This is a genomic window from Marinobacter daepoensis DSM 16072 (genome assembly GCF_000421165.1).
Classification (GTDB): Bacteria; Pseudomonadota; Gammaproteobacteria; order Pseudomonadales; family Oleiphilaceae; genus Marinobacter; species Marinobacter daepoensis.
Genome location: NZ_ATWI01000011.1, coordinates 1 through 57,671, shown reverse-complemented (window position 1 = coordinate 57,671; position 57,671 = coordinate 1). Strand labels below are relative to the sequence as shown.

The 57,671-nt window shown below is 58.2% G+C and carries 42 protein-coding genes (1 of these 42 running past the window's edge); 16 read left to right on the top strand and 26 right to left on the bottom strand.

What is annotated here, in order from left to right:
* On the bottom strand, nucleotides 1-2,758 hold the 5' portion of the coding sequence (gene acnA / locus K325_RS0112210; protein WP_029654553.1) for an aconitate hydratase AcnA. Its footprint begins 2 nt before the window's first position; only the first 2,758 of its 2,760 coding nucleotides appear in the window; the start codon lies at nucleotides 2,756-2,758; only part of the stop codon is in view: it crosses the left edge, with 1 base visible at nucleotide 1.
* A 225-nt stretch (nucleotides 2,759-2,983) separates the two neighbouring features.
* On the opposite strand from acnA, the gene K325_RS0112205 reads away from it, so the two are divergent.
* Nucleotides 2,984-4,438, top strand: coding sequence for a hypothetical protein (locus K325_RS0112205; RefSeq protein ID WP_029654552.1), 1,455 nt, complete (start codon nucleotides 2,984-2,986; stop codon nucleotides 4,436-4,438).
* 18 nt (nucleotides 4,439-4,456) lie between these two features.
* On the opposite strand, the gene K325_RS0112200 is transcribed toward K325_RS0112205, so the two are convergent.
* A complete protein-coding gene (locus K325_RS0112200; RefSeq protein WP_029654551.1) occupies nucleotides 4,457-5,908 on the bottom strand; it encodes a rhomboid family intramembrane serine protease in 1,452 nt (483 codons plus the stop codon).
* 226 nt (nucleotides 5,909-6,134) lie between these two features.
* On the opposite strand from K325_RS0112200, the gene K325_RS0112195 reads away from it, so the two are divergent.
* On the top strand, nucleotides 6,135-6,575 hold the full coding sequence (locus tag K325_RS0112195; RefSeq protein ID WP_029654550.1) for an OmpA family protein: 441 nt from the start codon (nucleotides 6,135-6,137) through the stop codon (nucleotides 6,573-6,575).
* Between the two features lie 54 nt (nucleotides 6,576-6,629).
* Here K325_RS0112195 and K325_RS0112190 read toward each other — a convergent pair whose 3' ends face one another.
* The 5 genes from K325_RS0112190 to K325_RS0112170 form a co-directional block, all read right to left on the bottom strand.
* The gene (locus tag K325_RS0112190; RefSeq protein ID WP_029654549.1) at nucleotides 6,630-7,031 is read right to left on the bottom strand and encodes an MAPEG family protein; all 402 of its coding nucleotides are present in this window, start codon (nucleotides 7,029-7,031) and stop codon (nucleotides 6,630-6,632) included.
* 1 nt (nucleotide 7,032) lies between these two features.
* The gene (locus K325_RS0112185; RefSeq protein ID WP_029654548.1) at nucleotides 7,033-7,275 is read right to left on the bottom strand and encodes a GlsB/YeaQ/YmgE family stress response membrane protein; all 243 of its coding nucleotides are present in this window, start codon (nucleotides 7,273-7,275) and stop codon (nucleotides 7,033-7,035) included.
* Between the two features lie 73 nt (nucleotides 7,276-7,348).
* Nucleotides 7,349-8,068 (bottom strand): lysophospholipid acyltransferase family protein, encoded by a 720-nt coding sequence (locus K325_RS0112180; protein ID WP_029654547.1) that lies wholly within the window; start codon nucleotides 8,066-8,068, stop codon nucleotides 7,349-7,351.
* A 48-nt stretch (nucleotides 8,069-8,116) separates the two neighbouring features.
* A complete protein-coding gene (locus tag K325_RS0112175) occupies nucleotides 8,117-8,704 on the bottom strand; it encodes a class GN sortase (protein ID WP_029654546.1) in 588 nt (195 codons plus the stop codon).
* The gene (locus K325_RS0112170; RefSeq protein ID WP_029654545.1) at nucleotides 8,701-10,839 is read right to left on the bottom strand and encodes a marine proteobacterial sortase target protein; all 2,139 of its coding nucleotides are present in this window, start codon (nucleotides 10,837-10,839) and stop codon (nucleotides 8,701-8,703) included. The genes K325_RS0112175 and K325_RS0112170 overlap by 4 nt, the downstream gene beginning before the upstream one ends.
* A gap of 183 nt (nucleotides 10,840-11,022) precedes the next feature.
* Between K325_RS0112170 and pdsR the strand changes: the two genes are divergently transcribed.
* From pdsR to K325_RS0112155, 3 genes are read left to right on the top strand one after another with little or no spacing between them, the layout of a single operon-like run.
* A complete protein-coding gene (gene pdsR / locus K325_RS0112165; protein WP_029654544.1) occupies nucleotides 11,023-11,724 on the top strand; it encodes a proteobacterial dedicated sortase system response regulator in 702 nt (233 codons plus the stop codon).
* A gap of 3 nt (nucleotides 11,725-11,727) precedes the next feature.
* Nucleotides 11,728-13,767, top strand: coding sequence for an ATP-binding protein (locus tag K325_RS0112160; protein WP_029654543.1), 2,040 nt, complete (start codon nucleotides 11,728-11,730; stop codon nucleotides 13,765-13,767).
* Entirely contained in the window at nucleotides 13,764-15,071 is a 1,308-nt protein-coding gene (locus K325_RS0112155; protein WP_029654542.1) for a DUF3422 family protein, read from the top strand. The genes K325_RS0112160 and K325_RS0112155 overlap by 4 nt, the downstream gene beginning before the upstream one ends.
* Before the next feature lie 5 nt (nucleotides 15,072-15,076).
* On the opposite strand, the gene K325_RS0112150 is transcribed toward K325_RS0112155, so the two are convergent.
* A complete protein-coding gene (locus K325_RS0112150; protein WP_029654541.1) occupies nucleotides 15,077-15,856 on the bottom strand; it encodes an ATP-binding protein in 780 nt (259 codons plus the stop codon).
* A 113-nt stretch (nucleotides 15,857-15,969) separates the two neighbouring features.
* Here K325_RS0112150 and K325_RS0112145 point away from each other — a divergent pair, with 113 nt between their 5' ends.
* On the top strand, nucleotides 15,970-18,921 hold the full coding sequence (locus tag K325_RS0112145) for a transporter substrate-binding domain-containing diguanylate cyclase (RefSeq protein WP_228128448.1): 2,952 nt from the start codon (nucleotides 15,970-15,972) through the stop codon (nucleotides 18,919-18,921).
* Between the two features lie 16 nt (nucleotides 18,922-18,937).
* Nucleotides 18,938-19,909 carry a cysteine synthase A gene (gene cysK, locus K325_RS0112140; protein WP_029654539.1) on the top strand — a complete coding sequence of 324 codons (972 nt, stop codon included), beginning with the start codon at nucleotides 18,938-18,940 and terminating at the stop codon, nucleotides 19,907-19,909.
* A gap of 48 nt (nucleotides 19,910-19,957) precedes the next feature.
* On the opposite strand, the gene K325_RS18275 is transcribed toward cysK, so the two are convergent.
* From K325_RS18275 to K325_RS0112120, 4 genes are all read right to left on the bottom strand, one after another.
* Nucleotides 19,958-21,997: a YCF48-related protein gene (locus tag K325_RS18275; protein ID WP_051146640.1), complete on the bottom strand. Its 2,040-nt coding sequence runs from the start codon at nucleotides 21,995-21,997 to the stop codon at nucleotides 19,958-19,960.
* A 24-nt stretch (nucleotides 21,998-22,021) separates the two neighbouring features.
* Nucleotides 22,022-23,521, bottom strand: coding sequence for a toxin-antitoxin system YwqK family antitoxin (locus tag K325_RS0112130; protein ID WP_029654537.1), 1,500 nt, complete (start codon nucleotides 23,519-23,521; stop codon nucleotides 22,022-22,024).
* A gap of 24 nt (nucleotides 23,522-23,545) precedes the next feature.
* Nucleotides 23,546-25,897 carry a hypothetical protein gene (locus K325_RS0112125; RefSeq protein WP_029654536.1) on the bottom strand — a complete coding sequence of 784 codons (2,352 nt, stop codon included), beginning with the start codon at nucleotides 25,895-25,897 and terminating at the stop codon, nucleotides 23,546-23,548.
* 69 nt (nucleotides 25,898-25,966) lie between these two features.
* Nucleotides 25,967-27,130: a glutathionylspermidine synthase family protein gene (locus K325_RS0112120; RefSeq protein WP_029654535.1), complete on the bottom strand. Its 1,164-nt coding sequence runs from the start codon at nucleotides 27,128-27,130 to the stop codon at nucleotides 25,967-25,969.
* Nucleotides 27,131-27,296: 166 nt separating this feature from the next.
* Between K325_RS0112120 and K325_RS0112115 the strand changes: the two genes are divergently transcribed.
* Genes K325_RS0112115 through K325_RS0112105 form a run of 3 tightly spaced genes read left to right on the top strand, consistent with a single transcriptional unit; the run spans nucleotide 27,297 to nucleotide 29,670 of the window.
* Nucleotides 27,297-28,025 (top strand): DUF1190 domain-containing protein, encoded by a 729-nt coding sequence (locus K325_RS0112115; RefSeq protein WP_029654534.1) that lies wholly within the window; start codon nucleotides 27,297-27,299, stop codon nucleotides 28,023-28,025.
* A 4-nt stretch (nucleotides 28,026-28,029) separates the two neighbouring features.
* Nucleotides 28,030-28,932 (top strand): hypothetical protein, encoded by a 903-nt coding sequence (locus tag K325_RS0112110; protein WP_029654533.1) that lies wholly within the window; start codon nucleotides 28,030-28,032, stop codon nucleotides 28,930-28,932.
* A 3-nt stretch (nucleotides 28,933-28,935) separates the two neighbouring features.
* Nucleotides 28,936-29,670, top strand: a complete 735-nt coding sequence (locus K325_RS0112105; RefSeq protein WP_029654532.1) for a hypothetical protein — start codon at nucleotides 28,936-28,938, stop codon at nucleotides 29,668-29,670.
* Nucleotides 29,671-29,679: 9 nt separating this feature from the next.
* Here K325_RS0112105 and K325_RS0112100 read toward each other — a convergent pair whose 3' ends face one another.
* Complete coding sequence (locus K325_RS0112100; protein WP_029654531.1) at nucleotides 29,680-31,308, bottom strand: hypothetical protein; 1,629 nt, start codon at nucleotides 31,306-31,308, stop codon at nucleotides 29,680-29,682.
* A 150-nt stretch (nucleotides 31,309-31,458) separates the two neighbouring features.
* Nucleotides 31,459-32,037, bottom strand: coding sequence for a porin family protein (locus tag K325_RS0112095; protein ID WP_029654530.1), 579 nt, complete (start codon nucleotides 32,035-32,037; stop codon nucleotides 31,459-31,461).
* Nucleotides 32,038-32,338: 301 nt separating this feature from the next.
* Here K325_RS0112095 and K325_RS0112090 point away from each other — a divergent pair, with 301 nt between their 5' ends.
* On the top strand, nucleotides 32,339-32,938 hold the full coding sequence (locus K325_RS0112090) for an ATP-dependent zinc protease family protein (protein WP_029654529.1): 600 nt from the start codon (nucleotides 32,339-32,341) through the stop codon (nucleotides 32,936-32,938).
* Between the two features lies 1 nt (nucleotide 32,939).
* On the opposite strand, the gene K325_RS0112085 is transcribed toward K325_RS0112090, so the two are convergent.
* The 3 genes from K325_RS0112085 to K325_RS0112075 all read right to left on the bottom strand — a co-directional run bounded on the left by K325_RS0112085 (nucleotide 32,940) and on the right by K325_RS0112075 (nucleotide 35,756).
* On the bottom strand, nucleotides 32,940-33,818 hold the full coding sequence (locus K325_RS0112085) for a DNA ligase (RefSeq protein ID WP_084694225.1): 879 nt from the start codon (nucleotides 33,816-33,818) through the stop codon (nucleotides 32,940-32,942).
* 48 nt (nucleotides 33,819-33,866) lie between these two features.
* Nucleotides 33,867-34,304 carry a YtoQ family protein gene (locus K325_RS0112080; protein WP_029654527.1) on the bottom strand — a complete coding sequence of 146 codons (438 nt, stop codon included), beginning with the start codon at nucleotides 34,302-34,304 and terminating at the stop codon, nucleotides 33,867-33,869.
* A gap of 129 nt (nucleotides 34,305-34,433) precedes the next feature.
* Entirely contained in the window at nucleotides 34,434-35,756 is a 1,323-nt protein-coding gene (locus tag K325_RS0112075; RefSeq protein ID WP_029654526.1) for a glycerophosphodiester phosphodiesterase family protein, read from the bottom strand.
* A gap of 200 nt (nucleotides 35,757-35,956) precedes the next feature.
* On the opposite strand from K325_RS0112075, the gene K325_RS0112070 reads away from it, so the two are divergent.
* Nucleotides 35,957-37,363, top strand: a complete 1,407-nt coding sequence (locus K325_RS0112070; RefSeq protein ID WP_029654525.1) for an SPFH domain-containing protein — start codon at nucleotides 35,957-35,959, stop codon at nucleotides 37,361-37,363.
* Nucleotides 37,364-37,438: 75 nt separating this feature from the next.
* Here K325_RS0112070 and K325_RS0112065 read toward each other — a convergent pair whose 3' ends face one another.
* The 4 genes from K325_RS0112065 to K325_RS0112050 all read right to left on the bottom strand — a co-directional run bounded on the left by K325_RS0112065 (nucleotide 37,439) and on the right by K325_RS0112050 (nucleotide 47,115).
* Entirely contained in the window at nucleotides 37,439-39,058 is a 1,620-nt protein-coding gene (locus K325_RS0112065; RefSeq protein ID WP_029654524.1) for a hypothetical protein, read from the bottom strand.
* Nucleotides 39,059-39,094: 36 nt separating this feature from the next.
* Nucleotides 39,095-44,359 carry a DNA repair ATPase gene (locus K325_RS0112060; RefSeq protein ID WP_029654523.1) on the bottom strand — a complete coding sequence of 1,755 codons (5,265 nt, stop codon included), beginning with the start codon at nucleotides 44,357-44,359 and terminating at the stop codon, nucleotides 39,095-39,097.
* 83 nt (nucleotides 44,360-44,442) lie between these two features.
* On the bottom strand, nucleotides 44,443-46,446 hold the full coding sequence (locus tag K325_RS0112055; RefSeq protein WP_029654522.1) for a flotillin family protein: 2,004 nt from the start codon (nucleotides 46,444-46,446) through the stop codon (nucleotides 44,443-44,445).
* Between the two features lie 42 nt (nucleotides 46,447-46,488).
* Complete coding sequence (locus K325_RS0112050; RefSeq protein ID WP_029654521.1) at nucleotides 46,489-47,115, bottom strand: hypothetical protein; 627 nt, start codon at nucleotides 47,113-47,115, stop codon at nucleotides 46,489-46,491.
* 204 nt (nucleotides 47,116-47,319) lie between these two features.
* On the opposite strand from K325_RS0112050, the gene K325_RS0112045 reads away from it, so the two are divergent.
* Genes K325_RS0112045 through K325_RS0112030 form a run of 4 tightly spaced genes read left to right on the top strand, consistent with a single transcriptional unit; the run spans nucleotide 47,320 to nucleotide 49,966 of the window.
* Nucleotides 47,320-47,724, top strand: a complete 405-nt coding sequence (locus K325_RS0112045; protein WP_029654520.1) for a YjfI family protein — start codon at nucleotides 47,320-47,322, stop codon at nucleotides 47,722-47,724.
* A gap of 14 nt (nucleotides 47,725-47,738) precedes the next feature.
* The gene (locus K325_RS0112040; RefSeq protein ID WP_029654519.1) at nucleotides 47,739-48,437 is read left to right on the top strand and encodes a PspA/IM30 family protein; all 699 of its coding nucleotides are present in this window, start codon (nucleotides 47,739-47,741) and stop codon (nucleotides 48,435-48,437) included.
* 44 nt (nucleotides 48,438-48,481) lie between these two features.
* Entirely contained in the window at nucleotides 48,482-48,814 is a 333-nt protein-coding gene (locus K325_RS0112035) for a hypothetical protein (RefSeq protein ID WP_029654518.1), read from the top strand.
* Nucleotides 48,815-48,871: 57 nt separating this feature from the next.
* Nucleotides 48,872-49,966 carry a rhomboid family intramembrane serine protease gene (locus tag K325_RS0112030; protein ID WP_029654517.1) on the top strand — a complete coding sequence of 365 codons (1,095 nt, stop codon included), beginning with the start codon at nucleotides 48,872-48,874 and terminating at the stop codon, nucleotides 49,964-49,966.
* 35 nt (nucleotides 49,967-50,001) lie between these two features.
* Here K325_RS0112030 and K325_RS18800 read toward each other — a convergent pair whose 3' ends face one another.
* The 5 genes from K325_RS18800 to K325_RS18700 form a co-directional block, all read right to left on the bottom strand.
* Nucleotides 50,002-50,568, bottom strand: a complete 567-nt coding sequence (locus tag K325_RS18800) for a hypothetical protein (RefSeq protein ID WP_228128447.1) — start codon at nucleotides 50,566-50,568, stop codon at nucleotides 50,002-50,004.
* Nucleotides 50,569-51,143: 575 nt separating this feature from the next.
* Nucleotides 51,144-52,463: a hypothetical protein gene (locus K325_RS18270; RefSeq protein WP_156836595.1), complete on the bottom strand. Its 1,320-nt coding sequence runs from the start codon at nucleotides 52,461-52,463 to the stop codon at nucleotides 51,144-51,146.
* A 2-nt stretch (nucleotides 52,464-52,465) separates the two neighbouring features.
* Complete coding sequence (locus K325_RS0112015; RefSeq protein ID WP_029654514.1) at nucleotides 52,466-55,939, bottom strand: toxin VasX; 3,474 nt, start codon at nucleotides 55,937-55,939, stop codon at nucleotides 52,466-52,468.
* Nucleotides 55,932-56,861 carry a DUF4123 domain-containing protein gene (locus K325_RS18265; protein ID WP_029654513.1) on the bottom strand — a complete coding sequence of 310 codons (930 nt, stop codon included), beginning with the start codon at nucleotides 56,859-56,861 and terminating at the stop codon, nucleotides 55,932-55,934. The genes K325_RS0112015 and K325_RS18265 overlap by 8 nt, the downstream gene beginning before the upstream one ends.
* On the bottom strand, nucleotides 56,854-57,671 hold an 818-nt coding region (locus tag K325_RS18700), incomplete at its 5' end, for a bacteriophage T4 gp5 trimerisation domain-containing protein (RefSeq protein WP_029654512.1). The genes K325_RS18700 and K325_RS18265, both read right to left, overlap by 8 nt.

The window sequence follows — 57,671 nt, the reverse complement described above, 5'->3', positions numbered from 1 at the left end:
AGGCGCTTTTCAGCATTTCCCGCACAACGTAATGCAGGATGCCCCCGTGCTGGAAATACACCGCCTCGTTCGCCGTATCAATCCGCGACGTCAGCTCGCAGGCTTCGGTGGAACCATCGGTGTAGGTCACCGTCATGGTCAGCGTCTGGCCCGGCGTGATATCGCCAGCTAACCCCTCAATGCTGATGGTTTCCTCACCCTTCAGGTTCAGGGTCTTGCGATCAACTCCATCCGGGAATTGCAGGGGCATGACCCCCATCCCGATTAAATTGGAGCGATGAATCCGTTCGTAGGATTCCGCCACCACCGCCTTCACGCCCAACAAGCGCGTGCCCTTGGCAGCCCAATCCCGGCTGGAACCGGTGCCGTATTCCTTACCAGCAATCACCACCAGAGGCGTGCCCTGTTCCTGGTACTTCATGGCCGCATCGTAGATGGCCATTTGCTCACCCGTGGGCACAAACCGGGTGTAACCACCTTCCACGCCATCCAGCATTTCATTCCGGATGCGTACGTTGGCGAAGGTGCCCCGCATCATCACCTCATGGTTGCCCCTGCGGGAGCCATAGGAGTTGAAGTCTTTCGGCGCCACCCCGCGCGCCTGCAGGTATTGCCCTGCTGGCGTGTCAGGTTTGAAGGAACCAGCCGGTGAGATGTGGTCAGTGGTCACCGAGTCCCCCAGCAATGCCAGGATGCGGGCATCGGTGATGTCATTGACCGGCTCCGGCTGCGCCCCCATCCCGTCAAAGAACGGCGGGTGCTGAATGTAGGTGGACTGGCCACTCCACTCATACACTTTACTCTCAGGCACCGTGATGGATCTCCAGATCTCATCCCCTTCAAACACTTCGCCATACTCCTTGCGGAACATGTCGGTTTTCACTTTTTCAACGGCTTCAGCAATATCCGCCTGGCTGGGCCACAGGTCATTCAGGTACACCGGGTGGCCCTCCCGGTCCGTGCCAAGAGGGTCTTTGCTCAAATCCAGCCGGACGTTGCCCGCCAACGCATAGGCCACCACCAGTGGTGGCGACGCCAGCCAGTTAGTTTTAACAAGGGGGTGTACCCGGCCTTCAAAGTTACGGTTCCCGGACAACACTGAGGCAACGGTCAGGTCACCGTCATTGATGGCTTTTTCCACCGCCTCTGGCAGCGGGCCGGAATTCCCGATGCAGGTGGTGCAGCCATACCCCACCAGATTGAATCCCAGGTGGTCCAGATCCTCCTGCAGACCGGCCACTTTCAGGTAATCGGTCACCACCTTGGAGCCGGGAGCCAGAGACGTTTTCACCCAGGGTTTGGTTTTCAGTCCTTTCGCCACGGCATTCCGGGCAATCAGCCCCGCCGCCATCATCACACTGGGGTTCGAGGTGTTGGTGCAAGAGGTAATGGCGGCAATTACCACAGCCCCGGGGTCCAGACGGCTTACCTCACCGTTCATCTCCAATGGCTGGCTGGCCGGGTGATGGTAGCTGTCGTCCACACCCACGGCGGTCTGGCCACCTTCCGATTCCAGCCGGCTCTCCTGCTGCCTCGCCGGACCTTCGGCGGTTTCCATCAACAATTCGAACGCGGCTTTCATATTTTTCAGAGGCACCCGGTCCTGAGGCCGTTTTGGCCCCGCAAGACTGGCTTCCACGTCGCCCATATCCAGTTCCAGAGTGTCGGTGTAGGCCGGCTCATGGCCGGGCTCCCGCCACAATCCCTGGGCTTTGGCATAAGCTTCCACCAACTCCAGTAAGGCTTCATCCCGACCGGTCAGACGCAGGTAGGTGAGGGTCTGATCATCAACCGGGAAAAAGCCACAGGTGGCGCCATATTCCGGCGCCATGTTGGCAATGGTCGCCCGGTCGGCCACCGGCATATCCTTCAGGCCATCACCATAGAACTCCACAAATTTTCCGACAACGCCCTTCTTGCGCAGCATTTCCACCACGGTCAGCACCAGATCCGTGGCAGTAATGCCCTCTCGCAGTTTGCCGGTAATCTTGAACCCGATGACTTCGGGAATCAGCATCGAGACCGGCTGGCCCAGCATCGCAGCTTCCGCTTCAATCCCGCCGACACCCCAGCCCAGAATGCCCAGGCCGTTGATCATAGTGGTGTGGGAGTCGGTCCCCACCAGAGTGTCCGGATAGGCGAGGGTTTTACCCTCTACTTCTTTTTGCCACACCGTTTTGCCAAGGTACTCCAGATTCACCTGATGGCAAATTCCCGTACCCGGCGGCACCACGCGGAAGTTGTCGAACGCCTGTTGCCCCCACCGCAGAAATTCGTAGCGCTCCTGATTACGCTCCATCTCAATGGCCACGTTGTCACTGAACGCCGACGGGGTGCCATACTTATCAACCATCACCGAGTGGTCAATCACCAGATCCACCGGCGACAACGGATTGATCAGCGCGGGGTCCTTGCCCGCGTTCTTAACTGCTTCGCGCATGGCGGCCAGGTCAACCACACCCGGCACACCCGTGAAATCCTGCATCAGCACACGGGCCGGACGGAACTGAATTTCTGTGTCAGACGTTCGCGTTTCCAGCCACTGCACCATGGCATCGACATGCGAGCGGTCAACCGTCAGGCCATCTTCGTTCCGTAACAGGTTCTCCAGCAACACTTTCAGCGAAAACGGTAAACGGTTCAGGTCACCCAAGGCACCAGCCGCTTTCGGCAAACTGTAGTAGTGGAACGTTTTGCCACCCGCACTCAGCGAGGACAGAGTGTTCAGGCTGTCTTTACTCAGGGTTGAACTCGACATGCGATACCTCCTTCTCGGAAATCTCCTTTAACTATTGCATCGAAACATCATAGTTCAACCGTTCTTCTGTGAATGTTCGGAATCAGTTTTGTGAATAGCATCGCCAACAACCACACAACCTCAGAACAAGCTTCGTTGTTATAAGTGTGAACACAACGGATGCGGGCCCTGGCCAGTTCTGTCATCATTGACGGCTGATTTCTGACGGATCATGAAGGGTCTCACGTGAAGCACGATTGTCATTACCACCCTGGTGACCCTGCCAAGTGGCACTGTAGCGAATGCCAGACTCACTATTGCAGCCGCTGTATGCCAGACGCCGACACCCGACAGCGCCGGGCGCTTTGTCCACGATGCAACAAAGCCATGCGCTACCTGGGTGCAGCCACCGAAGTTGTTCCGTTCTGGCAGCGGGTGGGGGCATTTTTCCGCTACCCCTTCCACACAGACCCCCTGATCGTCATCGCTATTTGTACACTGGTCCCGATTGTCGCGCCTGCCAACCTCATCGGCCTGATGATCTGGCTGGTACTCGCTCTGGCCCTGTTCAAATACACCTACGCGGTCATCAATCACACTGCCGAAGGTCATCTGAAACCGCCCCCGGTCTCGGTTGCGTTTACCGGTAGCGGGTTTGACATCGTGCTGCTTCAGTTTCTGGTCTTCATCTTGATGGGGGCTCTGGTAGCCGCAGCCGCCATGTTAGGCGGGCCGATACTGATGATGCTGGCCGTTGCGTTCGTGGTTCTCGCCTTGCCCGCCAGCATCATGGTTCTGGCCATGGAGCGTTCCGTGGGAGCGGCGGTGAACCCGATGAACCTGGCCGTGCTGATCTCGCGCATCGGCACACCTTACTTTCTGCTCTACGGTTACCTGATTCTGCTGACCCTCGCGTCCGGGGCTGCACAGGATTTCGCCGTCAACCACTTCCCAATGTGGGTCGCACAACCTCTGGCGGGCTTCCTGAACAGCACCTTCACCCTGATCCTGTTTCACATGCTCGGGTACCTGCTGTTTCAGTATCAGGAGGAACTGGGGTTTGCCTCAGACCTGCAGGACGACCTGCCCGACGCCGATCAGCATCAGCGGGACCGAAGCAGTCGGTTTGATGCTGATCTGGATATGAACCTCAAGGATGGCAACTACGATCGGGTGCAGAGCATGCTTGAGGAGGCCCTGAAACGGGACCGGACCAACGCAACCCGCATCGGTCAGCTCTATCAGTTGCTGACCGCCCGTCACGATGCTGAAGCGCTGTATCGCTATCATCCCCGGATCATGGCCTGGCTGGCCCAACGACACGAAGGTGACAGCCTCAATCAGCTGATCCAGAGCTTGCAGACGGCCACACCAAATTTTCAGGTGGACGACCCGGAGCTGGCCGTCCAGTGTGCTGGAACCCTGTACCATCGGGGGCACTACAAGGCCGCGATCCGTTTACTGCAGGATTTCCACAAGCGTTTTCCTGACAGTGATCAGCTGGCCCCGGCCTATCTGATCGTAGCCCAGGCGCTGGCGAATGGACTTCAGCAGTGGGAAAAGGCCAGCGCGTTTCTGTCGTTCATCAAGAAACGCTGCACCAACCATCCGGTGCACGAACACATCGATGTCTGGCTCGCCCAGGCCAGCAATCAACAGCCGTTGAAGGGGCCAAAAGCCAGCTTCCAGGTGTCTGACTGACGGCCTGAACCCACCCCTTCAAGCGGGTGGGTTCAGCAACTGCCGGTAGTGCCGGGCCTTTGGTTCCATCTGAAGCTTCTCGAATTCAGCCACCAGCAGCCGACAGGCTTCATTAACCATGTCTGGCTGAGCCCGGGTCCGCATCCTTTCAAACGCTTTCTCCGCGGCCTTGAAATCGTGTCGTTTCAGGCTGGCAAACAAAACCCGGTTGTGGGCCTCCGGGGCCAGCGGGTGAAAGGCTTCACCCTTGCTCAGATACTCCTGCCACACCGCAACCATCTGTTCAGGCTGATGCCGGGTAATGGCGTCGGCCATAAGCTCTTCGGCCCGCAGGCGATAGGCTTCCAGATCCGGTCGGAGTTTCGCCAGGTGATACAGGTGCTCAAGCAGAATCGGCCGGTCTGGATAGCGCTCACGCAGAGCCTCAAACTGGCGCCGTGCCTGTTCGAACTCCATCCGGCCCAGGCTCGCCATCGCCTGTGCGTAGGCTCTGGTAAACTGCTCGTCCTGCGCTTCCTGCTCAGGCTCAAAGAACTCGTCTTTTACCTGCAGCCAGCTCTGGCCGAGTAACCCAACCAGTCCGGCACCCGCCACAAGCCCTCCGGCATGCGCCATATAAGCAATGCCAGTGGCTCCGGCGAACCAGTAATCATAGATTTCCTTACCCAGCCAGACCGGCAACATGGCAATGGCCGGCGCCCGGAAGTAGTTGAAATAGATGCCCAGAAAATAGAAAAAGCGGATGCGCTGCAACCCATAAATAGCAACGTACATTCCCATCAAACCCGATATGGAACCGGACGCTCCCACCAACGGCACCTGGCTGTCGGAAGAAAACACCGTGAACACCATTCCGGACAAGGCACCACAGAGCAGATACGCAACCAGAAAACGCCCCGGCCCCAATGCCTTTTCCACCGTAAAACCCAGCAGGAAAAGAAACAGCAGGTTACCAAGGATGTGGCCCCAGCCACCGTGCAGGAACTGGTATGTAATCAGCGTGTAAAGCGAGAACTCAGCGGGCACCAGGCCCAATTGATAGGCACTCATCCGGCTGATCCACAGGTCTTCAATCACCGAGCGGTGTTCCAGCCAACAGGTACGTTCTGCGGGCGCCCAGATCAGATCCCGGTTCTGCTGCAGATACTGGAAAAATTCTCTGTCCAGCAGAAGGGTCGCGGCTTGCCAGAGCACGTCCTCATTTTCCTGCAGTTGCTGAAACTCCTGCAGTTCCAGAACCCGCTGCTGGTTCCCCTCAAACCGGATCTCCCGCTGCAGGTATTCCTCGTACGCAGGGGCTTCCAGTGCCAGCAGATCGCTCTCCAGATACTGTTCAAGCGCCGCATCAAGCTTGCGTTCGTCGCCCCCCTGATAGAACAGAAACACAAGCAGGCACGCCATCATCAGCCCCAGGGTCACCCAGGGCGGGCGCCTCCAGTTAACGGTGTTCTCAGCAGGAATAATCAGCATGGGCGGTCACAATTCATCACAATCAGTCCCTGGAAAGCTGTTTTTTACCACAGCGGAGCCTTCTTTTCCCGGTGTAATCACACAGTCACACAAATGCCATTCAATCGGTAGCCAGAAAACCCGGGTGGCTATCGACCATTCGCCAATTGCTGTTGTGCCCTCTGACATCAATAGTTAAGGGGACATAACAAAAAGACGCCGGGCACTCGACTCGAGGAAGTAACACATGACTGTACTTGTTCTGGACAATCCCGATATTCTGGCCAAAGCCGCACGGGCCTTCGCCAGTGCCGCCGGGCAACTGTCGGCAAGCGCCGACCGTCCACACCGCAACCGATTCCATTACGGCTTCAACAAGCACACACTGGATGCTGCGGATATCGACATGCTCCGGCGACACGCCACGTACCTGAAAAACCACCCGGGCATTCGGGTCCGGATTCACGGCCATACCGACAACTTCGGGTCTGCCGAGTACAATCGGTTTCTCTCAAGACTCCGGGCTAATGCTGTCGCAAGGTTGCTGATTCAGGAGGGGGTACCGCAAACCGCCATCCTGCTGACCACCTGGGGATCTGAACGCCCTCTGACCCGCCCCGAGGACCATGCCGCCAATCGCCGGGTGGAGCTGGAGTATCTGACGCTCGATATGGCCCAGGCACTCTGACTGCCAGAAACAGAAACGGGGCCAACAGGCCCCGTTATCCGCGTAACCGTTCCCCTAGCCGTATACCTGCCAGACATTCCAGAACAGCAACAGGGCGGCCACCAGAATGGCCAGCCAGGTGAGCAGTATGCCAATCATCCGGGCCAGGTGAGGCCCACCCTTGCCGTTGATCATGCCCCAGGCATGGAGGATCCGGCCAACCACCAGAGCCATCCCTGTCCAGTAAATCAGCGCACCGGAAACCCCGTTCAGTTCAGCAATGGCCAGCATGATCAGACCCAGCGGCGCGTATTCCACCAGATTGGCCTGAGCCCGCACGGCGGCTTCAAATTCCGGATCGTCGGTAACGCCCAGACCTTTCCGGTATTTCAGCCGGAATTTGACCACTTGGGCCGACAACACCAGCAGCAACAGCCCGGTGACAGCAGCAAAGACAGCGGTGACGGGTACAATCATGTCAGCCCTTCTTGATTTTGTTAACGATGGCAAGCAGAAGCACGGCGCCCACGGTCGCCGTCACCAGACGCCCAACAGCACCGTGTGCCGACAGTTGCAGGACACCGAACAGGAAACCGCCGATAAACGAGCCTACAATCCCGATGCCGATGTTGGCCAGCACACCAAAGCCCTTGCCTTTCATAATCAGCCCGGCCAGCCAGCCGGCCAGGCCACCAATGATCAGAAACCAGATCAGGTTCATCGCTTCACTCTCCCAATGGGTCTGGATTGAGGGTCTACTCTGAGCGAAAGACTGCCCTGTTTTCATTGGCTGTTCAAGCAGTTCCATGGGGACGGGCCAGCCCCGCAATGGCATCCTCCATCTGTTGCCTGCACCGCTGCAACAATTCCGGCAGGTCTTCGCTGGTCATTCCCCGGGTCTCAACCGGCGGCAGGATGCGCATGGGCACCGGCTCACGCCGTCCGGTCCAGCCCCGGGAACGGCCGTGGTATTCGCCGACGCACACCATGGTAATCGGGGCTCCGGCGGCAATGGCCATGTGGAACGCCCCTTTCTTGAATTTGCCCAGCCCCCGGCCACGGCTCCGGGTCCCCTCAGGGAACACCCAGATACTTTTGCGTTCACGACTAATCGCGTCGCTGGTCGCCTGCATGGTGGCAACAGCCTTGGTCGAACGACTGCGGTTCAGGATGACATTACCACCCAGCCAGAACACCTGCCCGAAGAACGGCACCCACACCAGCGACGATTTTCCGACGGCCACCGTCCGGGGGGGCAGCAGGTCGCCCATCAAAAACAGGTCATCGTTTTGCTGATGGTTGGCAATAATCACCGTGGGCCGGTCTTTGGGCATGTTTTCAGCCCCGTAGAGCGGACGTTTCATGCCCAGAATGCAACGACCAGCCCGGGCGACAACCCAGCCCAGAATCCGGTTGTTATCAGGATTAAAAGGTCGGGCGATGTAGAGCAGCATCATGACCAGGCACAGCACGGGCACGCTGAGCCAGGCCAGAATTTTTCGAACTAGGGACATTCTGATGGTTCCGGTCACGGCATTTGGGCGCACAAGTGTACGCTATCTTCACAGCGCGGCAACAGTATCAATTTGTTCCTGTCCGTATGCCGGACGAGCTTCCACCACATAGCGAAGCGGCCCCCCGGCATCCAGGCTGTCGAACGGATAGCAGGTAATCATGACCAGAGTATCCTGCCCAAGCTCCTGGGTATCCAGCGATTCGCGGGAACTGTCGACTATGCGGGTTGATGTCACCTCATAGTCCCGCCAGCGACGATCCACACCCTGCAGGCGGACCGGGTCACCGGGCTCCATATGCTGCAGATGGCGAAAATGCGTATCCCGGTGGCCCGCCAGAATGACCGGAGCCCCGGCCCGGTCGGTGCCTGAGGCCCGGCCCGGCCCGAAGGCCAGACTCTCACCATGCACGCCCTCCAACACAATCATAGAGACGCCCTGCCCCGGAATATCCAGCTTAGCGACCGGCCAGGTGTCGGCCCAGGGCCAGGGCCGGGCCTGGGTCTGCCGGGCCTGGCTTTCCGCCCAGGCCAGTTCCAGCATTTCCTGCGCCACCAGCGCCTTGAAGGGAATCCAGAGCCCAAACACCAGCAACGTTGCCGAGCAGGTCACCATTAACAGCATCGACCGGTTCATAATGTCTGCCTCCGGTTCAGCATGACAATCGCAAGCGAGAACATCAGCCCAACCAAGCCAAGAGCCGTCATCAGCGGGCCATAGGTTGCGGTTTGCGGGTAGCGAAGCATTCCCGGCTGACTCCCCGCCGGCAGCAGCGTCGGAACAGACGCCTGCTCCAGATGTTCGGACTGAGGGCGTGACACCCTTTCCTCAACGGCCACGAAACTGGTGAACGGCGACATCACCCCGTGGCGCAGCGACAGCGCCACAATGGCAGCCTCATCCGGCTCGCGGTTCTGAAGGCGGGCAGCGTCCATCCACCCATCGATACGCCCCCTGGCCCACTGACGATCCAGACCCTGGCCGTCAGCTGCACTGCCAAGGTCGAGCCGGGTGACCCAATCCCGGCCGCCAGCCAACTTGCCAGACACCGTCAACTCGCCCTGGCCGGGAACACCACGAACCACCTGAACCAGCGGCTGACCATGAAACAGATCCCCCGGCTTCGCCGGTACCGCCTCTGCCGAGGCCTCCGGCCACTCCACCGTAACGTCCGTCATCACCGGCGCTTCCATCGCCGCAAAGAGTTTACCCAGAGCCGAATCCACGTCTTCGGTGTTATGAACCGCCGTGTACTGCCCCCGCCCCCAGCGGGCGGCCTCCCGGAGAAAATACATGTTGGGCGCAGAGCCTATCGCAACCGTGAACAGTCGACGGTTACCCAACCCGTTTCGGATCTGGTCAAACAGAGCCGATTCGTTACCAACGGCACCGTCGGTCATAAACACCATTTGCTGTACAAGGCCGCCGCTTTCCTGACTGTCCATCCCCATCGCCAGCGTCAGGGCGCCCGTCATCTCTGTACCACCCTCAGCCTCCAGATCCTGAACATACTGCCGGGCCCGGGCCAGGTAGTGACCATCTGCCGGCACAGGCTCCAGGTACAGCGCGTGGGCCTGGCTGTTGAACTGGATGATGTTGAATCGATCTCCGGGGCGCAGGGTATCCAGCCCCCGCAGCAAAGCCGACCGGGCCTGGCGGATGGATTCGCCCGCCATAGATCCGGAGGTATCGATCACGAACAGCAGTTCACGCCGCAGAACCTGGCCGGTGGTGGCTGGCGGCAGCACCATGGCCATCAGGAAATCCTCCCCCTGCCACTGCTGGTGAAACAGGGCCGCTGCCGGGGCCTGACTGGCCTTCGGTTTCCAGCGCACAATCACATCCTGCTCCATCAGGATCGCCCCCTCCTCCGGTGCGACTTCTGCCCGGGTTCCGCTCAGGTCGACCCGCAATGGGTGGCTCGGGCTGGAGACATCCGCCAGTTCCAGACCCGCCTCAATCGTCAGGGAAATCTCCGCCCGATGGCTGTCGGGGGCCACATCCCCGGAGCGCACAGTGAACGGACTGATTTCACCCACATCGGCCACCTGAGAGGTCGGTACAGACCAACCGGACTGCCAGGCTGTTTCCGGCACTGGCAGGGGAGCGCCGGGCATGTACCTGGGCGTGAGCGTGGTTGGCAGACGCAACTCAAACTGACCATGACGGTAGGTCACAGGTTGCTGGTAGTCCACTTCCACCGTCACGTCTTCACCCGGAGCAATGTTGGCAACCCGGCTGGTGAACAGATTTGGCCGGTTCTGCTCCATGGTCGCGGCTTTCTGGCCAGCGTCCTTCGCCTGTTCGTAGGTTTCGCGGGCTTTGGCTTTTGGCTGAAGTTGCCCAACGATCCGGCGATCCCCCACGGTCATGGTGAGCCCATATACCGTTGCCCGTTCCGGCAGGGGAAAGACAAAAATGCCTTCCTGCCATTCATCACTGGTGTTCCGGAAGGTCCGGGTCAGGCGGGTTTGCGCCAGCAATCCAGTCACCGAGACGCTGAACTGACTGTCCAGCACCAGCGCCGGTTCCTGCCAGGCGCTCTTGTGGTCCAGCAGATAAAGCTGGCCCGGCTGCTCCATGTCCATGGTCCGGGCCTCAGCATATAATGGATGCACAAACAGCATGAGCATCATAGCCAGCCACAAGCTGATCCCTTCAGTGCAGCGGACCATTTTCCGCCGAATGGGCGCCGACAGTGCCGGCGTTTTCAGTTGTTGGTGGCAATCCGGCCGAACAGCCGGGTTGGCAAGCAGCGATAGCAGCATCATCCCATGTTCCTTGTCTTGGTGGTGATGCGGCCATTTCACCCCAGCCAGCGGGCAAGCCAATGGCAGAAACCGGCAGTCTGACGATGAAATATGATGAATTATGGCAATGGTTTCGACATCGCTTGTATGCCATGGTCAGAATGCTTTAATGGCACTTTCCGTCAACAAAACACAGAACACATCATGAAGAAGCACATCGTCCTGATTGAGGATGAAGCCGGCATCCGCGATAACTACCGGGCAGCGTTTGAACGTCGGGGTTATCGGGTGTCCACCTACGGCGACCGGCCCGCGGCCTGGCAGGTCTTGCGTCAGGGCCTACCGGACCTGGCCATCATCGATGTTGGCCTGGGAGACGAGCCGGAGGGCGGATTTACCCTGTGCCAGGACCTTCGGGGGCTGTCCGCCACCTTGCCCATTATCTTCCTGACCGCTCGCGACAGCGATATCGATTCGGTACACGGGTTACGACTCGGCGCCGACGACTACGTCACCAAAGACATGAGTCTGGATCACCTGCTGGCACGAATTACGGCCTTGCTGCGCCGGGCGGAAGCCTGGGCCGAAGCACTTCAGAAGCCTGACGACATCCTCACCCGTGGCCGGCTCAGGCTCAACGCTGACCGGATGACCGCCACCTGGGAGGAGAAACCCGTCGACCTGACCGTCACCGAGTTCTGGATGCTGCATGCTCTGGTGCAGCATCCAGGGCATGTCCGCAGTCGCGACCAGTTAATGGAAGCCGCCAGCACCATACTTGACGACAACACGGTGACTTCCCACATCAAACGCATCCGGCGCAAATTCATTCAGCTTGATGGTCAGTTCGACGGTATCCAGACCGCCTATGGCATGGGCTACCGATGGAACGCCCGTGAGGTCTGAGCTTTGAGCCTGAAACGCCAGTTGTTTCTGGCCAGTCTGCTGATGCTGTTAATTCCCTGGGCCGGGCTGCGCTTTGTGCTGGAACTGGACAACGCCCTCCGCCAGCAGGCGCTGCTGCAACTAGAGGCCCAGGGGCTGCGGTTATCGGAACTGGCCGGAGACCAGCTCCTGAATCTGCCGGTTGCGGACGCCGACAATGTGATCTACGCCAGCGCCACCAGCCAGGCCATTGAAATCGACGGTTACGGCCATGAATGGCCGGGATTTGATGAAAGCGACGGGACGGCAGCCTGGCAGACCATCATAAGCCCGGCGCCTACATTACGCTGGCAGGCCACGCATAATGATCGTTACCTGTACCTGCTGGTGCAGCGGCTTGACCAGGGCCTTGCCCTTTACAATCCGGCCCGTCCGGGGCAGGCCCACGAACGGTTCGAACTCTGGCTTCAGGCACCAGCCCGGGAGCTGCACGCCTCTGTCCGCGACCAACGCTGGTTTATTCGGGCAGGCGCTCCCGGCGATGTGCCCGTTCTCCGAGCTGAACCCTCGCAGCCGAAGGATAGCCGTATACAGGCAAGCTGGCAGGACAAAGGCGCAAGCTGGGAACTGGAACTGAGAATGCCGCTGCCGGCGCCGGGAAGCCGCCTGGGGTTTCAGGCGTCACGGGATGGTCTGGCTGGCGATGCCTCAGGCACGGGACTCACCCCGCCTCCTTTGCTGGTCCAGGAGAGCAAACGACTGGAACACCGGCTGGAAAGCCAGCTGAGCCCTGGTCAGCAAGCCACCATCCTGGAACCTTCCGACTGGATTCTCGCCAGAACCCGGACCGTGCTCCCTCAGGAAACCTCCGCGTTTGATGACCTGTCGTCCGGCCAGATTCTGGAGAAAATCAGCCTCAATCTTCTGAGCGGGCTGATCCGGCTGTATCAGCCCGAGCCAATGATCCTGCCACGGGAGCCGAACCGGCTTCAGGCCCACCACCTGCCAGACAACGGACTGGTGCGCCATTCCGACGGTTCGGTCTGGCTGGCAAGCCGGCATGAACTGTTCGGGGGGCGAGCCTTACTGCTGGAACAGTCTCTGGACCAGCTCCTGACCCTCTCAGGCTCAACCCTGGGCAGCGTGCTGGCCCGAAGCCTGATGATCATTCTTGCCCTGATGCTGGTGTTGCTGGGTTATGCCAGCTGGCTGTCCTGGCGCATTACCCGGCTACAGAAACTGGTCGAAGCCAGTGTCGACGACGATGGCCGGATTCTGGGCAGGATTCCCGCCCCCCGGAGCCGCGACGAGCTCGGACAACTGCAACAACACTTTGCCCATATGGTGGATCGTTTGCAGAACTACAATCAATATCTGGAGAGTTTTTCAAAAAGGCTTTCGCACGAACTGAAAACGCCGGTGGCCGTGGTCCGCTCTTCCCTTGAAAACCTGGCCCATGGGGTCCCTGAACAGGATCGGGCGCAATACCTTGACCGGGCCTCCACCGCGACAGAGCGGCTGCGGCGTATCCTGCACAGCATGAGCGAAGCCGCCCGGCTGGAACAAAGTTTCGAAGACACCGAGAAAGAACCGTTTGACCTCGCTGAGGTACTGGCCGAGGCCACGGCAGCCTATCAGCAACTGGACCCGGATCACCGGATCACCTATTCCGGGCCCGCCCGCGACTGCCTCATGGCCGGTTCCCCGGAAATGCTGGTTCAGATGCTCGACAAGCTAGTGGACAACGCCCGGGACTTCACACCCAAAGACGGTGCGATCAGCGTTCGGTTACACCCGTTGGACCAACACTATCTGATCGAAGTCTTCAACGCAGGCTCAAGCCTGCCAGACCATGGCGGTGTGGATATCTTTGGCGCATTCGTGTCCCAGCGCAGCAGTACCAGCGGGGGCCATCTTGGTCAGGGTCTGCTGATTGTAAGACTGATTGCGGACTACCATGGTGGTCGGGTCGATGCCCGAAATCAGCGCCAAGGTGGCATTGACGGTGTCTGTTTCCGGGTTATCATCCCTGCTACTGAGGCCAAAGCAAGGACATCACCGTGAGTGCCGATACCGCCAGCCTGGATTTTCACCCTCTCCGGACCGATCTGTACCAGGAGCTCCACTCCCGACCGTTTCAGATCATTCCGCCCCACGCGAGGGTCACCCAGATTGCGGTGATCACCACACCGGAACAACGGACCCGCCAGTTCGAACACCTGCAAAAGCTGCACCGCCTGCTTGGGGAGCCCTGGCCAGAGCAGGAAGTAAGCTGTTATGAGGAAAGCTTTGGCCAGCTCAGGGTCCGTCGCGAAGTCCATATGGAGTTCACTGCCTACACCTTCATTAACCTGGCAGAGTCCGACGCCGATCCGTTCGAGGAAACCGGGTTGAGCCTGCTCCCCAAAGGCTGGCTGGCGCAACTGGAAGGCACCGTGGTGGGCGCCTTCCATGTAGAGGTGCGTTCGTCTTCCGAGGATGCCAGAAGCGAACTCGCGTTCATGCGCAAACACTTCGAGGGCATGCGTCTGGTCGGCAGTAGTCCACAGGAAGGAGCCGCCCGTATCCTAGGCTCGTTTCAGCTCCACAGCGACAACTTTGGCCGTTTCATGGTGCTGAATCGCCATATGTCCAACAGCCAGCTCGGACGGCTGGTCCAGCGTCTGATGGAAATCGAGACCTACCGCCTGATGTCACTGCTGGCCTTACCGGTGGCCCGGGAAATCACGCCCTCGCTGAACGACATGGACCAGCAACTGGCCAGGATTACCCAGTCCCTGGCCGATAACGAAAGCCTGAACGAGCAGGAGATTCTGGCGGAGCTGACCAACATCGCCGCCCGCATTGAAGCCTACCGGGCCCATACCACCTTCCGGTTTTCCGCCACCAGGGCGTACCATCGGCTGGTGCTGACCCGGCTGGAAGAGCTCCGGGAAGACGAAGTATCGGGCCACCTGACCATGACCGAATTCATGACCCGGCGCCTGACACCGGCCGTGAAAACCTGCGAAGCCGTCAATGACCGGCTGGAAGACCTCTCACGCCGCGTTGACCGGGCCTCCGAGATGATGCGAACCCGGGTAGAGCTGGCGATTGAGAGTCAGAACCAGCAACTGCTCAGCTCCATGGACCGTCGGTCGCGCATCCAGCTGATGATGCAGCACACGGTGGAAGGCTTCTCCGTTGTGGCCATTTCCTACTACCTGATCGGCCTGCTCAGACTGGTTCTGGATGCAGCCACCGGCGCAGGTCTGAACCTGAACAAGCCGCTGATAGTCGGCCTGGCCATACCGGCGGTGATGGTGCTTGTGTTCATCGGTATCCGCGTCATCCACCACCGCTTTATCCGGATGGCCCGGCGACAATAGCCGGGCTAGCAGAAACGCGGATCACCGGCGAACTGCCGGTAGAACTGTTGTGCCGTGCGGCCATTGCGAACGCCCTTGGCGGTGGCAAAGCGAACCGCTTCAAGGTGCAGAATCTCCCGGTCGTCGACCTTCGGGAACAGGAGGTCCACCGCCTGCAGAAAGACATCCTGCGAGAACGGATAAAACGACAGTTGCAGCCCGAACCGGTCTGCCAGGGACACCTGTTCTTCAATCGCCTCTGCGGGATGCAACTCACCATCCCGGACTTCGCTTTTGAGATTATCGCTCATGAACTCCGGCATCAGATGCCGGCGGTTGGAGGTGGCGTATACCCTGACATTTTCCGGCGGCAGTTCCAGAGACCCTTCCAGCACGCTTTTCAGCGCCTTGTAACCGGATTCCCCAACGTCAAAGGACAAATCGTCGCAGAAAATCACAAACCGGAACGGGAGTTCACACAGATCATCAACCAGCTCCGGCAGGTTCACCAGATCGTCCTTGTCGACCTCGATCATTCTCAGCCCCTGGCCCATATAACGGTTCAGCAAGGCTTTAATCAAAGACGACTTGCCGGTGCCCCGGGACCCCCAAAGCAGGACATTATTCGACGGCTGGCCTGCAAGAAACCGCTCCGTGTTCCGGGCCAGCGCCTGCTGCTGCCGCTCGATTCCTGTGAGACTCTCCCATTGAACCGGGTCCAGCCGGCGAATCGCCCGCAATCCCGAACGGTGCCGACGCCAGACAGCGGCGGGTGTCGTTTGCCAATCTACTTCGCTACCGGACAAAACAGCTTCCTCCCGGGATTCCAATGTAATGGCGTGTATGATTTCTGACCACGCCTGCCTGCAAAGGTTACTATCTGCAACTACACTGACAGGGTCAGCAATACGGAAGACCCATGTTGCACGCCAGCCCCAGCAAAACACAAAAAAACCGACTGGCTGTCATCCTCTCTGGCGCAGCAATGGCTCTGTTTTGCTCGTTGCTGATGCTCAGCCTTCCGGTGCCCTCCGGCGCCTCAGAAAAAACGCACGAGCCTCGCACTGTCACTGTCGGCGTTGTCGCCGATAACGAGCCGTACAGTTTCATTGAAGGGCGAAGCGTCAAGGGGTTCTCCATTGACGTACTGAGGGAAGTCGGCCGCCACAGCAACCTTACCTTTGACTTCCGAGCCAGCAGCTGGCCCGACATCTACCAGGCGTTCCTGCGGGGCGACCTGGATGTCATTGAAGGTATCTCCTGGCGACCAGACCGGGCCCGGGAGATTCTGTTCACCGAGCCCTACCACGTCCGGGAAGTGTACCTCATGCAGGACCGTGCCAGGAACCTGCCTCAGGTTCAGACTCTGGACGACCTGAACGGGCTGAAAGTCGGCGTCGTTGAAAACATCTTTTATCTGGAAGCCCTCAGGAACCATGGGCTGACCATTCATACCTACGACACCCTCCCCAGTCTGATCAGAGCCCTGGCTTTCGGCTGGGTGGACGTTGCCATCGGCCCGAAGTTAACTCTGGAGTACCTGGCCACTCAGAATGGCTTCCGGTTTCTGGAGATTCTGGGCCCGGCCCCACTGGAACGGCTGGCACGGGAGGACTTTCGCCTGGGGGTGCGCGTTGGCCAGCAGTCTCTGCTTAACAAGCTTCAGGCCGGGCTGGACGCCATTCCGGAAGCTCGTCTTCGCAACCTCCGGGAGCGCTGGCAGGAATTCGGCGGCGCCTCTGCCGAGCCCTCACCGCTCCCTCCCATGACCGCCGACCAGAAACGGCTTCTCGCATCCCTGGGCCCGGTCAGGGTTGGATTCATGGACGACTACGCCCCTTTCAGCTTTACCGATGGTGGCCGAACCCTGGGGTTGAGTGTCGACATCATGAACCGGCTGGCTGACCTCACCGGGCTGGAGATCATTCCCGTGCGGGGCGATTGGGAATCCCTGCTGACCATGCTGTCCAATGGGGATATCGATGTCATGGCCAATATGTCCTACCGGCCGGAACGTGAGACGATCGCCAGATTCACGCGCCCTTACCACATCATTCCCAACGTCATTTTTACCCGAAGCGATACCCTGCAATACCGCGACCTCAAGGACCTGTCCAGCGTCCGTGTCGGCCTTGGTGCAGGCATCTATTACGAAGACGCCGTCCGGGCCATTCTGGGGGACACCCCGGTCCTCCCTTTCGGCACTCAGGAGCCCATGTTCCAGGCCCTTGCCGCTGGCGATGTTGATGTGGTGATCAATGCCCTGCACTCAGGCAACTACTGGATCCACGAACTGGGAATCCGCGGCGTCCGGATTGCAGGAGAACTGGCCCTCCCGGGCTATGCCGGAGAAGATCTCCGGTTTGGTGTCAAACCGTCACTCGCCCCGCTGGCTGACATTCTGAACCGGGCTCTGGCAACTCTGTCACCGACGGAACAGCGAACCATTGAAACCCGCTGGCTTGGCACCGCCTCCCGATACCCCGGTGCCGGGAGTCCCCGCCTTGAGTGGACCGATCAGGAAGCTGCCTGGCTGGCCCGGCACAACCGGGAAATCCGGATCTGTGTTGACCCGAACTGGTCTCCACTGGAGGCCATCAAAGACGGGCAACACACCGGGGTTTCGGCCCAGGTACTTGACCTGTTCAGGCAACGGGCAGGCATTCGCTTTCCTCTGGTGCCCACGACAAGCTGGAACGCGTCGCTTGAAGCGGCAAGAGCCCGCCAGTGCGACATGTTTCCGCTCGCCATGCAAACCCCCGAACGCTCTGAGTACATGGATTTCACAACCCCTTATCTGGACATACCCAACGTCATCATGGGTCGGATTGAGGCCCCGTTCATTGACCGCCTCACGGACATGGCCGATCAGCCTGTCGGCGTGGTTAAAGGATATGCCTTCTCCGAGTTGCTGGAACAGCGTTACCCGACCCTCAACCTGGTCCCGGTCCGGTCAGAGCAGGAGGGACTGCGTAAACTGCAGAATGGAGAACTGACCGGATACATCACCACGCTCGCAACCGCCAGTTACTACATGCAGGCCCTGGGGCTGGCCGACCTGAAAGTCGTGGGCCGGGTGCCAGCCGACTGGGCGCTGGCCATCGCTACCCGCAATGATGAACCCATACTCAACAACATCATGCAGAAACTCATTTCCAGCCTCACAGAAGAGGACCACCGGCAACTGGAAATTAACTGGCGCAATCTACGAATCGAAGAACAGGTGAACTACACGCTGATCTGGCAGATACTCGCTGTCGGTATTCTGGTCACTGCGCTACTGGTTTACTGGAACCGAAAACTCGGCAGACTCAACCGTGAGCTGGCTCAGGCCAACGAGGCCTTGTCCCATCTGAGCGTTACCGATAATCTGACCCGGCTGGGCAATCGCACGTTCTTCGACCGGGAGTTTCCCCGAAGCTTCCAGTGGTGCCAGCGCCATCAGGCCGGATTTGCCGTGGCCATGGTGGACGCGGATCATTTCAAACAAATCAATGATACCTGGGGACACGAATCCGGCGATCATTGCCTGGAAACCCTGGCCAATGCCATGCGCGAGCACTTCCGTCGGGAAACCGACCGTCTGGCGAGATTCGGAGGTGAAGAGTTCATTATTTTCACCAGCTATCAGGAAGCTTCCGATATCATTGAACGCCTGGAACGTTTCCGGGAGGCGATTGCCAGCCAGGACTGCGATACCTGCCGGAAAGATCACGTTGGGCTGACCGTCAGTATTGGCCTGGCGCTCGGTATCCCGGCACCGGATAACACGCCCTCAGACTATCTCCGGCTGGCCGATCAGGCCCTGTATGCCGCAAAAGGCCAGGGCCGGAACCGGCTGGCAGTGAAACAGACCGGACGTCAGACATAAGGAACAGGAGCACAAAATGGCACGTATCTACAATGACAATTCACTCTCAATCGGCAACACCCCTCTGGTCAGCCTCAACCGGGTAAACGATGGCGCAACCATCTGGGCCAAAATTGAAGGCCGCAATCCGGCCTATTCAGTCAAGTGCCGGATTGGCGCGGCCATGATCTGGGATGCCGAGAAACGGGGCGTCCTGAAACCGGGTATGACCATCGTGGAACCCACCAGCGGAAATACCGGCATCGCACTGGCATACGTGGCCGCCGCCAGGGGATACAAGCTCGTTCTGACCATGCCTGCGTCCATGAGCCTGGAGCGTCGTAAAGTCCTTAAGGCACTGGGCGCAGAACTGGTTCTGACCGAACCGGCCAAAGGCATGCCCGGCGCCATTGCCAAAGCAGAGGAAATCGTTGCATCGGATCCCGATAACCATTTCCTGCCACAGCAGTTCCAGAACCCGGCCAACCCCAGAATTCACGAAGACACCACCGGCCCGGAAATCTGGAATGACACCGATGGTGAGGTGGATATCTTTGTCGCAGGCGTTGGAACAGGGGGTACCCTGACGGGGGTTTCACGTTACATCAAACAGACCAAAGGCAAGGCAATGACCACCGTTGCGGTGGAACCCGCCGATTCGCCGGTCATTGCCCAGACACTCAGGGGCGATGACCTAAAACCCGCACCTCACAAGATTCAGGGGCTTGGTGCGGGCTTTATTCCGAAGAACCTGGACCTGGACCTGGTCGATCAGGTGGAAGCGGTTACCAACGAAGAAGCGATGGCCATGGCGCATCGTCTGATGCGTGAAGAAGGGATTTTGTGCGGCATATCCTGTGGGGCCGCCGTGGTTGCTGCCGTGCGGGTGAGCAAGCAGCCAGAGCATCAAGGCAAGAACATTGTGGTGGTCCTGCCCGACTCCGCCGAGCGCTACCTCTCCTCGGCTCTGTTTACCGACACCTTTGGCGAACAGGAAAACATTCAGTAACCCTGTAGCCGCCCGCGGCAGGCGCTCAGCCTGCCGTGGAGCACCGCCTCACTCCGGTAACACCACCGCCGTCTCAGACAACCGGTAAGCCGTCCACTGCAACACCCGGTCATCGGCCATACCCTCTGTGGCCTGTGTCAGCGCCGACGTCAGATCCGAGCCGGCAGGTTCACCAAAGGCCAGGAGCATGACGTGCCGACAGCTGCTCGGCTGCCAGGCCTCCATGGCACGGGAAGGGTAACCCGCCTCAACCGCCACAAAACCTTTCCAGACGCCTTCCAGGTCTTTCAACTGGTCGATCTTGGCCTGCTCCGCAACGGCCAGCGTGGCCTGAACCCCGGGGACCTCCCGAACACGGGCTTCCAGGTGTTGCGACAATTGAAGGTTGTCGGTGTCACGGCAATAGTAACTGTCGGGGTCATCCACCGTCAGTGCCCACGCCCATCGACCGCCCTGCCCGGACTGAGAGGGGGGCTCGGTGGACGTGGGCACTGACACCCGCTGCCATTGCATCTGCCGGACGCGGACCAGATCCACACCGGCCAGTTCCTGCACCAGGCCCGGCAATGCCTCCACCAGCATAGCCTGGTGTTCTTTCTGTTCCTGGTCCGTTTCGTAGGACCAGGGAATCAGCCGAACCTCGGCCCGGGCAGTCCGAAAGTCCGGCGCCATCTGTCCACCGACCAGAGCTGACCGGCGTAACTTCCAGCGGAAGTTTTCCCGTTCCTTGCGACCATACTCAGATTCAGCCCCAGACATCAGACGCCAGTTTTCCCAGGTGCCCTGATGTTTTCCGGTAACCGCCAGGGCATGGTCCGATGTCCAGGGCGAATACGCTTCAAGCCGGGCACCGGGCACGGCTTCCTCAGCCGCCATGAGAAACCGCGTGATACTCAGTACCGCGTCCCGACTGGTCAGATCCTCATCCCCGGCTGCAGACTCAGGCATTGTCATATCCAGACTCACCCAACGGTAGGAGGTGTCGTCATCCTTTGCAGCCAGTTCCAGTAAACGCTTACTGTCGGGGTGATCCAGCAACTGCTTGATCACGAAGCGGCCGGAGGCCCTGTGCGGCTCTGTTCCGAACCTGAAACCCTGTGCGCTGCTGCGCCCAAGCCCCTGCTCACCGGCAACCACGAGCGCCTGGTCTTTAACTTGCCGAACCGCCAGCAGAGCACCTGCCGGATGTCCGGTTTCCAGATAGAAACGCTGGCCTCCTGGCTGGCGGCGTACCAGGACACCACTGCTCCCGGCCAGCAAAACACTGCCATCTTCCAACTGGGCGCCCGCGTGATAGTTCGCCCGGCTGACCGTTGCCAGTTGCCGCCAGTTTTCCCCAAGATCATCAGACTGGTAAACGCCGCCATTCTCTCCGAAGACCAGCACCCCACCGGATTCCGCCAAAGGCAGAATTCCATGCAGGGCCCCGTAGGCGGGTGAGTAGATATCCTGCCATCCCTCATCCTCCTGATAGCGCAAGATCCGGCCACGCTCACCGACCACCATTGCAGACTTTTCCCCAAGGGCAGCCACCGCATAGAGGCTAGCGCTGTTGTAGCCGGGAATGAGCAGCTCCAGCTGCCAGCTCTCTCCACCGTCCCGGGTAGTCAGCATTCGACCCAGGGTACCAACCACAAACCCGGTCTCGTCGCCCAGAAATGTCACGTCAAACCAGGTAATGTCTTCTGTACCCTCCGTACCAGACCTAACCGGCTGCCAGCTCTGACCACCATCCCCGGTGCGTAACAGGGTACCCCGGTCGCCAACGGCCCATCCCGATTCCGGCGTGACAAACTCAACCGCGTTTAACAAAGCATCGGTGCCGCTGGTCACCGCTTGCCAGCTCAGGCCCTGATCGGTCGACAGCCGGATGCTTCCAGCCTCGCCGACAGCAACCAGCCCGGCCGCGCTCTGGGCAATATCCATGAACACCCCCCGGTCCAGAGAGCGGTCGTCGGGCACATCCGGTAACGCCGGGGCAGATGGCGTCTCAGCGACCGCCGTCCCGGTGTCGGGCAACCGGGTCATCCAGGCGCTCAGGCCAAGGCCCGCCACAATCAGAAATACGATGAAAACTCGGGTCAACATGGTCAAGATCATCCAGCCAGCGGGTTATTGCGAAAACAGATACTGAGAATCGGAGGCCTCGGCTTCCAACAGAATCTCACCGACAAGCTCACCATTCTCAAAACTCCGCCGCAGCTGCGGCCGGCCCTCTGAGTCGGTGTGCAGCCAATCGCCATGGGCAACCCCCTGGCGATACACGCGCTTCTCTGCCATACGGCCATCTTCGGCAAACAGGTAATAGGCGCCATCGGGCTCGCCATTCACGTAATGCCCCTGCTCCAACAGCACGCCACTGGCACTGTAGCGGCGGAATTCTCCTTCCCGCTCGCCCTTCAGATAATCCGCAACCTCGCGCTCTCCGTAATCGTCCACCCAATCAGCCGAACCATGCAGGGTGCCATGACGAAAGTTACGGAAGGCAATGCGCTCACCATCTGCGTTGAAGCGCTGCTGCAATCCGTGCAGTTCACCGGCCCGATAACGCTCTTCCCGGCGGCTGCCATCACCGTCAACGGTCAGCCATAGACCATCCTTCTCGTCATCCACCCAGCGCCCTTCTTCCCGCGACCCGTCGCTCTGCCGAATCACTGAAGGCCCCTGGCGCAGGCCGTTCCGGTAGTGCGTTTTCTCAAGCCCATGCCAGTCCCGGCCCAGGTACAGGCCCTCACGTACCCCGTCCCGGGTCTCTTCACGACCGACCAGCTCGCCTTCATCGTTGAAGCGTTCAACCAGCTCGTACTCGTCTTCATCAATTGTCAGACTTTCCAACTCGCCGTTAGCATGGAATCGCTCAGTCACTGTCTTGATCGTGCGGCCTTCACTGTTCAGTGTCCGGTCAATAACGCGAGCTTTACTGCCATCTTCCCGGTAGTAGACATCCGGCCCTTCCGTCTGAACGATGTAATCGCCAAAATGCGTTTCGGTCCAGCTCCGCTTCAGGTTGCCATTGGTGTAGAACGTTTTCTGGGCCCCCTCACGGCGGCCACTCCGGAAGTGCCCATGATCCACAAGGACTCCCTGCTCATAATTCCGACGCGGCCCATGGAAGCGTCCGTTTTTCAGGCTGAACTCATCGACCGGACGCCCCTCCGGGTCGTACTCGACATAATCGCCATCGGCGCGCTCGTTGTCCTCAAAGCGCATAGCCAGTCTGATCTGGCCATTCGGGTGATACTCCGTGAACAGTCCGTGGCGGACAGACTGCTCTCCGCCACACTGGCACGGGTTCTGACGACGCTCGTAATGCCCTGTGAGCTGTATCGATCCATCCTCATAGCGACGGATATATTCCCCGACAAAAAGCTGCCCTTCCCATTCCGGCGTCGGAGACCAGGCTTCAAGCACAGGCTCTCCCTCTGGCAACCTCACAATCAATCGGTGATGATCGCCATCCTGAGGCAACGGCAGGTCATAGTAGGCATACCGGACGCTGACCGGATGATCCGGATCGTAGAAGTCCAGATCCTCATCAAGCCAGACTCGCTGGGCCTGCGCTGGCAGAGCCCAGACCATCAGCAACAAAGCAATTGCCAGATTATGTTTCATCAACTGTCTCCATGATCATCCGGCTTATGGCAACGGTGGGAACTCAACCGTGACGTTCTTCGATTCCACACCGGTCACCTGTGGGTAGGTAATGCTCACCACCTCACCCCAGAACTTGATGCGCTTTGGATTACCACTGTCTCCGGCGTCGCCCCCCCGGTATTCGTACAACCCAGACAACATTTCCAGGGCATCGCCGGCCTGGTTGCGACCGACAACCGGTAACCGGTTCCCTATACTGCTGGACTGGTATTCCCGGATGGCCTTCAGTTCCTCAAACAGGGCGTCGCTCAACTCGATGGTGTGAGCATCCACCCGCCGGACACGCCGGCTTTCATCAACCTGCTCCGTCTGCACTTCGATTCCGGTAACGCATTGCAGTTTCAGGGTTACCTGAGCGTCGTAGAAGAACCGCTGACCGTTCTCCGTCATCAGTTCCAGGCTGGAGGAAAAGGACATCCAGCCCTGCTCCAGGCTCCAGGGACTCCCGTTATACTCCCCCGGCGACGCAACCTCTGCACTGCACCGGGCTCCTGAGTCAGGAGGCACCTCGACGTCCAGTTGATTGTGGTCGGCACCGGATACGTTAAAGGCCTGCATATCCAGGGCGGGAAAATCAAACTCGGGCATCCGGTAGTCATCAAGCAGCCGGGTACCCGCTACGGGGCCGCCGGTCAGGGTCCCAGCCGCATTCAGGGCCTGGAGATTCAGGGTTCGGATGTTGTACGGCTGAATGTATACGCTCACCACCCCGACCGGCCCGGGCATCCTCAGGTCCACCTGATAAGAACGCCAGATATCCTCATCCGGCAACGGGTAAAGCTCAGCGCGGGCGGTCTGGACAAAGTCCTCGTGGGAACCCTCGGTCAGTTGCTCGGCCAGAGGCGCCAGGGCCGCCAGGGTTACCCGGCTGGCAAAGGGGCCAGGCATCTCATCCCCTGCGGCCGGGATGGCGCCCAAACGCATGGCCATGCCCATGGGTCGTCCGTCTTCCCGGCGGACCTGGAACCGGACCTGATCATCCGACCATTGGATATCCCGCACCTGGTATCCCTGCCCGGCCACGACACCGGCTTGCTGATCAGCCCGTCGAAGCTCCAGAGTAACAGCCTGATCTGGTAGCCAGACGTCCGCTTCCAACGCCAGCTCATGAACACGCGACAGGGCTTCTGGCGTCAACTGCATGGGATCAAAGGGGTGCCTCACCGGCTGGAACTCGTCGGCGTTCCACAACGCATTGGCCAGGTTAAACCCATGATCCATCACAAGCGCCGGATCGACCGGTACGCCCTGCTCATCCAACGCCTCGACCTTACGAAGCTCCTGGGGCAGCAGACCACTTTCAATCAGATCCATAAAGGCAAGATCCATCCCTTTCCCCGAGTGTCCCTGTTCGGGCGGAAACCAGAGCAGGGACTGGTTCAACCGCTCCCGCCCTTCGGCAACCTCCAATTCCGACAACACCGGAATCGGTTTCAGGTGTTCCAGACTGTCCGGCCAGTCCGGATCAAACGGGATGAATTCGCGGTGCATGTAAGCCATCTGCTCAAGCTGAGCCCTGCTCAGAGTTGGCGGCTCTCCGGGCTGCCGGACGTTGATGTAGGCGACTTCATCATACTCTCGGCCGTCAAGGCGGGCTGTCCGGGTTACCCGGAGGCGCGCCTTCAGCGGCCATCCCGTTGCCCGTTCCAGAATCAGGTAGCCGAGCGGCGAAGCCTCGCCCTCCTCATCCAGTTCAGATATCCGGACCGTCAGCCGGTCATCACCCAGAGCCGTTACCTCATAGCGCCTCTGAGGTAACGCCAGCTCGTTGACCGTCACTGCCGGGGCCTCCCAGGTCAGTCCCAGTTCAAGGGTGTCCGCCGGAAACATCGGCTGAAACAGGGTCAGCGTGCCCATAGCTGCAACGCGCTGCAGAAAGACCGCCGGCATCTGATCTTCCAGCGTCTCTGCCGTGGCCTGATCCTCGAATGCCCAGTCCAGCAACTGCCCCTGACGGGAGATCTGCTGTTCACTGCCCGCTTTCAGTAGGGCCAGAAACTGCGCATGCCGCTCAGCAACAGTGTCGGGCAGACGGCTGTCAATCAGCTCTCCGTCAGACTGAACCCGGAATTGCCGGGCCTGAGTGGCAAGCGTCACGACTCCACCCTGATTCGACACCACACGGCTGCTGGCAACAACGGAGGTTTCCAGTACATCTGCGCGCCGCCGGTATCGATCTCCCGTACGCTGAAGCTCCATCCGGGTTTCGATCACGAAGGTACGTTCAGAACCAGCTTCCGGGGCAAACGCCAGTTGCTCCCGGGTCCACAACCAGAGGCTGACAACCACCATCAGGGCAAGAATCAGGGCAACAGATAACCAACGATGTTTCATGGAGCTCCACTCGCAGTTTCAGAGTTGTCATCACCGCCCGCAGAGACAGGCCGTGAACAAACGTTTGGGTCAATCGGCAATAAAATGAGGTACAAACCGGGACGTATCCCGGGTGATGGCAGTTTTGTCTTCACGAATGCCCATGGCGACGGCCTCACGGCCGACAACCCAGCTTCCAATCAGACAGTGGTGCCCGGAAAACACCGCGGGGGGGTGCCAGCTCTGAAGAACCGTGGGCCCCTGGTCGTAGGGCCCATCTACCCGGCTTTCCACTCCATCGGGCGTCTCAATCGAGATATTCGCACCTTCGCGGGAAAACAATGGCTTACGCACCCAGCGTTGCAGGCCTGGGTCATCCGGCGTCTGGTCTGAGAACCAGGCCGGCAAAAGATTCGGATGGCCCCGATGCCGTTCCCATAACAGGGGCAAAATGCCCTTATTGGAGAGAATCAATTTCCAGGGTGGCTCGATGAACTGGGTTCCGGAGCCGGACAGGCCGGAGGCAAACGTTTCCTGCCACAGCCACTCCCAGGGATACAGTTTGAACAGTTGCTCTATCGGATTGTCGGCCCGGTCCACAAAGCGGCCAGAGGGCTCCAGGCCTATGTCATCCATAAACAGCAGTTGGGGCGATAACCCGGCCTGCTCAGCACAATCGGCCAGGTACTCGACGGTTCCGGCATCTTCAGGATGATCACGGCAACAGGCCAGATGAAACGATTGCCCGGCCCGGCCGATCATCGCCAGGCGCTCGATCAGGGCCTCCTGAAGCCGGTTAAACTGGTCAGCATCCCCCGGAAGTTCCTGACGCTCTATCTGCTGCTCCAGCCAGAGCCATTGGAAATACCCGGTTTCATAGAGTGAGGTGGGCGTATCGGCGTTGTATTCGTAGAATTTGGCGGGCCCCTGGCCGTCGTAGGAAAAATCCATACGACCGTAAAGCGATGGCTCCGACAACTTCCAGCTCTCGGCAATCAGGTCCCGCGCGTTGACCGGAATCGCCAGACGGTCCATCAGGCGTTCGCTGACAACCACGTCATCCACCAGATCCAGACACATGGCGTGCAAGGCCTCGGTGGGAGCTTCGATATCGTCTTCGATTTCCCGCAAAGTAAAACGGTAACTCGCGGTTTCGTCCCAGTAGGGTTCGCCGTCAAGCGTGTGAAAACGAAAGCCCAGAGCCTCGGCCTGAGAGCACCAGTCCGGGCGGGGTTTGGAGAGAATGCGTTGCATGACAGGCCCTTATCCTGACAACCAATCCTTGTCGCCAGTTCCGACACCGGCGGGCCGCAGTCTATCAGAAATGATCCTCAGGGGAAGGCTGAAACCCGGCGTTTGACCTTTATAAGCCTTTGATTTAGATTCGCTTGCCTTGAAACCTGCAGGAGACGGAACTTCCATGGCTACCCATACCGAGGCCGCTGAAGCGTTGCAGAAACGGGCCCGTCGACAGAAACGTACACAGGCAGCCACCCTCGTGCTGATGGGCGCAACGCCCCTCGTCGTGTTGGGGCTCGACCCGCTGCACACGGAAGTTCGGGTATTCCGGGATCTTCAGGATTGTCAGAACACCCTGTCTACGGCTCCGGATTACTGCGAGGCGCTGAACGCAGAAGCAGAACGCCGCCATCCGTCGCTGGCCCCGACCTACGACACCCGCAGCCACTGCGAAGCCGACTTTGCCCACGTGGTGGAACCCACTCCCTGCCTGGAAGGCTGGTGCAGTGCAGACAACCTGTCGATGTGCGAAACCAGCCCCAACGGCCAGTATCGCCCGGTCTATTCCGGTTTTCTGGTGGACCAGTCAGTGCTTGACGACAGCCGTAGCGGCCTCACACCAGCCCCGGACAGCCTGAGTAATAACCAGCTGCAGCCCGTCTATGGCATCAGCGATGCCAGCCTTCAGGGGGAGGACAGTTCTGGTTACTCCAGCTACAGCCATGTCCCTCTGCTCTGGCACTATGTCAGCCCGGGTGGCCGCTATCTGGGCGACCGCACCCTGAAGCAGCCGGTCACCGTCAACCGCTTTGGGCTCGCCTCGGCCAGCCCCAAACATTTTTCGGGCACCGCCCAGCGGGGTGGATTCGGCGCCACCGCCCGCCAGACCATGCAATCCGCAAGGAGCTGAACGGATGACACGATCCGCCGCCTGTCTGGCTGCCTTGCTGCTCACCCTGCCACTGCCGGTGCAGGCAGAGCTGCCCTGGCAACACAAGCTGGCCGACCTGCACGACAAGCACATCAACGCCCCGGAAACCCTGCGCTGGTTCCTGCCCAACAAAACCGCGGCTCTGCCGCATACCGAAGTCGGTGCCGGGCCAGATCGTTGTTCGGCCCCCATTCCCATCCGGATCGGCGACGATCCGCAGTTTCTGGTTCGCTGTGAGGTTCCCCAATTCATCCAGTTTCGCAGAGTCAACGTTCGCGTGGTGACCGTGTGGAGCCATCGGAACGGGGACTGGGACCCAGGCCAGATCATCACCATCAAAGCCGTAGACACGCCGGCCTCCCGAATTTACCCGCTCAGCACACGGGGAGACCAGTTTGAGGTTGTTCGTCACAGGAACCTTGACCAGGACGCCTATGCTCGCGTCGTGGGAGATTTGACCGATACGCAGGCCGACGCCTTAACCGAGTTCTGGGACTCTCTGGCAGACCTGCCGGAGGATCTGGTCACCGCGCTGACTCCCTGGCAGGCTGTGCCATGGCCAGACGGCGTGCTCGCCCTCCGGAAAAACGGCGACCTGATGCTGAGAGAAGGCTCCCTCGGGGGCACGTCTGATCTGCTGGCAATGCTGGCGGATGGCCCTGGGCTACCAGCGCAGGTTGAGGGATTGGTGCAGTATGCGCCCGGGCCGTGGGACGACGCCACCGGGAGTTCGGGCCCCATGCTGCTACTGCACAGTTTCAACGTTAATGATCAGTGGTACGCCATCGCCGCCGCAGATCCCACTCAGCCGCACGAGCACCTGCAACGTCTCAACCGCAACGGCCAATACGATCTCGTGTTCCTTACCCTGAACCGGAGCTTCTGACCCATGAACGAGATCGAACTGGCCCTGGGACTGTCAAAAGCCTCCGAGCTGGCCGCTCTGAAACGTATTCCGAAACTGGCCCCGTCCGGCAATCAGGTCGTGCTGGCCGGCAACCCCGGCGGTCTGGCCCGCTTCCTGCTCCTGTGGCTGCCGCTGACGGGAGTGCTGTGTTATGCCTTTCTGGCCCCCATACTTGCCTGGTCGGCCTGGGGCTACGACAATCTGATGCTGACCCTGGGCCTGTGGGCCCTGCTCTGGCTCTTACTGCTGGCCTTTACCCTGGCCAACGGCGCCAGCCGCCAGATCTATCTCGTGGATGTGGATCAACATACGCTCACTCACCTGAACTCCGGGGAGAGTGTCTCCATGGCCCTGAAACTGACGCAGCATGAAGGGTTCAGCCTGTATGAGCTGGCCCAACCGCTCCGGGCCGGTCTCCAACTGAATGCCAGCGGGCGCACCCTGTCAGAACTGCAGCCCGGCGACATCCCGGAGATACCCGAGTGGCAGCCCCCGGGACTGAAGGCTCATCTGAAAGATAAATTTCGCGACGTGGGCTGGCTGACCTTTGCCCTGACGCTGGAGATGCCCCTGGCGATCGTTCATTTTGTGTTCGAACGGCTGGACCTTTTCCTGCTCTGTCAGCCCTTATTGCTGGCGGCCTGGTTCTTGGGCCAGACCGTCGACGGGTTGATGGAGCAGCGGGATTACCGGGCCCTGCAGCGGGCCAGAGCGTAACCTCAGGCGCTAGCCACCCGTCAGGTTCAGAAGCAGCACGAAGAGAGCAAAGGCGATCATACTGACAGTGACCACCGTGCCAATAGCGCTCTCAACCTTTTTGTCCTTGGCTCCACCTTCGCTGGTGACAAAATCCATCAGGTAAAGGCCTGAGCGAACCTGCTCAACCACCCAGGGGGCCGCCAGCCGGGTACCGCTGTACCACTGCTCAGGGCAATCCAGCCAGCCAGCCGGCACCCGCAACATCCCCGCGTGGCCCCAGATATTCAGCTCTCCGTCCAACACCATCTCATCACCCATCGGCAGATCTTCTGGCACGTCTGCCTCTGGCAGGCTTTGGTTACCCACCGGCACGCACACCCGGTCACCTCCCTGTTCACCAATAACGATGACCGGCACACTCGCCGGGCCACAGGTCATCCGTGCGAGGTAGGGGTAGCGAGGGTCGTCAGGCTGCGCATAAAACGGCTCCCCGGAATTGTCCGGCATCGCGGTCAGAAAACCGGCCATGCGTCCGAGCATCAGGAAGGGCACCCCGTCGGCGTACCGGCTCGCGTGCAGTAACTCCCAGGCAAGGTATCGCAACAGACGCGCTCTCAGCGCCTCCGGCATCGGGTGCAGCCCGGGCGTCTCAGGCAAAGCCAAAGGCAGATTTTCCAACTCATCGATCAGGAGTGAGTCCTCACATAAAGCCATAGGCGCCGACGCACCTTGCGCCAGATACACGGCCCGAAAGTGTCGGAACCGGGCCGGGGCGTCGCCGGCTTCGGGCTCACCTGTGGCCTCATCAGACGGCGCAAGCGCGGAATCAAAGACCTCCAGCTTGAGATTCTGATGCCCGGGCAACAGAAACGCCTGGACCAGTTCGTCCATGGCCGCCAGGCTCTGGAGCCCGGAGACCGGGACAGGACTGCCTGGCAATGGCTGGATACCCTCTGGCAGCTTCCTTTCCAGAGACGGCTGATGCGCCAGCCCCAACATGGGCTGTGCCCACCGGTCAAAGGCCTGTTGCTCACTGGGCGTTAACACCGACCTGGCCACGGCATCGTCGGGCAGTTCGGGCATCCCCTGGTCACTCCCCCAGTTCATCCGATCATCAAACAGAATCCGGTGGGCTTTACCCTCAACCTCTTGATCAACGGCTTGATCATCCTCTTTCAGCCAGGCCCAGCGTTGCAGCAACGCTGGCTGCCCCGCCGCTGCTGCCGGGCCTTCCAGCGGCAACACGGTGATCAGCGTGTAACGCCGGGCACCAATCGCATCCTTCACCAGAGCGGTATTACCTAGTACCTCCAGCTGCGCGGAGCTAAGGATCAGTTCCTGTTCCGGCCAGTACAACGGGCATTGGTAAAACCGGGCCGCCCGGGCCAGATCCCAGAGCTCAACCTGCCGGGCATAGAACTCGATACCATCCTCGGGGCTGGAACTTTCGGCCGCAACCGCTTCCGCAGCTCCGGGCTCCAGATAGAACACCATCAGGAGTTCAGGCTCTTCTCCGACAGGTGCGGGCTTGTCGGTGCCATCCGGATAACGGGCAAACATCGTGAACACCGGCTGCGACGCCCAACGCTCCAGAAGCTCCCGGTTACCCGACTTTGTCAGCCCTTCTTTCAACTGGCCCGCTGTGGTTGTCGACATGAATCCCGCTCCGTCCTTATTGGTTAATCATGGGGCTGGATCATACGTTATTGAAATCAAATCATCACCGCAGTGGCGCCAACCGTATGGCTTTCGCAAAAAAAAGCGCAGCCTCAGTGGCTGCGCTTTTCGGGTTATCCCTGGGGCCGATCAGAACTGATACTTCAGGCCGACACGCCCGGTATCAAAATCCGGACCATCATTCGTTACCTGACCGTTGAAGTCGTCTTCATCAATTTCAACGTTATATCGGTTGTATTCGGCGAACGCGGTCAGGTGTTCGGTGACCCGAAAATCCACCCCGGCGCCTACAAACGGATTAACCTCATCATAGGTTTCACTTTCGTCAAACGCGTCCACATCGAACGCAGACGCGAATGCACCGGCTTTGGCATACACACCAAAGCTGTCGGTCAGTGGCAGACGACCAATGGCACTCAGCCCTGCACCTTTCAGCTTGCCTTCCACGTCGTCGTCACCGAAGTTTCCGAAGTCGATGTATTCCGCTTCCAGTGCAAAAAACTCATTAAACTGATAGCCCAAGGCTGCACCGAGCATGTCGTTTTCGTCTTCAAACTCTCCGTTGTGGGCTTTGTATCCCCCATAACTACCACTGATGTACGGTCCGGACCGGTCTCGGCTCACATCGTCCTGGGCCCAAACAGCCGGAGCGGTGAAGACAGCAGCGGTCAGGACAGTTGCGCACGCAAAATTGGCTTTATAGCTCATAACGCGTTTTCCTCTGTGGTTGGGTTTTCCATTCGTCAAAACAATCAACCGGAAATCGTGTTTCCCGATTGCGTAAAACCACCCTAACGAGGAATGTCCGGTTATGGGGTTAAAACCGGACTAAGATTTCTTCACATTCCTGTCATTTCATCTGCCGGAAATGCCTCGCAGAATGGCGACTCTCCGGCTCAACGAATGGTAATCTGCCGGCAAGGGCAACCATGCCCTCCCCCTGTTACTCTTCGCCTTATAACCCGTTTCGGCCTGAGCATTCACCCGGAGTAACGTGAGGAATTTACCGATGCGACCTGTCGTCATAACCATTGCCCTGTTAAGCCTGTTTTTTTCCACCGCTCCAGCGCTGGCGGAAACGACTGAGGAAGTGAAGCCAGACCCGGAAATCATGGGCTTCGTGGAATGGGTGGTCATGGGGGAAACCGGTATCCGGCTGAAAGCCCGCCTGGACACTGGCGCCAAAACGTCGTCCCTGCACGCGGTGAACGTTGAGCGATTCCAGAAAGACAATGAAGACTGGGTCAGATTCCAGTTGCCGCTTGGCGATCACAAAGATCAGCCTACCGAAGGCAATCTGGAACATGAGGAAGTTATTCTGGAATTTGAGCGTCCGGTTTACCGAACCGTGCTGATCAAACGTAAGGGCGCCCCTTCTCAGCGCCGTTACGTCGTCAAAATGGAATTCTGTATTGGAGGAAAACCCCACGAAACCCAGTTTTCACTGACCGACCGGGGCAAGTTTTCCTACCCGGTTCTCCTGGGACGGCGCTTCATGCGTGACGACAACATCCTGATTGATTCCGCCCTCAGCTTCATGGTGGAGAACGAGTGTGAGTACAGCACACTGGAAGAACTGGCCAAGACCAGTGAGGCGGTAGAGCCCTGAGTTACCTCCGCTCCGGTTCGTCATTCCGGATTCGCTGGAAACTGGCAAACCGGGGCAATCCCGTTGCCGTAAGCCCGCGATACCGGAACGTCACTCTGGCACCAACCGGGGGTGGGTTCTGTCGCTCAGCCTCACTGAACCCCGTGCCCAACCGAAACCGGCGTCCGTCATCCAGCTCAACCTCCAACGCCCCCATCATCCCATCGTATTTGCCGTTTCCGGGACGATAACCAACCACGGTTGCTTCGGCATCCTGGTGCTGTTTTACCTTGAGAAGGTCGTCTGAACGGCCCGCCCGGTACAGACCGGCCTTGCGTTTCAGCATCAGGCCTTCGGCCCCCTCATCAACGGCTCTTTCCAGCTTCGCCATCAAAACCTGATGGCTCTCGACCGGGCTCTGGTTCACCACAGCCAGATACCGGGATCCTGCATTACGCACCAGAGATTTCAGACGCCGATAGCGTTGCTCAAAAGGCACCCCTTCTGCGGGTATATCGAATACATGGAACCGGACCTCTCGCCACTCCCTATCCTCGGGCCTGGACTTGCGTACCACCCCGGACAGCTCTGCAAAACGGCCCCGGCCACTCCACAATTCACCGTCCATCGGGTGTTCCGGGAAATGCGCCACAAACCACTCAGGCGCGGCATATACATGACCACCCCGGGACCAAAGTTTGTCACCGTCCCAGTAGGCTCTGACACCATCCAGTTTTTCGCTGACCCAGTATCCCTGGAGATTCACACCCTGATGATAGACGTTTGCCAGAGGGATGGCCGGTGTCTGTGCCAGGGCTAGCGCTGGCAGAAACGCCAGAAAGCAGAAAAGATGGCTTGCCAGGGCAACAGCCCTGGCAAAACCGGTCGTGCAGCGTGGCATAATCCTTTGCCCTTTTTTACATCCTGTATACGAGCGTCCTGCGCCCGGTCAGCCCGTCACATACTTCAGCAGTTCAACAACCTGTTCCGGCGTTTTCGCCCAGGCCATGGCTGCGGCATCCACTTCCTTGAGCGGGTGCACAATGTCTTCGTCGTGCAGCGTAATGTAGGGCGTGCCCATGGCAGCACAGTATCCGGCATCAAACGCCGCGTTCCACTGTTTGTATTTATCGCCAAACCGGATAACCGCCAGGTCGCACTGCTCCAGCAACGTTTTGGTACGAATGGCGTTCACCTTGGAAGATTGGTGGTCACGCCAGAAGCCGCTCTCCGGCTTACCCAGAAAATCACCGGCGGCATCGCTGGATTCGTGGTCAGTGTTGGCAGAGGTAAACTCTACCGGAAGGCCTGCAGCCTCTGCACCAGCGGCAATCTGTTCCCGCCAGTCGGTATGAATTTCCCCGGAAAGATAGACAGTCCAGATCATGGTGGGCTCCCTTTCATGAATACAGTCGGTGTATGAGGCGGGCATGATACGCCAAATGGCCCCGGATGTTCAGAGGCATACTGTGCAGGCACGGAACCCTGGGTACAGGGTTCCGTGCCTCTCAGCTTTTTAGCGCCGTCCCTGCTTACCGTTCATGCAGTTGGCGTAGAAGGTCGTGGTCGCAGGCCAGTCCGAGAAAATCCCGATCACACCAACATCCTGAGCCAGGACATCAATGACGTTCAGCACATCTCCGTCATTATTGATGGCGTCATTCACCGTCTGGTAGTACCAGCCACCGCCAGTTTCCAGCGGGCCACTGCGCTCAATCGACCAGGCAATCATGTCCAGACCAGCCACCCGGGCATTCCGGGCGTACTCAGACGGAACAATCTCGCCGTAGCTATCCAGTGCCAGCATCTTCCAGAGTGCCGGTGCAAGCACATTGACACCACGGGCTTTCAGACTCTCCATGTATGCCAGTGAGGCTGTTTCCGGAGTGATCGGTGATTGATCCAGGAACACTGCCTGCTTGCCGAAACGAGGGGTTTCATTAACCCAGAACAGCACATCATCAAGGTTAAAGGACTGCGGCCAGACATCCTCCGGGCGCACACCCGCATCCCGGTAATCCTGAATCATCTGACGGGCGTAATCCTGCTGGCTGTAATCGCCGTCAAAGGGCATGTCCACCACCGGCGATTTGAGCTCCGGTGTAAATTTCACACCCAGCGACTTGAACAACTCGATACTTTCACGATGGCTGAGCAAAGTGCCGCGGCTGGCATAGAGATCTGTGCGCCAGTCGGCTGTTCCACCCACGAACTCTTCCGGCGTGGTGGCCATGGGGTCATAGGCGTCCATCTTGCCCTCAAGGCGTTTGAACTCCGCGAGCGTGATGTCACTGGTGCGGCATTCGGCCTTCGCCGGAGTGCCCGCTTCCGGATCTGCCGGCACAAACGGCTGGGTGCATTTTGCGTTCAGCTCGGGAATGGTCACAATGTTGGTGGTGGTATGGAGGTCGTTCTGGGCATGACGACATACCAGTTCACGATCCTTGGTGAACGCCACATCGCACTCAAGAATACCCGCTCCCATTCTGGCAGCTGCAACGTAGGATTCGCGGGTATGTTCCGGAAACTGCAACGGTGCGCCCCGATGGCCGATTGAAAAGTCGGACGAGCGAAAGTTCGTCACCTTGCAGGACTCCAGCTGTTCCTTCAGTGGCCCTTCATCCATATTGTCCACCAGCCAGTAGGGCCGCGCCCCGACCTGCACGGACTGAGTGCCTGACGCTTTGTGAGCGGGCTTGCCCCCCCATGATCCGGCTCCCTGACGCTTCTCCTGTCCTGGCGGTTGCCAGCCCGGTACGTCATGACGATCCGTCTTACCATAGGCGGCTCCGGCCACCAGCGTACTCAATACCAACCCGGTTAAAACGCGCAACTTCATAACCTGCTCCTTGTGAAATGAACGTAACTGCCCTGTTAGTGTTCACATGAGCCATGACCGGAGCATGACGTTTTTTTGACCAGCAGGTTCAAAATTGATCACCTGCAGTCATTTCCTACAAAAATCTGACTCTTTTTCCTACAGAGCCATGCTGACACTCAGGTACATTCGGTCGCCCCAAATATCATCAGGAGTCTCGAATGGATGCCTCGGCAGTCTCAAGGAAGGAGAAATGGGTTTCTCCACTCATTCCTAACCTGAAAAAATACCTTCTGGCCATCGCAAGCTCGTTGTTCGCCGTTTTTCTGGCCATGTCCTCGTTCTTTACCACCGAGCTGGGCTACACCTACGTGGTTCAGGACACCCTGTTCGGCAGTATCCGGGTTTTCACCGAACCCGGCGTACATTTTAAAGTTCCGTTTTTCTCAAACGTCTACACCTACAATCAGGCCATGACGTTGAGCTTTGGCAATCAGGAAAGCGGCGAGAAGATCCGCTCCACACGCCAGTTGGGGGAGGTCGAAGTTCAGTTTGCCGATACTTACACCGCCCGCATCCCAGCTACGTTCCGCTTCCGGCTATCGTCTGACCCTGAAAAAATCGTGGCCATGCACCGGGAATTCCGGAGCTATGACAATCTGATCGACTCCCTGTTGATCAAAAACGCCAAGAACGTAACCGTCGTGACAGCCACCCAGTACACCGGCGAGGAGTTCTTCCAGGGCGGCCTGAACAAATTCAAGGTGCAACTGGAAGACCAGCTGCAGAACGGCCTTTATGAAACCGAACGGCGACAGGTGGAAGTGGAACAAACCGATCTTGCCGCGGTTTCCTCCACGAACGATGATGGCGACCGGCTTGAACGAAAGGTTCAGCTAGTCTGGAAAAACATCATCCTGCAGAACGCCACCGGCCAGCCGAAGCGCATCGCCAACCCATTGGATGCCTATGGTATTCAGGTGCGACAGGTGACCATTGGCCGTCCCCTGCCGGAGAAACGCCTGGATGAGCTGCTGGTTAAGAAGAAAGACCTGGTGGCCAAACGAATCACGGCCATCCAGGCTCAGGAAACGGCACGGGCTGAAGCCAAGACCGCCCAACTGGAAAAAGAGATTGAAAAGGCCCGGGCGATTCAGGATGCCCAGCGCAGCAAGGAACTGGCGATTATTTCCAAACAGAAGGAAGTGGAAATGGAACGCCAGCAGGCGGAACTGGAGACGGTCCGAAAAGAGAAAGAAAAAGCCGTAGCCGTGCTGGAGAAGCAAAAGCAACTGGAGATCTCAATTGCGGAACGGGATATCCAGAAAGCCAACGCCGATGCCGCCACCTACGCCGCAAAAGCCATTCGCGAGCAAGGCATGGCAGAAGCCGAAGTGGCCAAGGCTCACCTGCTGGCCAAACAGGCAGCACGGGATATCTACATGGCTGAGATTCAGCGCGATATCGCCCAGGTGATGTATCCGGCCCTGAAGGACGTGACCATCGATATGCCGGATTACTACGTGGGGTCAGACGGCAGCGGCAGCCCGGTCAGTAGTCTGGAAGTATTTACCAGCCTTGGCGCTATGGAGCAGTTACGCAGAGCGAACACCACAATAGCACCCTGACCACTACATGCCCTGAGAGTGTGGCCTCCGCCGGCCACACTCCAGCCACAAGCCTGGGGTGAGGAACCCGGAGTCTTACAGCACCAGAACAAACATCAACACGAGGGCAATAACACCGAGACAGATGCCGATCACAGCACCCGGGCTATCAGGATCTTTGTCCGGTGCAGGCTTACCTTGGGACGAGCCACCCAGATATGTTTTGAAATCGGAAATGAGCTGCGTGTTGGAGGTTCGAATACCGGTGTACCATTCATCGGGAAACTCAACAGCGGCCTTGGGTATCACAATAGGGCCACACATCGAGCAAAAGTGAACCGCACCGTTCAAGAGCAAGCTATCTCGACGGGGTATTCCCCGGGGAAGGTCGGATGCTGGCACTTTCAGCTGTTCCAGCACTTCAATCACGTAACCTTCGGGCACCTCACCGTGCACCAGCACAGGGACCTGTTTGGTACTGCAAGGCATGGAAGCCAGCACCGGGAAACGGGTATCCTCCAGCGACGGATGGAAGATCCGGTCCAGATTGTCCGGCCGAAAAGGCCTCAGCCCCCCAAACTGGCCGGGGAAAAGCGACACACGAGTGCCTGGCTCACGCCCCTTCCAGAATAACGTCCAGGCAATGGCCCGAACTACTTTCAGGCGTAAAGGCTCTGGCACCTCATGGCGACCGGTTGAGCCAGGCAACCAGACCTCATCGGAGTAGTCGGTCAATGCCAGGCCACCCCCACCCAGCCACAAACACCAATCGGGGTGGTCCTCGAAAACAATCCAGAATTTACGGCCCTCAACGCGATCCAGGCAGTCGGCGCCGGGGGCCTCAACTTCAGCAAAAACCTCATCTTTGCTAACTTCCAGCTGAAGCCGGCTTGAATCGGGCATAATCTCATTGTTAACTGCCCGCTCAAGTTCACGGAAAGACTTCAGCAATGCCTCATCAAGCAATGAGGGATAGGGAACATAGGTATCATGGGCGGGATCATCAACCGCGTCCTCTTCGCCTCGGGTCAACGCCTCAAAATCGTAAACCGGCCGGTCCCAGGTATCGAATAGCACCTTTTCATCTGAGTCTAACTGACTTCTCATACGGAGGCGGGGAGCAGGAACCGCGCCACCATCCACGTCAAAAAGAAGGAACTTGCCGTCGTCATAGACCAGGAATTCATCAGTAAGCGTCAACCCGGTTTCGACAGAAACACCGCTGACCTTCCAGGCTTGCGACCTGACGTCCGCCGAACGCCCCTCACGGCTCTCGCCCTGAACCGAATAAACCTGCGCCTGGTACAACCGCTCTTGCCCACCACGCACAGGTATCAGGGCATTCATCCCCAACAGTTCCATGAGTGAGCGGTTCATGACGATACCGGCACCAGGCCAGGTCAGCCAGGCCCCCAGCATATATGCGTTTCTGGCCAGCTCTCGCAACGGTTCAGACTTAATAAAGACGTCCGCACCGTCCGGGATAGCAAAGTCATCCAAGGCCCTGAGAATTGCATTTGCATCCGGGCTTGCCATGAAACTCTGGTGCCCCTCAACCGAATGTAATGCGGGCAACTCAAGCCCCGGGTGCTTTCTAACGAACACGGTGTGAAATACAACATCGGCCCAATCCCGAATGAGCTTCAGGTGGTCACCGCGGTTCAACGTCTCGGTAAACTCCGCTGCTGTAGGCACAGACAAATCTTCCTTGATCATCGCTTGGCAGCATCCTTTTATTGCCTTGTTAACGGGTTAGCTCTGAGCCCGGTCCTGCGCGAGCAATCTGTCCTGAAGGTCGCGGATCACTCGCAATACACGGCTCATTTCCTGCTGGGTTTTCAGGTCCAGATCCAGCTTGCCATCCATGGTTTGCACCAACGGCACGATCGATTCCTCGAATACCCGCGCAAACGCCATCAGAGCATCACCGACCTGCGGGGGGCTGTCCAGATTGACGGTGACGGCAGGATTCAGCTGCACCGATTGCAGACCTTCAGTCAGGCCGGTTTCCAGAGATCGGGACAACTGGCTGATGGCTTTGTCCAGATCGGGTTCCTGGGCACGCGGTGTGTCGAGGCCACTGACCAGCTGTTGCCCAAGTTGCTGCATGTGCTCGGCAATCAGGCCCAACTGACGCACCACTTTGACACCGGTTTCCTCATCCCCGCCGGCTTCCTGGCGGCGTCGATATTCTTCGCAGATGGCCTGCCAGCGGGCCGCTTCCTCGTCGGTCTGGGTGCCTCTCATCTGTTTAAGTTTGAGTAAGTTTTCTTCTGCACCGTAGGTCAGCAGCTGGGCTTCCCCCTGATAGTGGTCATCGATCAGCGCTTCCAGCTCCCGGTCACTCATCACTGGCGACAGTTTCTCGGCCAGCTTGTTCATGTTCCGGTAGCTGCCCTGAAGCTTGAAGGTGGGCTCGGTGCGATAGGCTTCGGCCTGGGCACTGGAGGCAATGTAGGCCTGGTTCACCCGCAACACGGTCTCACGCACGCGGATCATTTTCTTCAGCAGAGCCACGATTTCGTCCCGCTCAGCGGCACTGTAATCGTGTTCGAAGTCCGAGTCGGCCACTGTCTTGCCTTCGGCCAGGTCCGCAAACCGGTAAAAGTCGGCCATGCCCCGGGTGGCCAGTGGCGCCAGCACCTGATTGGAGCTCAGGCTGTTCTCGATGTAGGACAGAGCGAAGGCGTGCTCCATGCCCGACAGCACATCACCCAGGTTATAAATGTCTGCCCGGTTGGCGAGCATGTCCGGCACTTTGAACACATCCCCGCTCTCGGTGTAGGGGTTACCGGCCATCACCACACAGAAACGTTTGCCCCGCATGTCGTAGGTACGGGTCTTGCCACGCCACACCCCTTCAATGCGCCGGGTGCCGTCACACAGGGAGATGAACTTCTGCAGGAACTCGGGATGGGTATGCTGAATGTCATCCAGATACAGCATCACGTTGTTGCCCATTTCCAGCGCCAGGTTAAGCTTGATGAGCTCCGCTTCGGCGGTGGAATGAGGCGCCTTCTCCGGGTCCAGCGACATCACGTCGTGGCCCAGGCTCGGGCAGTTGATCTTCATGAAGATCAGGCCCAGACGGTTGGCCACGTATTCCATCAACGTAGTTTTCCCGTAGCCGGGCGGCGAGATCATCATCAGCAGGCCGGACTGATCCGTGCGGCGGTCTTCACCCGCCGTGCCCATCTGTTTGGCCAGGTTGTCACCGATGATCGGCAGATAGCTTTCGCTGATCAGCTTGTTGCGCACAAAAGAGGACAGCGGGCGGGGCCGGAATTCATTCAGCCGCAACTGATCCCGCCATTTCTCCAGCACCTGATGCCGCACTTCCTGCAGCTGCTGCCAGCCGGGGATGATCTCCTGCTGATGGTAACGCAGGCGTTCATCGTACTCATCCAGCTGAAGGCTGAGTGTCCGTTCTTCAATGCGCGGATGCTGGCCCAACAGGCCTTCTATCTGGAACGCCAGCTCAACACTGCGGACGGACGTTTTCACGCCCTCGCCCACATTCAACACAGCCACCGCTTCCGGCAGATAGTGCAGCAGATGCTGCTGATTGGCTTTGGCCATCCAGGCTTTCAGCCAGTGGCTGGTGATGGTCCAGCGGGCTGCTGGCTGATCGGCCACGACATCAAGTGCCTGCTGATATTGCGCAAACTGGTTATCCCGTTTCAGGGTTTCCACAAACCCTGACGCGAGATCACTGGCATAGCGGGTCAGATCGAAGGTTTCTGCCTCTTCCGCCAGTTGCTGCACCAGGTAATGCGCCGCCGACCGGACCAGGCTGCGCCCCGCACTGCCCGGTGCCACGAGTGCCAGCTCCTGGCTGTCCACAAAGCTGGCAAGCTTCGGCTCAAGTTCCTGCTGCAGAGACGCCAGAAGATCACCAGACTGCATCATGCGGCTGAGAATTCCCGCCGACAGGCAACGGGAGCGCAATTGCTGTGCGGCCTCCGGCTGCTGACTCAGCCGGGACCAGAACAACATGCCCAAAGCCCGGGCGCTGGGGCTGAACCGAAGCAACCCGGCATTCTGAATGGCCGGCCACAGGGTACTGACAATCAGCGCCGCATCGCGGTCATGAATGCCTTTTTCATAGCCTTCGCGGTATCGGGGTGAGGCGAACTTGCGAATAAAATCGGTCAGTTCATCCAGGTCCGCGACATTCACCGGTAAATCGGCGGTTTTCCGGAATTCGTCGATCACCAGCGACGCCAGGTACTCGCCGCGATAGACCTTATCCGACTCCGACGGCTGGCTCATGTTCCAGTAGCCACGAAGGCGGTCCAGCTCCGGCTCCTCCAGGCGTTCGTAGTACTGGGTACCGGTCAGATGCAACAGTACATGGTCGTCCCGGGGTATCAGCGTCAGGTCCAGCTCCTGCTGGTTTACGCTGAACTTATGCTTGCCCAGCCGTATGATGGCACCGCCATCCTCGAAGATATCGGCCTTGTCGCGCACACTGCGCAGGGCCGTGTCCTGAGCCGCCTTCAGCTGCCCCAGGCAGTCGTCCGCCTCCATCGCGGCACCCAGTTCCCGCAGCTCGCCGGCCATGCTGCGCAACCGGGCAACCATGGCATCGGAGGCGAAGAACGCGTGCAATTCTTCCGGACTGGTAAAACGCTCCGTGCGACGGGTCAGATTCTTGAGAATACGGGCGGCGGCATCGGTCAGCGTGGTGACCCGCCGCTGTTGCTGATCCTGCAACTGCTGACGCCGCGCCTCAATGCTCTCATGGGCATTTTCACGCTGCTCCAGAATGGCAGCCAGAAACTCGTCGTACTCACCAAACTGGCTTTCCAGCTCCTGCAACTGGTCCAGCATCCGGGTCATCAAACCGTCGCATTCGCGGACGTCCGACAAGGCACTGACCCCGTTGGCCAGACTCTGCTCGAACAGGCGGATGCGGGCGGCAAACTGGGCCCGGGCTTCGGCACTGCCCTGCTCTTTCAGGCGAATCTCCGCCTCAGAGCGCTGCTGGTTGATGGTGGCGTAAATACCGGAAATATTATCGGTAATGGCGGTTTCCAGCGCCGCATCGTCCCCGCCCATGGACGCCAGCATGCTCTGGATCATATCCAGGCCATCCGTCAGTTCCCGGTAGCGATCGACAATGGCCTTCAGGGCATCCCGGGTGTCGGCTTCCGCGAGTGCCGTTTGCAGCTCGGTCAGCGTCTGGCGGTACCCGTCCAGAGCTTCCGGCGACGCCAGGAACCGGAACGTCCGCTCCGTCAGTCGGTCTTCTGCTTGCGTCAGCTCGTGTTCCAGTGTCTCGATGCGGGACTTGTCAGCGTAGCGCCGGTCGTTGAGGGTTCGTACCCGGCCGCGATGGTCCCGCAGGCGCGCCAGATAACTGACGAACTGGTCCGGTGCTTTCCAGCTGTCGGGTTTCAGGTCGCGCATCAGCGCGCCCTGATCCTGCGCCACTTCGGTAATGGCCGCCTCAGTCTGCGCCCGGATACTCTGAACTTTCTCGTACTCGTCCAGCACCAGCTCAGCGGTGCCCCGAATGGTGCTGAGCTGCTGGTGCAAATTCACAAACAGCGCGTCGTCCTGACGCGCTGACAGCCAGAAAAACTGATCCAGAATGCGGTCAACGGTGCGAATCAGGCCGGTAAAGTGCCGCTCACTGGCGTTAGCCCCTTCCACCAGGGTAACGACGGTGTTCAGTTCCGCAATGCCGCGGACCAGTTCAGGATTGCCAATCCGGGCCAGCTCGGAATCGTTGGCCACATTGGCCGCCGCATGGAAACTTTCCGACGTAAACGGCGTTTCCCACACCTGCAACGGGTGAACCAGAGTGGGCTCCGCGTCGGCATTGAAAATCACCAGATGTCCGTTTTCGAACAACGCGTAACCATGGCCGATCAAGGGCACATCCGCCTGTTTGCGGATCAGGTTGTAGCGGAACAGGATCACCTGGCCCGTGCGCTGCTCAAAGAACACGTACAACATGTCCTCGCCATTGGGCGCCCGCAAGGTGCGCTTGAGGCGGAAGTCACCGGCAGGAATCTGGAAGGTCTTCAGCTCTCCGGTGCTCAGGTAGTAACCAGAGGGAAAAATCAGGCCGTGGTTGTCGGGCAGCGAGGCCACCGACCCGGCCATGGCATCCACCCGCTCAATGTTCCGCTCGGTGCGGTTGAACAGGTAATAACGCCAGTGTTCTTCATTGAAAGGCAGTATCCGCACCAACAGGATCTCGCCCAGATCGGCAAAATCAAAGGTGGCGTCGTCCAGTGACTGAGAATCGGATTCCACCGGGTCGGAATAGATGCCCTCACCCGTTGCGGTATTGTTCTCGACCTTGAAGGTAATGTTGCCCCGAAGGTTATCCACAAACAGGGTATCGGCGATGTTCAGGTGGGGAGAGCGGCCCTGGACCTGACTGTCGCGGCCCACCGTTTCCCAAGGAAAACTGAAACGATCCGGGTAGGAAAGATCCCGCTCCCCCCGGTTATCAATGTATCGGCTGACCTCGCCGTCCGGCTGAAGTTCCCAGCGGAAAACCCGCAGGTCGTCCAGTTTGTCGCCAATGCGGAACGCCATCAGCAACATGCCCTTGAGGATGACCAGTTGGGACAGAGTCGCGGTATTGTAGTACTGCTGAAGTTCCCGGAAGTCGGTGGTGAAACGGTCATCCTTGAGGAAAGACCCGTCAATCGCCGCTTCGGTCATCTCAAACCCGCTGTCACCATCGTTCAGGTGATACAGGCGAAAAACATCTTCAATGACCAGGGTTTTGCGCAACCCAAGCTGCAGGTTGAAACCAAACAACAGCTTGTCGCCCAGACGCACCACATCCCGGGCAATGGCATTGTTTTCGGTACGGACCCGGGCCCGACCCAGCACATTCATGCCGGCACTGCCGAAGATATCCTCACGGGCCTGATTCAGCCCCGACACCTGCTCCCGCAGCTGCCCGCCCTGCTCTTTCAGCCGACGCTTGATGGTTTCAAAGGCAGAGCCTTCCTGAACAATACTTTCGAGCTCGGTGCGATCCGTCGACATACCAAATCATCCTGAACCAATGGAACATGTGGTTAGCGAAAAGCCCCGGCACCCAGATTCAGGTGCCGGGGATGTCTGCCGTGTCAGGCCGTTTCGGAGCTTCGGCTGGGTTTGTCACCCGCCACCCGACCAGCAATGTTGGACAGCGCCGCCTGCAACGACGGAGACTTCTCCAGCACGCCCTGTACGCTTTTGCCGTACCCAAGGCCCTGGGCAAATTTCTCGAAAATACCGCCATCGCCACCGATCATTTCGAACTTGGCATCTTTCAGAGCTGCCGCCATCACGCGGCCATTCTCCAGCATGCCAGCCTTCTGAGCGTCGATCTGAGCCATCACTTCCTTCTCATGAACCTCCAGGTTCATGCGGAATTCCTCAAAGTGACGAGACTCCTCAGACATGCCGTCGTAGGCTTTGAGCTTCTCAACCAGGCCAGCCGCTTCGGCTTTCGCCATGGCTTCGCGGGCTTCTGCTTTCGCATGGCCCATGCGCTGCTCACCTTCGGCTTCAGCCAGCACCATCGCCTTCCGGGCATCGGCTTTGGCCAGTCCCAGTTTCTCTTCGCCCATGGCTTCGGTTTCCAGACGCTGCTCCAGCACCCGCACTTCCGCCATACCCGCTTCTTCGTCAGCCTTCGCCGTCACCGACTTGACCTCGGCACGGGCAAGACCGTCAGCCCGGATGGCCGATGCCTGCGCTTCCTTGACCTGAGCTTCCGCCAGGCCATCAGCCGCCGCCATGGCCTGATGACCACGAGCCAGTTTTTCATCCGCCACCGATTTCTTCTCGGCCGCATCCATTTCCGCCTGCGCGGTCACGCGAATCTGCTCGGCCTCCAGCTTGGAGCGCTCAAACGCCGCTTCTGCCGCTTTCACATCTTTCAGTTTCTGCTCTTCGGCCTCGGCTTCCGCCGCCACCACTTTCTTCACCTTCAGACGATCCGCTTCGGAACGGTTGCGAACATCCTTGATGTTCTCTTCCTCTTCGGCCACGTTGCGCTCAACCGCAATACGCTGGCTGGTGATGTCAGCAATTTCCTTGCGCTCTTCTTCCAGCGCTTTTTCCATGCCAATGCGTTCGATTTCCACCGCCCGTTCACGGTTCACATCCTCAAGCTCCCGCGCCTGGCGAATGCGGACTTCCTCGATCTGCACCGCGCGCTCACGCGCCTTCATCGCCATTTCTATCTGGCGCTGCTTGTTCTCGTCGGCAATCGACAGCTCTTCATCGGTCTTGATGCGGGCAGACTCCGCACGAGCCCGCTCCTGCTCACGCACCTGCTCGGTTTCCGAGGTTTCCCGGGCCTGCAGCGTTTCGATTTCCCGGCGCTGACGGGCTTCGGCTTCGGCCTGACTACGTTCCAGTTCCAGAGACGCTTCGCGGGCTGACACGTTCTTGCGCTGGATTTCCAGCTCCTGATCCCGCTCCAGCCGGTTGGTTTCCACATTATGCAGCGCGGTAATTTCGGTGATGCGCTTGATACCCTCGGAATCCAGAATGTTGTTCGGGTCCAGCGAGGTCTTGGGCGTCTGCTCCAGGTAATCAATGGCCACGTCTTCCAGAATGTAGCCGTTCAGATCTTCCCCAATGGTCTCTACGATGGAGTCGCGGAAGCGCTGGCGCTCCTCAAACAGCTGCATGAACTCCAGCTTTTTACCCACCGTTTTCAGCGCTTCACTGAACTTCGCGTTGAACAGTTCGTTCACCGCGTCGCGGTCGGAAGCCCGGCCAACACCCACCGATTTGGCAACCCGCAATACGTCTTCCTGGGTCTCGTTGACGCGCAGGTAGAAGGCCACCGTAATGTCGGCCCGCAGGTTGTCTTTACAGATCAGGCCTTCCTTGCCAGTCCGGTTCAGTTCCAGAGTGATCACCGAGATTTTCATGGTCTCGGAACGGTGAATCACGGGTAATACCATCGCCCCGGTGAAATACACTTTGGGCGTGGGCGAAAGGTCGTTCACGATCAGGGCCTGCCCCTGGTCTACCTTGCGGTAGAATGCCTTGAACAAAGTCAGTATGCCCAAAATCAGCAGAACCAGGACCCCAACGGTCATGATTGCCGGCATCATCCAAGATAAATCCATTTAGTCATTCTCCTGCGCTGGTTGTGGAATGTAGGTGCGGGATTAACCGGCCGAGTCACCGGCCAGGAATTCGGATTCCGGAACCACCCACCAGGCGTTTTTGTCCGGAATATGTTCTATCAGCACCGCCCGTTCACGGTGCGACAATGGCGTATGGCTGCGAACCTGAAGGACCAGATGAGCGCCGTCCAGCACCGCCTCAGCACGGCCCTTGGTTTCGGTAACCGTGGCTGAGATTACGACACAGGCGGTGCCGATAATGCGTTTTTGAAGGGGGGGCAGATAAGCTCGCCGAAACAGCGGCCGCAGCGGCCTGACCAGCATGGCGGTGACAAGCACGCTGATGATCAGCGCAGCCGCCAGAACCGCAAAGCCAAAAAGCCAGTACAGAAAGCCGGCGGGCACCAGGGCACCCCACAGCAGAACGGTGAAATAGCTCACCAGCCAACTACAGAGAAAAAGCAGTGTCAGCACGAGTGGCAGAGGCACACCCTGCAACCCCAGAGTCACCATCAGGCCACTAAAATCTCCCGACGCATCAATATCGCCATCGGCCTCGATATCCCCCAGCCCCACAAGGGAAATGAGCCAGTAAACGATGGCCACACACAGCAATACGGAGAAAATCACCGTAGGGAAAGAAAACGCAACCGCTAAGAATGTATCCATACGTGACCAGATATCCGTCTGGTAAATCCACTGGGCGACAGTCGCTGTCAGACTGTCGATGTTTTATAACGTAAACAAACTATTTCTTGCAAATGTTTAATTGCGAGGTATAGACTCGTTCCATCGACATAAAATGTCAAGCAACAGGACAAGGTTCGTCCGAATCGGCCGAACCGATTTAAACGCCACAGGAAGGAGCTATTCGTGGATACCCAATCTCTCACCCTGGCCTTGGGCGATGCCACCCATGCCGGCCGAACCTTCGATGTGATGCCCATTGCCGGTGAAGAGCCGGTGCTGCAGGTAACGGTTTCCGGTGCCGAAGAAACACCGGTCTACATTACGGTAACCGACACTCAGATTCTGTGCCTTGCGTACCTTTTCGACGAACAGGAACTGAAACCCGAACGCCTGAACGAACTGCATGAGAACATGTTGCGCCTCAGCGTCCCCATGCCGCTGAGTTCACTGGGCAAGACCGGCCAACATTATGTGGTCTACGGCGCGCTCAGTCCCGCCTCTGGCACCAGCGAGATCATGCAGGAACTGGTAACGCTCGCCGAGAATGCCATCGACCTGTTACAGACGTTTGAAGATTATCTGGCTTGAGTGAGGGCAAAGACATGAGAACGGTACTGAAGAAAATTCTGACCGCCATGCGCGGCGGCGTCAACGAGCTGGGCGAAGCGGTGGTCGACAGCCAAGGCAACCGGATTCTGGAACAGGAACTGCGGGATTCCGAGCAGGAATTGAAGCAGGCCAAGCACGAACTGGCGTCCCTGATGGCGGAAGCCGCATCTTTGGCCCGCCAGATCCGCACCGAACAGGACAGCGCCAGCAAGCGCGAGGACGATGCCCGAAAGGCCATCGCCGCCGGCCAGGAAGAGCTGGCCCGGGAAGTGGCCGAACGCATTGTTGGCCACGAACGGCGTGCGACTGAACTGACCCAGACACGGGAACTGCTGCAACAACGCATCGCCGGCCTGAAAGACCGGGTACAGAAGGCCGAGAAACAACTGGCCGACTACCGCCGGGAACTGCAGGTGGTGAAAACCAACGAGCGGGTACTGCGCACCACGGCCCAGATTGACACCAACATCAACAGCCAGCAGTCGTCTCTGAGCACGGCCAAGGAGACGCTGGAGCGGATTCGTGAACGCCAGGCCCGTGAAGAGGACCGCCAGACCGCCAGCGCCACACTGGAGAAAGAGCTCACCGGTGCAGACCTTGATGAGAAACTGAAGGCCGCTGGCATCGACGGCGAGCAGGACGCGGTAAACGACGTACTGGCCCGCCTGAAAGGCAGCAATACCCCCCAGTAAATACGGTGTGCCCCGGTCTCCGGGGCCACATTGCAGGCACAACCATGGAAAACAAACAGGACTGGTCCAAAGAAGAGCAGGCGGTGAAGGCCGTCCAGATGGCGTTTGACCTGTCCAACGACATTCAGCGGGCTTTCCGCGTATCCGCCGCCATGCAGGACATGACCACCGCCGATATGGTGCGCAAAGTTCTGCAATTACCCTATCGCAAAGGCCGGGCCCGCCCCCGCCTGACCGTCACCCTCAAAGACGAAGATTTTGAGTTGCTGGCAGGCAAATACGGCCTGGACCCACAAGACCGGGCTGCAATCCGTCAACGGGTGGCCGAGGAGTTGCAGGGGTTTGCCAGGCATTACCTGACCGAATCCGATCAGTAACAGGAAAAACCTGGGGCTTATGTGCCTCAGGAAACGCTTCACCAGGAAAAGGACGTCATGCCCAGACAACGTCATCAACGCTGCCCGGCCTGCAACACAAACAGCCTGGCCCCCTCCAGCAATCCGGCCATTTTTGACTGTCGTGAGTGCCATGGCCTGTGGTTTGAAGACGGCTCACTGAACCACGCCATTGCCCAGCAACACGAATGTATCGATCAATACGAGCACGAGGTGCATCTGGGCCCTGCCCTCAGAACCAGTGACCGCCACTGCCGGCGATGCCACGTCCCCATGGTGCACTACCAGCTCCTGGCACACTACAGCACCGAAATCGATTGCTGCCCCACATGCGACGGCGTCTGGCTCGACAAACACGAAGTTGATCAGGTTATGCATTCGCCGAAAATCAAACAGGCCCTGACAGACCTGAACCAATCGGTGACCTGGAAGTCCTGGCTCTTCCAGTTCCTCACTGCCATGCCCGTTGAGTACAACGTAAAGCCCCACCGTACCCCCTGGGTTACCCGGGCACTGGTCGCACTGTGCGTTCTGATGTTTGGGCTTGGCACATTCTCACCAGAGGCTCACGAATGGATTTTTGTGAATCTGGGCCTGAACTCCGACACCCGGAGCCCCTCCCACTTTGTGCTGCAACTGCTCAGCTACCAGTTCGTCCACGGTGGCCTGATGCATCTGGTAGGCAATATGTATTTCCTGTGGATCATCGGTGACAACCTGGAAGATGCCCTGGGCCACGGTGCCTTTCTGGCGCTTTACCTGTTCGCAGGGGTTATGGCCGCTCTGGCCGAGCTGCTGCTGTTCGACACCAGCCAGGGGCCATTGCTGCTGATTGGCGCCAGCGGCTCAATCGCCACGCTATTTGGTCTGTATCTGATGTGGTTCCGCCACGCCAGCCTTACCTTCATGATTGTTGTTTACCAGAAAAAGCTCGCGCCCCACTGGTACTTCCTGATCTGGAGCCTGATCAACCTGTTCGGCATGTTCACTTCTCAGGGCGGCGTGGCCTGGGCTGCGCATCTGGGCGGTTTTGCTTTGGGACTTATGCTGGGTTATTTGCTCAAAGACTATGTGTTCAGGAAGAATCCACTGATTGCTATGTTGAATCGGTCGGAGGCGGTGTTGCAGCGGTAAATCGCGGGGCAACACCGGAATAACCTCCCACTTGATCAGGACGCATAACTCAGCTTTTCTGCCATCAGGTCTGGCCGACGAGTCGTATCGATGATCGAGACATCGGTAAACATGTCGTCCACTTTCTGCTTGAAGGTTTTATCATCCATATCCCGCCAGTAACGTGACGGACGGCCCGTTGCCTGATCATGCTTTATGGTGGTCGGGTCAAGGTGCCGATACTGCTCCAGCAAGGGCAGCTCCGGCAGCGGCCTGGTGCTGTCCATGTAATTCTGGATGAAATCCCAGTAGGCGTAACACATGGTGGGGCTGCCATGGGCGCCGAGAAGATCGCCAACGGTAACGTCCAGTTTGCTGTATCGGTGAGAGAGCACGAGATCAAACACACTACCGAAACGGTCCACCCGCGCGCAGCACCAGGCATCGAATTCGTAGAAGGGCTTTTCAACCACTACCGGAGGCTTTCTGGGGAGAAAAGGAAACTTTCTCGGGTATTGCCAGACCTTGATCATGCCGGTGCGACGATTGAATTCCCACTCAGGGCCTCGGCCATTCCGGAAAAGCCACTTCGGGAAGAGGCGGAAGGCGAGATCTGCGATCAAAATGAGAATCCAGCCGCCTCCAAGCATAATAAATTCGAACAAACCAAGACTTTGTATGTACTCAGAATAGTTTCTACTAATGGATGTAAACAACGGCGACATCAAAATCAATGTTATCAAATATCCGGGAGAAACAATGTATGCCCAAATCTTACCCGCGACACTCATCATGTCGAAAAAGCGCGCCTGAAAAGCCAATGGTGCATACCGGAAACACTCATGATTATTCTCAACGTGAAGTCCGTACTTCGCTGCCAGATCCTCTTTTTTCTCCAGTCGCCGCAACTTCTTGGGCGGGTCTCTTGAAATAAAGGCGGGCGGCATTACTTCTCGGGTATTACCCCACGGTAAACGTAAGCTGGCTGAGCGATCTAATCCGGTTCGGTTCAATTCCTGAGTTTGATTGCTTTGCTCGGGAATCGCGTCAGAACGATAAGCATAGGAGCTGTAATAACTCGGCCAGGTGGAACCCGCGAGTTTGCTACGGCCTTTGAATCCGGCCTCAGAAACATTAACCCCCTCCTGGGGTGTGCGAGGGCTCATATCCATATGATTCTTCTTGCTCAAAATGATGCTCAGGCCCGGAAACGACCTCTTCCTCGCTTCTGTTGTTTCTTCTCCTCACGACCCGCCTGCCATTCAGAGACTGGCCCCATCTGGGTAAACTTCAGGCCACGTTCATAAGCGCGTGCGAGTTGTTGATTCAGACTCTGCAGTGCCTCCGATGGTTGGGCCCACTGTTCCTTGGGCAACGGTGCGGACCAGGCTTTCAGTTCTTCTGGCAAGCTTTTCAGGGCCAGGGTCTTGATGCGGCGTTCAGTGATGATATGGGCGAGGTATCGCTGGAAGAACCAGTCGCCCACTTTCTTGCCCAGCCAGGGCAACAAGGACATCTCTTTGCGGGCCTGTCGGCACTTGGCTTTGTAGTGGGCGAGGGTTTCATCCTCTTTCGGATCCGGGCAGGCCTCGGGACCGTTCTCCATAAACTGGCGAAGACACTCCCACTGGGCCAGGCCAGCTGTTTCATGGCCGACGTTGATGCTGGCAGCGGCCAGGGCCGATTCCGGGTCGTTGGGTTTCGGAATCGCCAGGGTGAGCACCGTGTGGGTAGCCATCAGGCCAGGGCCGATGTCCTGGCGGGTTTCAATGTAGGCGACCAGTTTCTCCCACGGGTAGATTTCGTAGACGAGTTTGGGGTCGTGTTTTTTCTTTAGGCGGAGGGCGATGAAAAAGTAGGCTCCTAAAACCAAAGTTTCGACTGCTAATGCCGTGGCGAATATAGTTACCAACCATTGGACATACTCCGCCGACTCACCTTCCAGCGTAAAAGGGACAATTACAGCAGCAATAGTGCCAATATAAGCTATGTACGCGATACCACCAGCACTATCATTCCAGAATGGCAGTTTGAATTCCTTCCCTTCCGTCCAGCGAGGCATCGCTACTTCTCGACGTTGCCGGTTAAACCTTACCGGCGGGGTTCCTTTCACCACCTTGTTACCTAGGAAATAAAAATAAAGCCCCCAAGGTAAAGAGACGAGGAGGTTTCCAACAAGCATGAACAATGGCGCCTCCCAAGCCCATTGGCCAAACTGGTTCGGGCCAACTATGAACATAAACCCAAACCCCAAGAAACCGATAGATAGCAGACCCAAGCTTAGAAACATCAAGGCAAATTCGGCGCCAAACAATAGGTTACCTATCTGCAAATCCAGCCAGCCCTCGGTTTTCCGCCTAATCCAAGTGTTGACGTCTGCCGCCCATTCCCCTGTCATCACCGGCTCAGGACTGAGAGCCAGTAACCGACCGTCCTTGGTTGTGTTGCGTGCACCTGCTTCCCAGTTTGACTCAAATGACGATTCAGTGGATGACTGGTTCTTGTAGGATTCAGGCATAGTCAAGACTTCTTAGATTCGCTTATCAGAGCGTGATAGTTAGTGATCAAGGTATTCAACCGATGGTCGGGATCATCAAGTGGTATTACCGGTTTCCACTCTTTGATCTCGTTGGCTCCAACCCTTGGCAGATTGCCCTGTTCATGAAAAATGAGTTTGTAGTGATATGCCTTCTCGGATTCCGGCAACCAGTTAGAAGAATTGGACGCCTTATAGCGGAAAGCGAGATAAAAACCTTTAGCCGTCTCTAGCTCCACATCGGTCAAGTGCAATTCCAAAGCAACTCCAGCCTCCCCCATACTTTTAACCGTAATCGCCTGATTCCAATAGTCCTGATCAGGGTTCCAAACAGCTCCCTCCTGCCTTAGTACCGCCCATTCCACGTTATCCGATTGCAGTGAGCTCAGTCCGGGCAGCTCAAGACGAAAGGCGCAATAGCTTGTTCGTCCGTCCAATGCGGCCTGTTCTGCCCTCACCATCAGAGTGGGCTTGTAGATGGCTTTGGCCAGTTCGTGGCGTTGTTGGTCCGCGTCCCAATCTTTGGAGTCATTACCCCAGGCGCTCTGTTCACACCAATTCTGCACCTCTGTGCGCTTGAAATAATTCTGTATCCAATTGCCAATACAGACCATAATCGTGCCTACCCAGAGCCAGGCATTCAGGCCCCGGAATAGGCCTCCCGCCAAGCCCAGCATATTCTTATTGACCGCTTTCCAGCTGAGCAATTTGCCATTTGCTGGCTTCCAGGCAATTTCTCGAGCGTCCACCAACCGATGAAACAGACCAATAGACCCCGTTTTGGCCATTTTCCAACTTCCATAAACCAGCATGCTATCACCAATTAAAGTGACACCAGCGCCCGCCCGGGTTCCGTTACCACTTGAAGATTTAACCATCACAGCCAGTTGCTTAAACCAGTCGGCACCCGCAGATAAGAACCCAGCCCAAGCGGCAATCGTGCCCCCCCACACATTCACCCGGGCCAACCGCGTCAGAACCTCATCCGCCTGGGAGATGGTCTGGTAGTAATAATTCAGGCGGGCGCTGCCGACGATGGTCAGGACACTGGCGGCCGCGCCGATTGTCCCTGTCGCGCCGGAAAACGCCTCTGACCAACTGCCATCCGGATCGTCGTTTATCAATTTTTTGATAGCATCCCATGTTCCAACTGCCCCAACCAATCCCATAAACGACACCAATCCCATGCCGCCAAGACGTTTCGGCAGATCCAGCTTGTCTTGCCCTGAGGTCAAGATACCCCGGCCATAATCCATCATGCGGGTAAGTCCACCACGCTCTCTCAGGCGTTTCAGTTCATCAACTTCGGATTGCACCGCATGGCCGTAGGCGGTCCGGGTTAACCCAGCAATCAGGAGGGCTCCGCTGTGGTTTTCCCCCTCAATCGGGGAGGTATCCATCAGTTGAAAACCTCGCTCACGGAGCTGATTGGTCAGCTCTTGCTTTTGGGCTCGGATGGCCCGGATCTGTTCGTCGTACTCTCGTTTGTATCGGCGACGCTCTCGGGTACTGGCCTCGCTATGCCGCTGCTGAAGGCGATTTTCCCGTTCCAAAACCTCCTCACGCAATTTGGCCAGCCGTTCGATTTCCTTCACGAGAGATTCATGCCTGCTAAGGCTGTCGGCATCGGCAATCTCCAGGTCAATCTGATACAACCTCTGGTTCTCGAAGATGTGGGCCCGCAAGCCAGGGTCCATGCGCTCAAACACTTGCCTCAGGCGGCCATGCAAATCGGCGGCATCCGCCGCTTGTACTAACTCGAACACCGCCAATCGACCGGTAATGTTGAGCTGGGCCAGATGGTGGCTGAGTTGTGCGGCAGCACCCTCCGAAAGAGACGGAAATTGTAAATAGGGGCTCTGTTCAACCAGTTGAACCCATTCCTGATATGCCGCGGGTGCTTGTTTGGCATCCATAATGGCTTTCAGGCCATCGATCAACTCTTTCAACGTGCCGGGGATGATCTCGGGTTTCAGGTCCAGAGAGATCAAATGCTGATGCCCGATCTCCTCAAAGTAGAATTGCTTCAGGAAAGAAAAATCACCCGATGATTGCGCCCATTCCGTAAGCACCGCAATCAAGCCGTTGTCCATCTTCAGCAGTGCCATATAGTCGGCATCGCTTTCCCGGTCGTACAAATGGCCATGAAGGTAAAAGGTGGCCAATAATGCCTGAATATCCGTCACGATCCGTCGCTTTTCCTCGTCAAACCAGGACAGATGCTGCTGGGCCTGTTCCAGATAGGCATTCATGTCGTCCAGCTTCACCAAGTCTGCGATGCCTTGCTGGCCACTGAGGGTCGAACCGTCCACAAGATTTTCCTGGTAGTCCGACATGGTCTCGACAGCACCCAGAACTTCCCGCTGCGACAATCCCAAGTCCGTTGCCAGTGCCCCGGTGGCGTTACGCATTTTGCTAACCCGAGTCTGATCCGCTGGCATGTAAGTGTAGGCATTGGAACTGTATGCTTTTCGGGCGCTTTGTCGATACTCAGGGAAGTCTTCGATCAACTGCGTCAAACGTCCGTGTTGTTCTCGGTTACCTTCAGCAATCTTCCTGAATACTGCTTTGGCATCGTCATCATCAATCTGCTCCGAAAACGCTCGAGCCAACTCAGCTACTCGGTCGTCATCCAATCGAATCAGATCGCTGATGAAGCGCGCTGGATAGTATTTCGCGTCCTCCGCCTCCAACCAAGCGTTATGGTTGGTATCCACAATGGCCCAGGCATCCAGCAGGTCATCGATGTGGCCCATAAAATCATCAACCACGATATACGCATGGTCCAGATCATAAGCTGGTAATCGATGGGCGAACGGTTCAGAGCCAGTATCCAGTGTCTCCTGGGCCCAATACCACGAGGGCAAATGCGTTTTCCCCTCCATGGGCTCGGTTCGAGCATCTGGGTGGGTCAACAGCGATTCCAGACTTGCCTTGCTCAACAACTGGGGCTTTCCATTGATGGGGCAGTAACCAGATAAGCTCACTCGCTGCATCACCTGTTTGCGGTAATCATCCCAGCTAATAAGCATGCTGCACTTTTTAGCGGTCAGCTGTGTGGCCGAGAAAAAGACATCGACATGCCCCTTGCGCGGAACCACGATGGCCGGAGTGTCCGGAATGCCAGTACGCTGATCCTGAGCGGCTTCATTACCTTGCCATAAGCGCTTGGTGACCGCGCCGCCGTCTTTGACTTCGTATTCATGCAGAATGTCAGGCGCATCCGAATGGAACAGGTACAGGTAGCCATCCCGTATCTGGCGGATACCAATCGGCTGAAATTCGAGGTTAAATCCAGGCTCCAATGAGGGGTGAGCCGCCGCCTCATCGGCATAAGCGTATCGTACCGGGATCAACTGAATATCCGTACGAGTCAAAGGGCAGGCGCCTTGAGCCGTGGTGCTTGCCAGGCTTGCGCGGTCGGCGGCTACTATGGGGTTAGTAAGTTGCTTACCCATGAATCGGCTCTCCTTGCACTTGGGTTCCAGCAGAAGACATGGCGATCATCGCCGCTTTTCTGGCCTGGGTTTCTGCGGCCATTCCTGGCCATCGATGAAAAAGGTCATAAATGCCAGGGGCTGCTGCTTCCCACAGCGACAGCTCTCCCAGATAACCGTATACGGTACCCCAGTGGAGCAAGGCCTGTAGCGATTCATAGCCATTGGCCAACGCCTGCTCCATGATGGTCCGAAGATCCTTTACTACAGCCGGCCTTACGTTCGACGCAACCCTGCTCGGGAAATAGGTCTCAACGTGCTGCATCAGTTTGACCAGCGTTGCGCGTCGATCCGTGTCCGTTAAACCGCTGAGGGTGAGTTCACCCAGCCGAAATGACGCACGCCTCTCCGCGTTCCGTCCAACGACAACCTTCGGCAGCCAATCCGGGCGTCTCTGAAGGTGCCAGCCATCCCATAAGGCGTCCGGGAGCTTAACCGCAGAGAACGGAGACCAGTATTCGGGCACCCCGCCATCACCGGAAGAAGCCAACAAGACCCGTGCAACGGTTGGGTCGGCGAACCGCAACATGACGCTATAGCCTAAAGGGTGGTGTACGGTGATAAAGCCGCGCAGATGATCAGCTAACGCGTCCAACGATTCATCGCTGGCAATCGCGTAGCCCCACTCTTGTGTTTTGCCTTCCAGAGACAGTCGCTCCAACAACGGGTGGCCCCGTTCAGTGCGCACCAACAACGGTGCAACATTGCGAATTGATGCCCATTCAGTGCCATCAAACAGATTACGATAGTCCGGAGTGTCGACGAGTTCATACAACCAGCGTTCTGCCTCTGCGCGTTTGCTGCCATCAATCAGGACATAATTGAAATGCATGTCCTGAAGCTGAGTGCTGGTTTGTGAAGGTGTTTCGAAAACATCAAACATCGGCCCCATCTCCCGATGTGTTCTCTTCTGCCTGACAAATGGAGGTCAGGGCTTTGCCTTCCTGCAGCGCACGCATCTGGGCATCCGGTTGCGCCTTGATTCTCTGGCCAACCGTGGCCAGCGCAGCAGGTTCGGTATAGGCGCCACCGGCATCCACCAACCCGGGCATCTCCGGCACCTGCACCTTCTGTCCACTGCCCTTACCGCCAGCGCCACCGGCGTTCATCTTGATGCTCGCGCCGCCCATGGCCACGCCGCTGGGATCGATTTTTACGAAGCTGCCGCCGGCTTTCAGGGTAATTTCGGCGCCAGCTTCGATGACGGCTTTCTGGCCGGCTTTGATGTGCAGTTCGGTGCCGGAGTTACTGAGCCAGGCGGTGCCGGCTTTCAGGTGCAGCGTGCCGGTTACGTTGAAGCTGTGGTCTTTGCCGGTTTGCTCGCGCTTTTCGCCGTCCACGGTGTGGTGGCTGTTGCCTTTGGTGTGGCTGAACTGGTGGTTCTCCACCGTCAGGTGGCTGTCGTTCCTGATAACTTCGGTGCGGTTGTTCTCAGTGAGCAGGTCCAGGTCTTTCTGGGCGTGCACGTAGATCTGTTCTTTGTCCGCTTCGTCTTCAAACCGCAGTTCGTTGCTGCCTTCGCCCTTGTGGGTTTTGGTCTTCAGGGTGGTTCTTGTTTTGTGCTCCGGCAGCGCGTACGGCGGTGTGTTGGTGGCGTAGTAGGTTCTTCCGGTGATGATGGGCTGGTCCGGGTCGCCGTCGAGGAAAGACACGATGACTTCGTGGCCGATTCTGGGCAGGGCCATAAAGCCGT

What these genes read in the sequence shown, in the direction of transcription:
- K325_RS0112200 (WP_029654551.1), bottom strand. Translation starts at nt 5,908, where the DNA reads ATGCTGATTATTCCTGCTGAGAACACCGTTAACTGGAGGCGCCCGCCC.
- K325_RS0112195 (WP_029654550.1), top strand. Translation starts at nt 6,135, where the DNA reads ATGACTGTACTTGTTCTGGACAATCCCGATATTCTGGCCAAAGCCGCA.
- K325_RS0112190 (WP_029654549.1), bottom strand. Translation starts at nt 7,031, where the DNA reads ATGATTGTACCCGTCACCGCTGTCTTTGCTGCTGTCACCGGGCTGTTG.
- K325_RS0112185 (WP_029654548.1), bottom strand. Translation starts at nt 7,275, where the DNA reads ATGAACCTGATCTGGTTTCTGATCATTGGTGGCCTGGCCGGCTGGCTG.
- K325_RS0112180 (WP_029654547.1), bottom strand. Translation starts at nt 8,068, where the DNA reads ATGTCCCTAGTTCGAAAAATTCTGGCCTGGCTCAGCGTGCCCGTGCTG.
- K325_RS0112175 (WP_029654546.1), bottom strand. Translation starts at nt 8,704, where the DNA reads ATGAACCGGTCGATGCTGTTAATGGTGACCTGCTCGGCAACGTTGCTG.
- K325_RS0112170 (WP_029654545.1), bottom strand. Translation starts at nt 10,839, where the DNA reads ATGATGCTGCTATCGCTGCTTGCCAACCCGGCTGTTCGGCCGGATTGC.
- pdsR (WP_029654544.1), top strand. Translation starts at nt 11,023, where the DNA reads ATGAAGAAGCACATCGTCCTGATTGAGGATGAAGCCGGCATCCGCGAT.
- K325_RS0112145 (WP_228128448.1), top strand. Translation starts at nt 15,970, where the DNA reads ATGTTGCACGCCAGCCCCAGCAAAACACAAAAAAACCGACTGGCTGTC.
- cysK (WP_029654539.1), top strand. Translation starts at nt 18,938, where the DNA reads ATGGCACGTATCTACAATGACAATTCACTCTCAATCGGCAACACCCCT.
- K325_RS18275 (WP_051146640.1), bottom strand. Translation starts at nt 21,997, where the DNA reads ATGTTGACCCGAGTTTTCATCGTATTTCTGATTGTGGCGGGCCTTGGC.
- K325_RS0112130 (WP_029654537.1), bottom strand. Translation starts at nt 23,521, where the DNA reads ATGAAACATAATCTGGCAATTGCTTTGTTGCTGATGGTCTGGGCTCTG.
- K325_RS0112125 (WP_029654536.1), bottom strand. Translation starts at nt 25,897, where the DNA reads ATGAAACATCGTTGGTTATCTGTTGCCCTGATTCTTGCCCTGATGGTG.
- K325_RS0112120 (WP_029654535.1), bottom strand. Translation starts at nt 27,130, where the DNA reads ATGCAACGCATTCTCTCCAAACCCCGCCCGGACTGGTGCTCTCAGGCC.
- K325_RS0112115 (WP_029654534.1), top strand. Translation starts at nt 27,297, where the DNA reads ATGGCTACCCATACCGAGGCCGCTGAAGCGTTGCAGAAACGGGCCCGT.
- K325_RS0112110 (WP_029654533.1), top strand. Translation starts at nt 28,030, where the DNA reads ATGACACGATCCGCCGCCTGTCTGGCTGCCTTGCTGCTCACCCTGCCA.
- K325_RS0112105 (WP_029654532.1), top strand. Translation starts at nt 28,936, where the DNA reads ATGAACGAGATCGAACTGGCCCTGGGACTGTCAAAAGCCTCCGAGCTG.
- K325_RS0112100 (WP_029654531.1), bottom strand. Translation starts at nt 31,308, where the DNA reads ATGTCGACAACCACAGCGGGCCAGTTGAAAGAAGGGCTGACAAAGTCG.
- K325_RS0112095 (WP_029654530.1), bottom strand. Translation starts at nt 32,037, where the DNA reads ATGAGCTATAAAGCCAATTTTGCGTGCGCAACTGTCCTGACCGCTGCT.
- K325_RS0112090 (WP_029654529.1), top strand. Translation starts at nt 32,339, where the DNA reads ATGCGACCTGTCGTCATAACCATTGCCCTGTTAAGCCTGTTTTTTTCC.
- K325_RS0112085 (WP_084694225.1), bottom strand. Translation starts at nt 33,818, where the DNA reads ATGCCACGCTGCACGACCGGTTTTGCCAGGGCTGTTGCCCTGGCAAGC.
- K325_RS0112080 (WP_029654527.1), bottom strand. Translation starts at nt 34,304, where the DNA reads ATGATCTGGACTGTCTATCTTTCCGGGGAAATTCATACCGACTGGCGG.
- K325_RS0112075 (WP_029654526.1), bottom strand. Translation starts at nt 35,756, where the DNA reads ATGAAGTTGCGCGTTTTAACCGGGTTGGTATTGAGTACGCTGGTGGCC.
- K325_RS0112070 (WP_029654525.1), top strand. Translation starts at nt 35,957, where the DNA reads ATGGATGCCTCGGCAGTCTCAAGGAAGGAGAAATGGGTTTCTCCACTC.
- K325_RS0112065 (WP_029654524.1), bottom strand. Translation starts at nt 39,058, where the DNA reads ATGATCAAGGAAGATTTGTCTGTGCCTACAGCAGCGGAGTTTACCGAG.
- K325_RS0112060 (WP_029654523.1), bottom strand. Translation starts at nt 44,359, where the DNA reads ATGTCGACGGATCGCACCGAGCTCGAAAGTATTGTTCAGGAAGGCTCT.
- K325_RS0112055 (WP_029654522.1), bottom strand. Translation starts at nt 46,446, where the DNA reads ATGGATTTATCTTGGATGATGCCGGCAATCATGACCGTTGGGGTCCTG.
- K325_RS0112050 (WP_029654521.1), bottom strand. Translation starts at nt 47,115, where the DNA reads ATGGATACATTCTTAGCGGTTGCGTTTTCTTTCCCTACGGTGATTTTC.
- K325_RS0112040 (WP_029654519.1), top strand. Translation starts at nt 47,739, where the DNA reads ATGAGAACGGTACTGAAGAAAATTCTGACCGCCATGCGCGGCGGCGTC.
- K325_RS0112035 (WP_029654518.1), top strand. Translation starts at nt 48,482, where the DNA reads ATGGAAAACAAACAGGACTGGTCCAAAGAAGAGCAGGCGGTGAAGGCC.
- K325_RS0112030 (WP_029654517.1), top strand. Translation starts at nt 48,872, where the DNA reads ATGCCCAGACAACGTCATCAACGCTGCCCGGCCTGCAACACAAACAGC.
- K325_RS18270 (WP_156836595.1), bottom strand. Translation starts at nt 52,463, where the DNA reads ATGCCTGAATCCTACAAGAACCAGTCATCCACTGAATCGTCATTTGAG.
- K325_RS0112015 (WP_029654514.1), bottom strand. Translation starts at nt 55,939, where the DNA reads ATGGGTAAGCAACTTACTAACCCCATAGTAGCCGCCGACCGCGCAAGC.
- K325_RS18265 (WP_029654513.1), bottom strand. Translation starts at nt 56,861, where the DNA reads ATGTTTGATGTTTTCGAAACACCTTCACAAACCAGCACTCAGCTTCAG.